The sequence below is a fragment of the Bosea sp. BIWAKO-01 genome, assembly GCF_001748145.1.
Classification (GTDB): domain Bacteria; phylum Pseudomonadota; class Alphaproteobacteria; order Rhizobiales; family Beijerinckiaceae; genus Allobosea.
Genome location: NZ_BCQA01000001.1, coordinates 3,399,558 through 3,456,314, shown reverse-complemented (window position 1 = coordinate 3,456,314; position 56,757 = coordinate 3,399,558). Strand labels below are relative to the sequence as shown.

Sequence of the window (56,757 nt, the reverse complement as noted above, 5' to 3'; positions counted from 1 at the left end):
GAGAAGCGGAGCACTCATGAGCGCACGTTGAAGCTGCGGCGCAGGCGGTCGCCGACAAGATTGAGCGACATGATGAGCAGCACCAGCGCGATACCGGGGAATACCGCAATCCAGTATTCGCCGGAGAGGAGGAATTCGAAGCCGTTGGCGATCAGGAGTCCGAGCGAAGGCTGCGTCACAGGCACGCCGACGCCGAGGAAGGACAGGGTCGCTTCCAGGGTGATCGCACTCGCGATGCTGATCGAGGCCACCACGAGCACCGAGCCGACCGAGTTCGGCAGGAGATGGGCCAGCATGATGTGTCGGGTTGGCAGGCCGAAATTCAGCGCCGCCTCGATGTACTCCTTGCGGCGCTCCACCAGGGCGGCGGCACGCATCAATCGTGCGTATTGCGCCCATTGCACCAGCACGATCGCGAAGATCACCTTGTCCACGCCACGGCCGATCGAGGCGAGCAGCACGAGCGCGATCAGGATCGAGGGAAAGCCGAGCATGAAGTCGACGACGCGCATGATCACGGCATCGACCGCGCCGCCGAACTGAGCTGCGAGCAGGCCGGCAGTAATGCCGATGACGAGCGCGCCCGCGGTCGCCGTGAGACCAACCATCAGGCTGGTCCGAAGCCCGTAGAGGATCGCGCTCAGCATGTCGCGACCCTGGGCATCGCTACCGAGCCAGTAGGTGATGCCGGTCATGCCGCTGTCTCCCGGAGCCAGCCGGTTGTCCATCACGCTCAGGGAGGCGAGGTCGTGCGGGTTTTGCGGCGCGATGACGGGAGCAAGTACGGCGAGCAGGACAAGGATACCGAGCAGGATCGCGGCGCCGCGCGTTGTCGGCCGGTTCCGGATCCGGCGCAGCACCTTCTCGCGCAGGGGCGTATCGGCATAGGCCGGCACGACTGGAGCTTTCGCCGGCGCGCTCATGCCATGTCTCCGGTCAGCTTCACGCGCGGATCGAGCGCGGCATAGAGAATATCGACGAGGAAGTTCACCGTGACGAAGAGCAGCGTCGCCAGCAGCACATAGGCGACGACCACCGGCCGATCGAGCTGATAGATCGAATCGATCAGGAGCTTGCCCATGCCAGGCCAGGCGAAGACCGTCTCGGTGATGGTGGAGAAGGCGACGAGGCTGCCGAACTCGATGCCGACGACCGTCACGACCGGGATCAGGATGTTTCGCAGCACGTGCCGACCGACGATGCGCTTGCGGCGCACGCCCTTGGCACGGGCATATTTCACATAGTCCTGCGTCATCGTTTCGGTCGTGCCGGCCGCGACGAGGCGGATCATCAGTGCAGTATTGGGAATGGCGAGGTTGAGGGCCGGCAGGATCAGATGCTGCAGCCCGTCAAGCGTGAGCAGGCTGGTCTGCAGCCCGAATACGGAGACGGTCTCGCCGCGCCCCGCCGTCGGCAGCCAGCCAAGCACGACGGCAAAGAGCAGGATCAGCATCATGCCCTTCCAGAAATTCGGAAGGGAGTAGCCGAGCACCGTGCTGGCCATGATGATCCGCGACGGACGGCTGTCAGGATCGAGGCCCGCCAGCAGCCCGAGCGGCACGCCGACCGTGACGGCCAGTGTCATCGCCAGCAGCACCAGTTCGAAGGTCGCGGGCAGACGGGCGAGGATCAGTTCGATCGCAGGGACGCCATGTACGAAGGAGCGCCCGAGATCGCCCTTCAGGGCATTGCCCATGAAGGTGAAATATTGCTGCCAGACCGGCAGGTCGAGGCCGAGCCGCTTGATCAGGGCCGCGCGCTCGGCGGCACTGACCTGTGGCGAGACCAGGAGCTCGATCGGGTCTCCGATGCCATAGACGGCGAAGAAAACCACGACCGAGACCGCGAGCAGAACGATGACGCTCTGGATCAGCCGCTGCAAAACATAGGCGGTCATTGCGTTTGATCGACTCTGCTACGCTTACTGAATGACTGGACTTACTTGGCGACCGGCTTCACCGACATCGCCAGCATGAACTGGTCGGCGCGGCCGGTGACATTCAGGTCGGACTTGAACGCCCAGATGCCGCTTTCGAAGTGCAACGGGATGAACGCACCGTCTGCGAGCACCAGCTTACCGGCCTCCTGCAGCAGTTCGGCCCGCTTGGCATCGTCGAGCGTCGTCACGGCAGTGCGGATCACCTTGTCGAACGCGTCGTTCTTGTAACCGCCATAGTTCGAGCCACCGAGGGTCTTCTCGTCGTTCGGGGTCGGCGGCCACTGACGCAGGAAGGACGCAGCCTCACCGGTGCCGGAACCCCAGCCACCGAGTGCAACGCTGAATTCCTTCTTGGCGCGGCGCGGGAAGTAGATCGCGCGCGTCATCGCATCGACCTCGGTCTTGATGCCGATCTGGGTCAGGTACTGTGCGACAGCCTGGGTGATCTGGCTGTCATTGATGTAGCGGTCGTTGGTCGAGGACAGGGTCAGCTGGAAGCCCTTGGCATAGCCCGCCTCGGCCATCAGCTTCTTGGCGGCAGCCGGGTCATAGGCCAGCTTCGGCGGGTTCGGCAGCGTGCCGAACATGCCGGTCGGCAGGAACTGGTAGGCCGGCTCAGCCGCACCGTCCATGATCCGCTTGACGATCGCATCGCGATCGATGGCGAGCGACATTGCCTTGCGGACGCGCGGATCCTTGAGCGGGTTCTTGCCGTCTTCGGACTTGACGAAGGGGCTCTGGTCGCGGGCCACGTCGAGCTGGAAATACATCACGCGGGTCGAGGGCGTGACGACATGGCCGAAGCGCTTGTCGCCCTTGATGCGGCCAAGGTCGCGCGCCGCAGGGTTCTCGATGACGTCGTAGTCACCGGCAAGCAGCCCGGCCAGGCGCGGACCGGCATTGGTCACCGGCAGAAGGCGCACGGTCGCCCAAGGCTCGGCCTTGCCCCAGTAGCTCGCGTTGCGCTCGAGCTCGATCGAAGAGCCGCGAACATAGGACTTCAGCTTGTAAGGGCCTGTGCCGATGGCGAGGCTGCCATCGTTGAAACCGCTCACGGCCGGCCAGGCGCCGGTCACGCCGCAGTTCTTGGGGACGTCGTAGCTGATGGGACCATGCTCGACGATCGAAGCCGAGAGGATGCTGAGGCTCGAAAGCAGGTTCGGCATCAGCGGTTCGGGATTGATCGTGTTGATGATCAGCGTGTGGGCGTCGGGCGCCTCGACCGAAGCGAAGTTCCCGGTGATATCGGCGAAGGAATCGGAGACCTTGGTCTCGTTCTTCAGCGTGCGGCAGAACGTGAAGACCACGTCCTCGGCGGTGAAGGGCTTGCCGTTCGAAAAGGTGACGCCCTGGCGCAGCTTGAAGGTCCAGCGGTTCTTCCCGTCATTCTCCCAGGAATTGGCGAGGCTGGGATGGAGCTTCTGCTTCTCGTCCTGACGCACGAGCGAGTCGAAGATGTGCTGGGCCAGCGCATTGTTCGGCGTGAGATCATGGTAATGCGGATCGACAGCTGTCGGCTCCGAAGCCAGCGCGATGCGCAGGGTCTGGGCCCAGGCCGGCGCGGCGGCAAGGCAGGTTCCGGCCAAAGCCGCAACCATTAAGGATTTACGCATGGTCATCTCCGCTCCCAATGTGAACCATTTTGACAGCTTCATTTTCGTTGGGTAGCAAACATGAAAATATTCGAACGTCAATCGGGTGGAGACGCATGTCCCAAGGCTTGAAGCCGACGACCGATCTCTCGAACCGGATCGCCCGGGTCTACCCGTCCTTGAGCAATGGGCATCGGCGCGCAGCCGATTTCGTGCTGCAGCAACCGCTCGACGTCGCCACCATGACGATCGAAGGACTGGCCGAAGGCAGCGGCACCTCCAACGCCACCGTCACGCGCTTCGTCCGCGCTCTTGGCTATGGAAACTATGGCGAATTCCGTGTGGCCCTCTCCTCGGCCCTGAAATTCGCGCTCGATCCGGTCGACAGTTTTGCCGGCGCACGCTCGGCCGCGGGCTCGACCTTCGCCACCTTTGTCGACGCTCTTTCCGACCAGTCGGCCAATCTGCAGGCCGCGCGGGACGCCCTCGACGAGGCGACCACGACACGGGCGATCGAGGCCCTGCTCAAGGCGCGCCGCGTCTTCATCGCCGCGTCGGGGGCGAGCCATCATGTCGCATCTTTCCTTGAGGACGGGCTCGCGCTCTATCTCGACGCCGACGTGACCTTCGCGTCCTCGCGCGCTGGCCCTGAACGAGCCATTCGCCACATGCTCTCGGCCAGGCCCGACGACCTCGTCGTCGCGATCTCGGTGCCGCGCTATTCGCGCACGACGCTCGACCTCGCCTCCTTCGCGAAGAAGCGGGGGTCGACCTTGCTTGCGCTGACGGACGGCCCCACCTCCCCACTCGCCAACATCGCCGACATCACGCTCTTCGCCCCAGCCCGGAATCGCCTCCTGCCGAACTCGCCGACTGCGATCTTCGCGCTGGCGGACGCCCTGATTACCGCAATTGCCCGCGAGCGACCTGACGCAGTCGAAGCACTGAAGGGTTTGAGCGAAAGCCTGCTCTGGACATTTCACCATTGAGGTGACCGCGCCACGGCTCCCGCCAGCAGACCGGGGCTAGGCGGTAAGCCCGCGTATCGGCAGCTTTAATGGCACTTCGCGGAACAGGGGAAGAGTCGTAAGACCAGTTCGACTGAAGCGAGAGCGCTTCAGGCTCTCGCACAGCAGCATGATGACAGTGCCTCCGCTCTATCGGGTTACGTCACGGTGTATCCGCCGATTTGTCGACAGGTCACCACGGCAAGAGTCGAGCCCGAAGAGGTCGTTCATGGCGCAGGATTTCTGCGCTATTTTGAAAAACTATCTGATCTAAGAATCTTAAAATTCACGAAGAATTCTCGTCTATCGTCAGAACATTGGTCTTGGCGCAAGAGTGAACAAATTGCTATTCTTCTAATCTGGAATACGCTGAAGACACGGCTTGGCCCCGAGACGATCTCGCACTGGATCGATGCCACGATGGATTGTGGATGAACGACCGGGTGAATGACAAGTACGCAGAAGGTTCCCAGACGCAGGGCGGTGGAACTGACACGACCGTTGGAGACGGAAAGAAGTGGCGCTGGCCCACCGCATTCCGCAACGCAATCCTGCAACGCTGGAACGCCCTGACCCTCGAACGCCAGTTCCTCCTCACCGCCGCCTTGGCCGTCGGCCTGTCCATGGCTGCCCTCGGCTATTGGGTCGAGAGCCGAATTCGCTCCGGCTGGATTCAAGGCATGGCGGAAACGGGAGCGCTCTATCTCGAAGGCTTCCTGGCACCCCATGTGCAGGGGTTGGATGCCTCGAACAGGTTACCGGAGGAAAGTCGGGAGAAGATCAGGGGGTTGCTGGTCGATACCAGCCTCGGCCGGCACGTCGCGATCATCAAGCTATGGGACCTCAACGGGAACCTGATTTTCAGCACAGGCAGGGCCGAATCACATGGCAAGATGTCGGAAGGTGACATCAAGCGGATCGTGGCGGGCAACGTTGTCGTAGACACGGACCTCGACGATGACCGCGACGAACTCAGGGCGATGAAGCTCAAGCCGAAGCTGATTGAAATCTATGCTCCAATCTACAGGGAGAAGACAAGGGACATCATCGCGATCGGAGAATTCTACGAGTTCAGCCACTTCATGAACCGAGAGATTTCGAGCGTCCGATACGCGACATGGTTCCTCATCGCGAATGTCGCCATCGTCATCGTTATCCTGCTGCATGTCATCGTCAAACGCGCGAGCCGTATCATCAGCAGCCAGCAGGCTCTTCTCGAACAGAACCTGGCGCGGGCTGAAGCCCTGGCGAAACGGAACAATGCGCTCAGGCGGGCGGCGGACCGGGCCAGGCTCAACGCCACCGTTCTCAACGAGACCTATCTTGCCAGCATCGGCGCCGACATCCACGACGGGCCCATCCAACTCCTCAGCCTGATGATGCTGAAACTGCCCTCTGCAGCGGATCGGGCGGGCGGGACCGTGGCGCCCGCAGCCCACGCTCACGGCGAACTCGAACCCCTGATTCAGCAGGTCCTCTCGGATCTTCGCAACCTGTCGTCAGGACTGGCGTTGCCTGAGGCGGAGAATCTCTCTCTCGCGGAGACCATCCATCTGGCCATTACCCGCCATGAGCAGCAGACGGGCACACATGTCGTCCGCAACATCGCCGAACTGCCCCCACAGGTTCCCGTCGCCATCCGCTTCTGTTCCTACCGGGTCGTGCAGGAGGCGTTGACCAACGCCTATAAACACGCCGGGGGGCGGGGGCAAAAGGTCGAAGCCCGCATTGGCGACGACATGCTCGAGATCTGCGTGTCGGACAGTGGCAGCACCTTGCCCATGCACCACCGTGATACGGCACTCGGTAGCGGCGGCCTCGGGGTGCGGGGCATGGACAGCCGCATCAAGGCATTGCGAGGCCAACTCACAGTGAGCCGGCTGCCTAGCGGTGGAACCGAAGTGCGCGCCACGCTGCCCATGCGATCCTGACGGCGCAATCCCCCTATCGAGGCCTCGCCGGATCACGCGCATCAGATGCCGGAGGAACGAGCCTTTGCGCCGCGATCACAACCTCCAGGCGATTCCTGGCATTCAGCTTGTGCATGAGATTGGTCATGTAGCCCTTGATCGTCTTCTCGCTCAGTGAGAGGGCCCGGGCGATCTCTCGATTCTGCTTCCCGCACAGAAGAAGCCTCACGATCTGGTCCTCCCGCACACTCAGCCTGGTGCTTTGCGCCGCCCTCTTCTCCAGCGCCTTGCTTTGCAGCGCACCGATCACCTTGGTGGCGAAAGCAGGTGTGATATAGATCTCGCCTCGCCGCGCCGCCTCAATCGCGTCGAAGAGATCATCGGCGGGACTGCCCTTGAGGACGTAACCGCTGGCGCCCGCGTCGAGCGCCTGAATGGCATGATCTGTACTGGTCGATGCGGTGAACACCACCATTTTCATGTGAGGCGCAGCCTTGGATGCGTCCGAAATCGCCTGGAAGGCATCGCCCGCCATGTTCAGATCGACAATCATCGCGTCAGGCTGGTGAGTTTCCGTGATCGCGGTGATGTGATCAGCCGCGGAACCGGTCGCAACGAGCGAGAATCCACCTTTGCGTTGCAGCAGAGCAACGATCCCTTCGGTCAGAAGCGGGTGGTCATCTACAACCGCAATCGATATGCCATCCATCGCTGGCCTCCCCCAATTCTATGCCGCGACGCTGAGAGCATGCTGGCTCATTTACAGCCTCCTGTAAATGACTTGGTGAACGAAGGGTTAACTTATGTTGTCTTCGCGCCAACCGCTCGCCCAGGAGCCGCCGTATGCCTAGACCTTGCACGAATACCTGGTGATTAATGTGACCCAGGTCACAGACCGTACCGGGATTGCGTTGATCGTTCAGTCAATTGGATCGACCCTGCGCCTCGGCATTCCCATTGGCTTGCCGCGATCGTCTCGTTTATCGTATGCAGACATTAGCATACAATGCATGGAATCCGGAGAGCCGGCATGGCGCGGAGCGACGAGACAATGCAGTGGATCCGCCAGCTCGATCCATCTGCAGGCCCGCGTTACCTCCAGGTCGTCGAACTGATTGCCGAGGCCGTCGCCAACGGCACCCTGCGCCCCGGCGACAGACTCCCACCACAGCGGCAACTCGCCAAACTTGTTGACGTCGATCTGACGACGGTCACTCGCGCCTATGCAGAGGCAAGACATCGCAATCTGCTCGACGCGGTAACCGGGCGCGGATCCTTCATCTCGACGCGGAAGGAACAATCGGGTCCGCTCATCGACCTGAGCATGAACATTCCCCCGCCCCCGAAGGGCATACGCCTTGCTGAATTGATGCAACGCGGTCTCGCAGAGGTCCTGTCGCGTTCCAGTGCCGACTTGCTGATGACCTATCATGTCGGCGCGGGTTCGCTGGCGGACCGGGCAGCCGGGTGTGCCTGGCTTGAGCCCGTTCTCGGACGGGTCGAACCCGCCAGACTGCTCGTCGCCCCCGGCGCGCAGCCGGCGCTCCTGGCAGTGGTCAGCCTGCTCGCCAAACCAGGCGAGGCCATCCTGGTCGAGGCCCTCGCCTATCCCGGCCTGCTTGCAGCGGTGAGGCTGGCGGGGCTGCGGCCTGTCCCCGTCGCAACCGACGAAGAGGGTCTTCTGCCGGGCGCCCTGGAGCGGGCCATTGATGAATCCGGCGCAAAACTGCTCTGCGTGACGCCGACGATCCAGAATCCGACCACAGCGACGATGCAGCCTGCGCGACGCGATGAGATCGTGCGGATCGCACGGGCAAAACACCTGAGGATCATCGAAGACGACCCTTACAGCCTGCTTGCCGGCGATGCTCCGCCGCCGCTGGTCGCCCTCGCTCCGGAACGGACCTATCATGTCGCAACCCTGTCGAAGGTCCTGACCCCAGGGCTGCGTACCGCCTTCGTCGTCCTGCCGCCGGACGAGAACCGCGACGCGCTCGTCGCGATCCTGCGGAGCATTGCACTCATGCCGCCCCCGCTGATGACGGCGCTTGCAACCCATTGGATCCGGATCGGCGCCGCTGGCGACCTGCTCGACGGGGTGCGCCGCGAGGCTGCGGCGCGCCAGGAGCTGGCCCGCTCCATCCTGCCGGCTTCGGCCCGGCATCATCCGAACGGCCTGCATATCTGGCAGCCGCTGCCAGCGCATTGGGATCGCTACCGCTTGGTCCAGGCAGTCCGTCAGGAAGGCCTCGGGGTCACGCCATCGGATGCATTCAGCGTCGAAGGCGAGGCCCCGGACGCCGTCAGGATCTCTCTGGGCGGCGTGCCGGAACGCGGCCGCCTCGCCCATGCCCTGAAGGCGCTGGCCGCGATCATGGGCAATGAGCGTTCACAGCATCAGGGGATCGTCTGACGAGACCGGGAGCGCGCAGGCACGGCCTGCTCAACGCGCTCCGTTCCTCCGGGTCAGGCCGGCGTCTTCTCACCCTTGGGGCGAGCCAGCCGACCTTCCTCAGCCTTGTGGAAGAACTGTGCTGCGACGAGCCAGCCCTTCAACGGCTGGAGCGGCGGGATGCAGGTTAGCAGGATCAACGGCAAGGTGGTGACGAGATGAACCCAGGCCGGCGGCTCATAGGCCATTTCGAGCCAGAGCGGGAACACCACGGCCGGAATGCAGACGAACATCATCACGAAGAAGGCCGGCCCATCGGCAGGGTCAGCAAAGGAATAGTCGAGACCGCAGACCTCGCATTTCGGTCGCAGCTTCAGAAAGCCCTCGAACAGGTGCCCCTGTCCGCAACGCGGACACCGTCCGCGCAGGCCAGTCTGGGCAGGCGAGAGGGGTGGCCATTCTTGGTCGGACACGGGAACAACTCCTTGAAGCCAGCTCTGAGCGGCCAACGTCGCGAACTAAATGGCGACAGAGGCGTACAATGTCAAGATTGTACGCATACGCAGATGGAAAGCGACGGGCCAATCCTCACGGCAGACACATCGCGCCGGCAACAGGCTTCTGCCGCGCGATCGAGCAAGTCTAGGGGCGTTGAAGTCGCGGGTACGGCGCGAGACCGGGTCTGACACCACAGCGTCCCTGGGCGACGAGACGGGTGAGAAGCGAGCGCCGAGCGGTCAGCTGCCCCGCGATGGCCCAGCCGGCCCGGCGGTCGACGCGGAAAGCAGGTTCACGGTTTCGGCTCCGGCACGTCGAGCTTCAGCTCGACATGAACCGTATCGCCATCGGCATGCGTAACGCGGAAGCCCAGATCGCTCGCCATGTGCAGCATCGGAACATTATGCGCCAGCACTTCGCCGAAGAGCCGCTGGTAGCCCTGCTCCCGCGCATGCGTGATGATTTCGGCCATGAGGCGATAGCCGAGGCCCCGCCCCTTCATGTCGGAGCGGACGAGGATCGCATATTCCGCCGTCTTGCGCTCAGGGTCGCCCGAGATCCTGACGACGCCGAAGATCGGCCCCACCCCATAGGGCGCACCAAGCTCCCCCGCGACCAGGGCCATTTCCCTGTCATAGTCGATCTGCGACAGCCGGGCGGCCGTTGCATGCGGAAAGATCTTTACCGGTCCCAGGAAGCGCATTCGCAGATCGTCCGGCGTACACAACGCGACCATCTCCGCGAGAGCGCTCTCGTCCTCGGGCCGGATCGGGCGCAGATGGAGCTGCGTGCCGTCGCCAAGCGCGATCTCGCGCTCGAGTTGGTGCGGATAGGGGCTGATTGCCAGTCCAAGACGGCGCCCTTTCTTGCCAGCGATGACGATCCGGGCATCGAGCGCAATGCAGCCTTCGTAGTTGGCGAGAAGCGGATTGATGTCGAGCTCGATGATCTCGGGCAGCTGCACGACCAGCTCCGACAGGCGAACGAGAATATCGACGACTGGTTCGAGCGGCACGGCGGGAACGTCGCGAAACCCCGCCAGTAACCGCGCAACCCGCGTGCGGGAGATCATGTCGCGCGCCAGGACCGAATTCAGCGGCGGCAACCCGATGGCGCGGTCCCCGATCACCTCCGTCGCGGTGCCGCCGCGTCCGAACAGGATCACGGGACCGAAGGTTTCATCCTGAGCAATGCCGAGGATCAGTTCGTGTGCCTTCGGTCGGGAGATCATGGGCTGGATCGCAAAGCCATCGATCCGCGCCGTGGGTCGAATCCGGCCCACGCGCTCCAGCATCTCGCGCGCCGCAGCCTCGACCTCCGCCCTGCTCTTCAGGCCCAGGACGACGCCGCCGACATCGGATTTGTGGATGATGTCATGCGAGAGAACCTTCAGCGCCACCGGCACTGCGATCACCTCGAAACATGCTCCGGCCTCCTCCGGGGTCGCCGCCAGTTTCGTCTCGACGGTGGGTATCCCGAACAGCCCAAGCAGTTGCTTGGATTCCGGTTCCGTCAGCGACGTGCGTTTCTCGCGCAAGGCTGCCCGGATGAGTTTGCGCGCCGCCTCGACCTGCCTGGGCGCAATCGCGACGCCGGCTGTCGGGGTTTCCAGCAGAAGCTCCTGGTTTCGCCGGAAGGCGGCGAGATGACTGAAGGCCCGGACCGCCTCTTCCGGCGTCGCAAAATTCGGAAGTCCGCCTTCGCGCAGATGCGCCCTGGCGGCCTGCGCGAGCGTGCCGCCGAGCCAGCTCGTCATGACGGGAACATGCTTCTGCCGCGCGACAACCCGGGAGACGGCACGTGCCGTCTCCGCGCCGTCGGCGACCGCGGAGGGACAGTTGATGACCAGGACGGCATCGCTCTCGCGCTCTTCCAGCAGCGCTTCCAGCGCAGCCGCGTAACGATCTCCCGTGGCGTCGCCCAGGACATCGACGGGGTTCCCGCGCGACCAACCTTCAGGCAGCACGCTGTCTAGCTTGGCGATCACCGCCGGGCTGAGGGTCGCGACGCGGTTTCCCCGCTCTCCGACGGCATCGACGGCGAGGATGCCGGCGCCGCCCCCATTGGTCAGAATGGTCAGCCGGTCGCCGGTGACGCGAACTCCCTTTGCCAGGATCTCGGCCGCGGCGAAGAGCTCATCGAGCTCGGCCACCCGCAACAGGCCGGCGCGCCGAAAGGCAGCGTCATAGACTGCGTCCGCGCCCGCAAGTGCGCCGGTATGCGACAGTGCCGCCCGCGCTCCGGCGGCACTGCGCCCGGCCTTTACCACGATGACGGGCTTCATGCGCGCCAGCGCCCGGGCTGCCGACATGAACTTGCGGGCATGGGAGATGTTCTCGACATAGAGCAGCACCGAGCGCGCCGTCGGATCCGTGCCGAGGTAATCGAGCATGTCGCCCGCGTCGACATCGCTGGTGTCGCCGAGCGCAATCGCGTGCGAAAGGCCGATACTGCGCCGGTCAGCCCAGTCGAGCAGCGCCGACATGATGCCGCCGGACTGGCTGACAATGGCGATATGGCCTGGCCGCGGCGTCAGATGCGCGAAGCTCGCATTGATCGCGCGGGGGGAGGAAATCAGGCCGAGGCAGTTCGGCCCGACGATGCGCATCAGATGAGCCTTGGCCGCATCGAGCATCCGTTGCCGCAGCCCATCCTTGGCCGCACTGTCGCCAAAGCCGTTGCTGATCACGATTGCGGCGCGGCAGCCGCGTTGTCCGAGCTCCGATATCAGCTCGGGAACCGCCGCTGCCGGCGTCGCCAGGACGGCAAGGTCGGGCGTGACAGGGAGTTCTGCTACGGAGCGATAGCTCAACGCCGCGCGGATAGCCGTTTCATGCGGATTGACCGCCATGATCGGCCCCTTGAACCCCGCGCCATAGAGATTGGCGGCAAGCGTCGCCCCGACCGAACCGGGCTGATTGCTCGCCCCGATCAGGGCGATCGCGCGGGGATTGAAGAGCGCGTCAAAATTCCGAATGCTCATGAGCGGAAACCGGGCTGAACGCGCCCGGTCTCAAGCCGGGAGTGGCTCAACCGCGCGTTTGCAGAGTTGAGCCATTTTCCCCGCAACGATCAATGGCACATGAAGAGCGGCACCTTGCTGTTCTTGAGCAGGGACTGCGTCACCCCGCCGAGCAGCCATTCGCGCAGGCGGGAATGGCGATAGCCACCCGACACGATGAAACCGGCACCGAACTCGGCCGCCTCGTCCTGGAGTGCGGTCGCGACATCGCGCCCCTTGCCGAGCGCCACCGTCTTGACCGTGACGTCGACGCCATGACGCGCAAGATGAGGTGCCAGCTCGACGCCGGGCACCGCGTTGGACAGGTCCTTCTCGCCGGTGACCGAGACGATCTCGACAGCCTTGGCGGCTCGCAGGAATGGCAAGGCATCGGCGACCGCACGCGCCGCGCTCGCCCCGCCGTCCCAGGCGATGACGATGGTCTCTCCGGAGAAGCCGGGATGGCCAGGCGGAACGACCAGGACCGGCCTGCCGCTCTCGAACAGAGCCGTCTCGATCAGGCCGCGATCGATGGCCAGCGTCGTCGGCTCCGCATCCAGGATTGAAAGGTCGTTGACGCGGGCATGGTCGAGAAAACGCTGCAGCAGGCTGCTGTAGATCAGTTGAGGGCTCTCGACCGTGCTGACCACGCCGGCAAGATTGGCCGCGAAGCGGGCGTCGGAGGCCAGCTTCTGCGCGAGGCCGGCGATGCGCCGATTCTCCGACGCGACGATCGCGCCGCTGAAATCATCGATCATCGAATAGGGCACGGAGAACCGGCTTGCCGCTGCCTGCACCGTCAGATGCGCATTCGTCTGCCGTGCCAACGAAAGCCCGTAGCCGACGGCAAGGTTCTCCTCGGTCTGCCCCTCCTCCGTCACCGCGACCAATATGCTCTTGATGCCTTCGATCATGTCGTCCTCCAGTATGCGAAAGAACCTCCACCGGCCCGGCAGGAACGTCCTTGCGCCAGATCAAACCGGACACGCCCGAAATATGCGCGATTGATCGTGGCACGGATATCCAAGCGGCAGAAAGGACGGACGACCATCATGCTTTATGTCATCACCCTTCATCTCGCCCGGACGAGCGGCTATCCCAATGGCAGCCCGCGACATGGCTACGAGATCACCGCACCGCTCGACCTTGGCGGACATATCGATGCGGCCGCCTGGCAGGACCAACGCGATCTCTGCCGCGACAGGCGCTTCTCGACGGAAGAGCCGGATCGTCACGGCTGGCTCCGGCGCCGGGCAGGAGGCGCCGGCGGCGCGACCTGGTTCATCGACTATGACGATGCCGGCAGCGATGACGACGAGGCCGGCTACCGGCTCGACCGGCACCGCTTCGTCGTCGACGACTATGTCTCCATCCGCGACGGTGAGGGCCACCTGCAGCCCTTCCAGATCATTGCCGTGAAACCGAGAGCCCCCGTCAAACCCGCGATCGCCTGAAGGCACCTACGGCATCTGCGCGGTACCGGCGTGCAAGGGGCCGCCTTGCTCCACATCAATGCGTCCCGGCACACTGGGCCAGATCATAGATGCCACGGATTTATAGAGATTTGGGGGACATGCGATGACAGCAACGGTGAAAGCGCAAGCGGGCTACGCCAGCATCATGGTGCCGCTGAACCTCGGCAGCGGTGCGGCCCATCGGGTCAAGCTGGCTGCCTCATTGGCCGATCGCTTCGGCAGCCGGCTGATCGGCATCGCCGCAGAAGACTTCGTGCTCCCCTATGTCGGAGACGGTCTGGCGAGCGTCGACGCGCTCCTGATCGAGGAGAGCAAGCGCGCAGTCTCAGCAGACCTTGCCCGCGCCGAAGCGATTTTCCGCAAGGCCGCCGGCGACATGACGCACCTCGTCTGGCGCAGCGCCATCGAAACATCGCGGAACTTCGTTCTCGATCAGGCCCGCGCAGCCGATCTCGTGGTGCTGGCGCGCCAAGCCCATCACGATCCCGTCCAGGGAGGGATGAGCCTTTCTCCGGGAGATCTGGTCATGTCGCTCGGCCGGCCGCTCCTCGTCGTCCCGCCCGACGTCAGCTATCTGTCCGGCAAGCATATCGTGGTCGCCTGGAAGGATACGCGCGAAGCGCGGCGTGCCGTGCGGGATGCCCTGCCGCTTCTGGTGCAGGCGGAATCCGTGACTGTCCTGTCGATCGGCCCGGATGCCGAAGATCAGGGCGCCGAAGACGTGCGCGACTACCTCACCCTGCACGGGGTGGCGGCAAAGACGGTGCTGCGAACCGACAGTGCCAAGCACGTGGTCAACGAATTGATCGACTTTGCGACCGAACACGGTGCCGATCTCATCGTTTCCGGCGCCTATGGTCACAACCGCATGCGGGAGTGGATGTTTGGCGGCATGACGCGCGATCTGCTGCAAGCCTCACCCGTCTGCTGCTTGATGTCGCATTGAGACCACGCAGGCTTGGCGAGCCCCCGTCACCCGCATGACATTGCGGAGGCGGGCCCGGCTCGCATCGGAGGTTCAGGTGCCCCAGTCCCGAGCGGAGGCCCTGGCGCAGCCCGGCCACGAAAGCTGGGCGGGACAGTTCTCCCGGCTCTGTCGCCAGCATCTCGACCTGTTTCTCGTCGGCGTTGCCCTGACCGGGCTCGTTGCCGGCGGCTGGCTCTGGTGGATCGGCCTGGCGTCTTCCGCCAGTCGCGCCTGGACTGTTGCGACCATCCCGGTGCTGCTGGCGCTCATCATCCAGATCGTCAGGTCGCTGCGCCGCGGCGATGTCGGCCTCGATATCGTCGCTGCCCTGTCGATGTCGGCGGCGTTTGCCTTCGGCGAAAGTCTGGCCGGCAATGTCGTGGCGTTGATGTATGCCGGCGGCCAACTCCTCGAGAACTTTGCCCACGGGCGAGCGCGTCGGGAAATGTCTGCCCTCCTGGGCCGGGTCGCCTTCAACGCCATGCGCTATCGCGGCGGGGCACTCGAGGAGGTTTCGATCGCAGCGATCCGCCAGGGAGATCGTCTTCTGATGCGCACCGGGGAGGTGCTGCCGGTCGACGGCCATGTCGCAAGCGGCACCGCCGTGCTCGACCTTTCGGCTTTGACCGGAGAATCCGTGCCGAAGAGCCTGATCCGGGGCGCCGAGGTGCTCAGCGGAGCGACGCTGCTCGGCGCGCCTTTCGATCTGATCGCAAGCCGGCCGGCGGCCGAGAGCACCTATGCCGGGATCGTCAAGCTGGTGGAACAGGCGCAGGCGAGCAAGGCACCTATGGCTCGTCTGGCAGACCGATACGCCATCGGTTTTCTCGTGCTGACGCTCGCAATCGCCGGAGCGGCCTGGCTGCTGAGCAGCGACCCGATCCGCGCCCTGGCGGTCCTCGTCGTGGCGACGCCCTGTCCCTTGATCCTCGCCGTGCCGGTCGCGATCATTTCAGGCATCTCGAAGACCGCGCGTGGCGGCGCACTAGTCAAGGACGGCAGCGTGCTCGAAGCCCTGGCGCGAGTGCAAACAGCCATTCTCGACAAGACCGGTACGCTCACCCAGGGCCGGCCGACGATTACCGAGATCCGCACCTGCAACGGCTTTGCTGCGACGGAGGTGCTGACCCTGGCTGCGAGCCTCGATCAGGCCTCCGCACATGTCGTGGCGGTTTCACTGATCCGAGCCGCTTCCGACGCCGGACTGACGCTTCTGCCCCCTTCGGATATCTCCGAAACACCGGGAAAGGGCATCGAGGGACTGGTCGGCACCAGACGCATCGCACTGGGCGGTGGTTCCTATGTGCGCAGCCGCAGCCGCGGCGGTGATCCGGACGCGCTGGTCGCGGACGCCCCGCCAAACGCTCTGACCGTGGCCGTGGCCGCGGACGGGCTGCTCGCCGGCGTCATTCTGCTTCGCGATCAACTGCGCGACGATGCGCACTCGACGCTTCAATCCCTCCGCGCCGCGGGAATCGAACGGATCGTGCTCGCCTCCGGAGATCTTGACCAGATTGCCCGGACAGTGGGCGCTGACCTTGGCGTCGATCAGGTTCTGGGAGACCTGACGCCGGAGGGCAAGGTCGCCGTCGTGCGCCACGAAGCGGAGAGCCGAGCGGTGATGATGGTGGGCGACGGCGTCAACGACGCGCCCGCACTTGCCGCCGCGGATGTTGGGGTCGCAATGGGCGCGCGCGGCGCGGCCGCGTCGTCGCAAGCAGCCGGCGTCGTATTGCTGGTCGACGAACTGCAGCCGCTGGCGAATGCACTCGTGGTTGCCCGGCGCACGCGCGGCATCGCGTTGCAAAGCGTCTTCGTCGGCCTTGGGCTGTCGCTCGTCGGAATGCTCGTTGCGGCCCTCGGTTACCTTCCCCCGGTTCAGGGGGCGCTGTTCCAGGAAGCAATCGACATCGTGGTCATCCTGAACGCACTCCGGGCCCTGCGCTGACGCGAACATCCGTTGAGCGGCTTCCTGGCAAATGAGGGCTTTGCGCCGCCTCCCTTCCAGCTTCGGCGCTGGCACTCGCGCGCCCCGCGCCAGCTGCGATCGGGTCCTGATGCTTGTGGCCAGATCCTTGGGCGCCGCCCCTGAGCATTCCAACAATCGAGCGCGACTTTCGGCTGCTTGTCAGTATCCTGCGACCCCCATGTCATGGCCGACCGGCCGCCGGTGCAGATCGAGAGTGGACGGAGGCCCATGAGCGCGCTTGATATATTCGCCTGGATTGTCCTGGTCGTGCTCGTGTGCAGCACGGTTTTCGTCATCGTCTTCATGGCCATGCTTCCGGGCATGATCGCCAAGCGACGCAATCATCCCTGGGCCCAGGCAGTGGCCGTCGGCGGCTGGGTGACGTTGTTCCTGGGTTTCGTTCTGTGGCCGGCCGTCCTGATCTGGGCCTATGTCGACGTGCCAGCCCGCATTGTCGACGCGCCTGCGCGCCCGCAGGAGTCCGCCCGATGATCGTCGTCTTGCTCAACGTCTATCTTGCCCTGCTGTTCGTGCTGGTGAAATTCCGGATCGTTCCGTTCAACCTGTTCTGGAAGGTCTCGCCGGTCCTGGTCCTGCTCCTCTTGCTGATCGGCCTGTTCATCCCGATGAACTGGGGCGCGCCGCAAGGCCCGGCGCTGGCCATCCGGCAATCCGTCGCCATCGTCCCTGATGTCGCCGGCGAGGTGATTGACGTCCCCGTCGAGCCGAACACGCCGTTGAAGGCGGGTGCCGTGCTGTTCAAGATCGACCCCGTGCCCTACGAGGCCCAGGTCAAGGCGCTGGAAGCGCAGTTCCAGTTGCAGCAGCAGCGCCTGGCGCAGATGACCCAGCTGCAGAGCACAGGGTCCGGCCGCAGCTTCGATGTCGAGCAACGCCAGGCCGAGGTCGACCAGCTCAAGGCGCAACTCGAGGGCGCCAGGTGGAACCTCGAGAAGACGGTGGTTCGTGCTCCGGCAGCCGGTTACGTCACCAATCTGGCGCTGCGCAAGGGCGCACGCGTCGCCAACCTGCCGCTTGCGCCGGTCATGGCCTTCGTGGACACCGCCGAGACGGTCATCGGCGTCGAGATCCAGCAGATCGATGCCCGTTACATTGCGGCTGGCCAGCCGGTCGAACTGACATTCAAGTACGCCCCCGGGCAGGTCTTCACCGGCAAGGTCGAGACTGTGCTGCAGGCGATCTCGACCGGTCAGGTGCAGATATCGGGGGCGGCGGTGACGCCGAAATCCATCCAGGCAGCCCCCTTTGCCGTGCGCGTGAAACTCGACGACCAGGCCATTGCCGACAAGCTCCCGGCGGGTGCTGCCGGCGATGCCGCCATCTTCACCGATCGCGTCACGGCCGCACATGTCATTCGCAAGGTGCTGCTGCGGCAGATCGCGATCACCAACTACATCAATCCCTTCTGATGCGAACGATCCGGCCGGTGGAGCTCGGCGCGCAACGGCCGCCAGCTCCACCCGCCGGAGCGTCTCGGGATCACGAACAACGAGTTGGTCCGATCCGATCGCCCGGCTCGGCTGATCGGTCGGGCGTTCGCCGTCCACATGATCTCGCGGCGGCGCGTTGACGCCGGCTGCTGCCGCCGGCTTTGATGCAGCGACACTATGCGACCGGCATCGTCCGCTCACGCGGCGGCGGGTTGTTCATCCACACGAAGGATTATCCAGATGCCTACCGGCGGCTTCATCACCACAATCAGCGCCGCGAGGCCCCCCCTTCGCCGGGCCTCCGCGGCCCTCATCCTGCTCGCCGCTCTCGCCGGCTGTACCCAGCGCGAGCCCGTCGCGGCGAACGAGGAGCCGGGCATCCCGATCCGTACGCCGCAGGAGCGCAGCTATCTCGATCCCGGCCCTGCACCGAGCGAAGGCGGCGGGCCCGCCTATGTGCGCGAGAACCGCCGCTCGCCCAATTTCGGCGATCGTTTCGGGGGCGATGTCCTGTCCCGCGCGCCGTACTGACCCCAAGCCATTGCTGAATGATGCGCAGAGCGGCCGTGATCGCTCTGCTGCCTGGCCCTGCGACCTGGATGGCTTTCCGCATGAGACGGCATGGGATGAGGTTCGCTGCGGGGGCACTCGCGTTGTTGCTCGCCGGCTGCGCCGGCGATGTGCAGGGGGTCCTGGCGCCGGTTGCGCATGGCGCTCCCGACGCCAGCAAGGTCACCATGCTTGTGGCGACGACGCGCTCGCCCGACCCGGATAGCGGCGTCCTGTTTTCCGGCGAGCGCGGCGCGAAGTCATCCTTCGCCGAGATCACCGTCTCGATACCGCCCGAGCGCGCCCGGAAGGTTGGTGAGGTCCAATGGCCGAGCCGCCTTCCCGGCGACCCGGAGCGCGAATTCGTGACGCTCAAGGTCGACCGTCTCGACCAGACGGCAGCCTTGGCGCGGTTGCATGCCACAGCGCTGAAGACGCCGAAGCGGCGCGTTCTCCTCTTCGTCCACGGCTTCAACAACCGGTTTGAGGATGCGGTCTATCGCTTCGCCCAGATCGTCCACGATTCCGATGCCAATGTCGTGCCGCTGCTCTTCACCTGGCCCTCGCGCGGCTCGCTCTTCGCTTATGGCTACGACCGCGAGAGCACGAATTATTCGCGCCATGCTCTGGAGGCCATTCTGCAGGCGCTGGCGCGCGATCCCGCGGTCGGCGAAGTCTCGATCCTGGCCCATTCCATGGGCAATTGGCTGGCTCTCGAGTCACTGCGCCAGATGGCGATCCGCAACGGCCAGATCGCGCCGAAGATCGCCAACATCATGCTTGCCTCGCCTGATGTCGATGTCGATGTCTTCCGGACCCAGATTGCCGAGATCGGCAAGAGCCGCTCGAAATTCACCCTCTTCGTCTCGCAGGACGACCGGGCGCTGGCGGTCTCCCGCCGGGTCTGGGGCAGCACGGCGCGGCTGGGCGCGATCAACCCGGAAGCGGAGCCCTATCGCGACGAGCTGGCAGCCGACGGAATTACCGTGCTCGACCTGACCAAGCTCAGATCGGACGACCGACTGAACCACGGAAAATTCGCCGAGAGCCCCGAGGTCGTGCGGCTGATCGGCACCCGCCTCGTCGCCGGCCAGTCCATCACCGATTCGCGCGTCGGCCTCGGCGACCGGCTGATGGCAGTCACCGCCGGTGCCGCTGCAACGGTTGGAACTGCGGCTGGACTTGCGATTGCAGCACCGATCGCCATTGTCGACCCGCATACTCGCCGCAATTTCAATGGTCGCATCGAGCAGCTGGGGGACTCGATCAGCGACACCGCCAGCACGACCGGCGATGCCCTGACCACACCGCTGTTGAACCCGGGGCACACACAGTAGCGGGATCGCTTAACCCGGATGTCCCAGCCGCCTGCAGGCGACGCAACGCTTCCAGATGTTGCCGCTCGGACGCCGAACACATCTGGTCGCGCCGGCGAGGCGCGACGGCGGATGCCGTGGAGCACATGTCACATCATACGCGGCATGATCGTCGGTTTCGGCAGGTTCACGGTCACCAGCAGACCGGCCGGCTGGGCCGAAGCGAGGGTGACGTCTCCGCCATGCGCGCGGATGACGTCCCGGGCAATCGTGAGCCCGAGGCCGGTGCCGCCGGTCGCGCGACTGCGCGAGCCATCGAGGCGTTGAAACGGAGCAAAGGCGCGTTCGATCTGATCCGGCGCGATCCCTGGCCCGACATCCCTGAGAACAATGACAAGCGCCTGAGCTTCGTCGCGCAGGGTAACGCTGACCCGCTCACCATAGCGCAGGCCATTGTCGATGAGATTTGACAGAGCCCGGCGCATCGCCACGGGCTGGCAGGACAACTGAGCATGATCGGGGCCGACATAGGTGACATGCCCCCCCATATCCGTGAAATTGTCGCAAAGGCTGATCAGGAGCGAGGCGATATCGACCACACTGTGTGGCTCGCGCCGCGCATCGTCGCTCCCGAAGACGAGCGACGACTGGATCATGGTCTCCATCTCGGAAATATTGGACAGGACCTCCTGGCGCTGATCCTTGTCGCGCACATACTCCGCCATGAGCCGCAGCCGCGTGAGCGGCGTGCGCAGGTCATGTGAGATCGCGGCGAGCATGGTGGTCCTCTCATCCACGAAATGCGTGAGGCGCGCTTGCATGTCGTTGAAGGCATGGGCGATCGCGGCATATTCCGGCAGGTCCATGTCACCGATCGGGGTCAGCGCCCGCTCTCGGCCGAGCCGTTCGGCCGCTCCGGCGAGCTGCGTCAGCGGCTTGACCAGACTGCGCGCCATCCAGATGGACAACATGCCGACAAACAACACCCCGCCAATCAGGTCAGCCGCGTTCCGCACGTAGCGCGCGCTGGCCAGCTCGCCGGCGCGCTGCGTCACGATCAGCCAGGACTGATGGGAGAGGCGGACGCCGATCTCGATCTCCGATGCCACGAGTGGGTAGTGCTCGACAGAATCCGCGGCGACGTTGGCCATCAGAGCCGGCAGGCCGGATAGAAGGACGACACCGGTCCTGACCTGACTGAGCAGGTTGCCATAGGGCGTGATATTGACGACGACAGCATCCGCATCGACACCCAATTTCTTGCTGATCTCGGCCTGGAGCGTCGCGCTCGATGCGGGCGAAGGGCCCCTCGGCGCCGCGGGTTGACGCTCACGGATGGCGAAATCGAGCCACTCCTTCGATTTCAGCGAAGACAGCGCCAAATCACGCTGGCTCGCATCAACCGCCGCTACGATCCGTTGAGCGTCGACTGTCGTATCGACAAGCCATTGCGTGTCGAACAACGCGAAATCCGAGGGTGGCACCAGCGCGCGGAGCGCCTCGCCGAGCAGTTGTGTCCCGATGAAGGTGAGGACCACAACAATGGCGATGCGGGGGGCAAACCCCGCCCGCGACCACAGCCTTGCCCTCATGGCGTTGCCTCGGGCGCATCGGCAACCACGTCCGCTGTCCTGACATATCCCTCGCTCCGCACGGTCTTGATGAGCAGTGGCTCCTGCGGATTGATCTCGATCTTGCGGCGCAGCCGGCTGATCTGGACGTCGATGCTGCGATCGAAGATCTGGCTTGCCCTGCCATGGGCCAGATCGAGCAACTGATCGCGGCTGAGAACGCGCTGCGGATGCTCCACGAAGGCCAGCAGCAGATCGAACTGGCCGCTCGTCAGGTCGGTCAGCACATTGTCAGGAGACAGGAAGACCCGGCGTTTCGCATCCAGCGTCCATCCCGCAAACCGAAAGCTCGACCGCACGTGATCGCGCGCAGCTGCGGGAGAGACGCCGGTCCGGCGCAGAACAGCCCGCACCCGCGCCAGAAGCTCACGTGGGTTGAAGGGCTTCGTGACATAATCGTCGGCACCGAGCTCGAGCCCGACGACCCGATCCGTGTCGGATGTCATCGCTGTCAGCAGGATGATCGGAATATTGCTCGTGGCACGGACACGCCGGCAAAGGCTGAGCCCATCCTCTCCCGGCATCATGATATCGAGGACGATGAGGTCGAAGCGCCCTGCTTCCAAGGCTTCGAGCATCTGCGCCCCGGCCTGCGCCTGCGTCACACGCACCCCATGCTCGCTCAGGAACCGCGCGAGGATTCTGAGTATCGTGGCGTCGTCATCGACGATGAGGAGATGAGGGCTGTTCGAGCGGGCCACGCGATGAAGCTCCGGCAGAGAAGTACCCTTGGCCTTCCACATGCCCTTAGGGCAAGCATCATTCTGTAACAGTCTGTTGCAAACCGAAATCCCGGAGACATCGCCCCGCGCCCCCACTGCCCTAGAGATGAGCGTCTCGCGAACGCGACCTGCGCCACTGGGGTTGATGAATGACGTCATTGGAGGCGCTTCGGCGCATTGTGTCGGGCCGTGTGGCCTTGGCCGCATCTGCGCTGGCGCTGATCTGCACGACAGCTCCTGGGAACGCCCATGCGCAGAGTCTTTTCGATCGCATGCCAACGATCCCCGGCGATTGGACCATCACCCTGGGTGCTCAGGGCAAGTTTCTCCCAGAATTCGAAGGTGCTAGCCGCTTCCGCTTCGAACCCTTGCCAATCGTCTCCATTCGCCGGGCCGGCAAGGCTGCGCGCTTTCGCTCCCCTCTGGACGGTGCCGGTCTTTCGTTGATCGACATCGGCGGCTTCCATGGCGGTCTCGTTGGCAAGTACAAGGGCGGGCGCGACGCAGGCGACGACCCCAGGCATTTGCGCGGGCTCGGCGATGTCGACGCCACGATCGAAGCTGGCCTCTTCGCCGAGTTCTGGCCCCGGGATTGGTTCCGGACGCGAATCGAAACGCGTCGTGGTTTCGGCGGTCACAGGGGCTTCGTCGCCGACCTTTCCGCCGATGTCGTCGTTCCCGTCGGGGAACGCTGGACCCTGTCCGGCGGGCCGCGCCTGTCGCCGGCCGACAACAAGGCGACCGCACCGTACTTTGGCGTCGACGCGGCCCAATCGCTGGCCTCCGGGCTTCCCCTCTTCAATGCCAAGGGCGGGCTGCATTCGATCGGCGCCGGCCTGCAGGCGCGGTATCAACTGACGCCGCAATGGGAGGTCCGTGGCTATGTCGAATACGCCCGCCTCAGGGATGATGCGGCATCCAGCCCGCTGGTGACCCGATATGGATCGCCGGACCAGACCACCATCGGCCTCGGCGCGAGCTACTCATTCGACATCAAACTCTGGTGAGGAGATGCTCCTTCGACAGGCTCCGGCGGGGCAACGGCGGACAGCGGCAGAAGGAAGCGCCGGCTTCGGCCGGCATGTGCGCATGCAACGGGCGCGGGAGCGCCGGCAATGACGATAGAACTGGCGAGCGCGCGAGTGTCGTGCAAATCTCCCGGACCTCGCGACCACGTTGCCCCCATTGCAGGCATCTCCCGTGTCGGTTCACGCTCCGAGGCCAGACAAACGTAGTTTTGCGAGTCGGCGCAGAGGCTTTCTGCGCATTCTATTGCTCGCCGTTGCGTCAGCAGCCATCGCAGGCTTGGCTCTGTCCTACAGCACCGTGCGTGATTATGGCTCATTTCAAGCGTCGATACTGACGGGTGCGCCAGGCGGCGCCTATCATTCGCTCGCTTCGAACCTGGCGCTGTTGGCCAGGCGCGACCGGGGGCATCTCGAGGTCATCCCGACAGCGGGTTCGATCGAGAACGCCAAACGCCTGATGACGGACCAGAAATCCTGCGCCGAGAAATTTGCCTTCGTTCAGGACGGCACGCCAGTGCCCGCCGAATCCGGACTCGAGCTATTGGGGCGCTTGCCCGAACCAGAATCGCTCCTGTTTCTGGCGCGGCGCGATCGCCCCTTCGGCAGTTTCTCTGATCTGCGGGGCGCCTCTATCGGAATAGGGCCCGAGAATTCGGGCACGGCGTATCTCGTACGCCAACTGCTCGGTGATCCCGACCTGAAGAAGCTCGACATGCGAACGTCCTATCGCGAGTTGGATGAGCAGGCTCAGCTTGTGGCGAGCGGCAATCTCGATATTGCCGCCTATGTCATGAGAAATGATGCCGAGTTCCTGCGCACGATCATCGGCCGCTATGATCTGGAAATCATCGAGCTCCGAGATTTGAGAGGTTTGACGGACCGCTATCCGTGGCTGACCCTTGGGCGGATTCCGGCCGGCCGATACGACCTGATGCGCCAGGCCCCTGCGACTGACAAATTGGTGCCGCAGGTCAATACGCTCGTCTTGGCCAACACATGCGCGAAGAGAGCCGACCGTATCGAATTGCTGGTGCTCCTGGCGGCTGCGCTCCCGACATTCGTGCGCAGCAACCCGCCGACCTCGACGAGTTCTGCGACCGCGGCTCCGCTAGCGTCCGAAGCGAGGCAGTTCATTCTGACTGGCGAGCCGGAATTCGTAGACCGCTATTTCCCGTGGCTCGTGAACCTCATGTCGCCGGCCTATTGGATCTATCTCGTCATGGCGGTGACGGCGCTTTTCAACCTGCTGAAGGGCATCAGCCGCTTTCGTCTGTGGCGCCTTGATTCCGCACGCGAAAAACTTGAGGCCGAAGCACGGCTCGTGGCGGGCGAGGCCGTCAGCCATGCTCCTGACCTGCATCACCCGACGAAACCCGCCTTGCCGGAGGCCGGTGAGCGCGACGCCATCGAGAACATTCTGGATCGCCTGGCCAGGCTGCGCGAACGGTGTCAGCGATACGCCAATTCGTTCGCGACGCCGATGGGCGAGGAAATGTTCTATCGCTACCAGCAATTCCTGATCGACCGCACGACAGTCGAACTGAAGGCGCGTCTTCGAACGGGCTCATAACCTGTCGCTGCGCGCATGACGTGAACAGCCACATCAAGGGAGGCTATTTGGGGTGATGATCAACGGCCGCCTTCGACCGAGGCCGTGTGGAAACGTCTTTCAGGGTCGTGCTCTGACGATGCGACAGGGTCTGAGGGTCAGGCTCTCATGGCCTTCATCAACGTCGCCGCGCCGAGGATGGCGATGGCCCGCTTGAGATTGTAGGCCAGCACATGGAGGCTCATCTCGGTTCCGACATTGGGGAGGTGGCGGGTCAGGAAGTGACTTCGGCCCATCCAGTCCTTGATCGTGCCGAAGACGTGCTCGACCGTGCGCCTTCGGATCCGCATGGCGTCGGGCATGCGATCGAGCCGGCGCTGCATGGCCTCGATCACCACCTCGTGCTCCCAGCGCTTGATGCGGCGCTGCTTGCCGGTGGTGCATTGGTCTTTGACCAGGCAGGCTCCGCAGCCGTCGGCCCAGTAGGTATGGAGTGTCAGATCCTTCTCGACCGATGAGAAGCGCCATGTGAGCGTCTCGCCGGCGGGACAGCGATAGGTGTCGCTCGGAGCATCGTAGGTGAAGTCCTGCTTGCCCCAGCGCCCGTCGGCTTTGGCCCCTGATGTCAGGGGCTTGGGGACGATGGCGGAGATGCCGATCTCGTCGCAGGCCAGGACCTCCTCGCCTGAGAAGTAGCCGCGATCGGCCAGCACAGTCAGCGCACCGGCTCCTGTCGCATCCTTTGCCTGACGCCCCATGCTGGCGAGCTGGCTGCGGTCGTGGCCGATGTTGGTGACCTCATGAGCCACGATCAGATGATGTTTGGCGTCGACCGCCGCCTGAACGTTGTAGCCGACGAGGCCAGTGCCCTTGCCGTTGGTGGCCATGGCGCGGGCGTCGGGATCGGTCAGCGAGACCTGACGGTCTGGCGCCACCGCGACGACGTGGTCCATCGCCTGGAGGTCACGCATCTGCTGACGCAGGCGATCAAGCCGGTCCTTGAGGCGGATGCTGCGCATCTGCGCGACGTCATCCTCCTGCCGGTCGGCCGTATCGAGCAGCGACAGATAGCGTGCGATGCTTGCCTCCACCTGCTCCATCCGGCGACGGATCGCGCCGGGCGTGAAGTTCTTGTCGCGCGTGTTGACGGCCTTGAACCGGCTGCCGTCCACGGCCACGGTGCCGCCTGCCAGAAGGCCGAGTTGGCGGCACAGCACGACGAACTGCGCGCAGGCAGCCCGGATCGCAGCCCCATTGTCACGGCGAAAGTCGGCGATGGTCTTGAAGTCGGGCGCAAGCTTGCCCGTCAGCCACATCACCTCGACGTTGCGGCCGGCCTCGCGCTCCAGCCGGCGGCTCGACTGAACCTGGTTGAGGTAGCCGTAGAGGTACAGCTTGAGAAGGGTAGCGGGGTGGTATCCAGGCCGCCCCGTCGAGGCCGGGCCGGCAAAGCCCATCGTTCCCAGATCGAGTTCGTCGATGAAGACATCCACCACCCGGACCGGATTATCTTCGCTGACGTAGTCCTCAAGACAGTCGGGCAGGAGCAGTCTCTGCAGCCGGGTCTCGCCTTCGATGTAGCGCGCCATGCAAGCCCTCGGATCGCTCCAGAAAGCCTACCAGATCAGCCCGTTTCCACACAGCCTCCACCCATGTAGGACATTCGTCGCACGGCCACATCTCGACCGTTAGACGCAGAGTGCAAAAGATCGCGCCGGGCTACAGCCGGGCTAGAGGAAGCCTTGGAAAACCGCTTAAAATCAAGATCTTAGATTGTTGGCTGGGGCGCCAGGATTCGAACCTGGGAATGGCGGTACCAAAAACCGCTGCCTTACCACTTGGCGACGCCCCAACGCGCTGCAGCGTTCTAGTGTGCGTCGCGGCTCTGTGCAACCGTCGACGCGCGCTTCTCACAGGAGGCTGCATCCGACGCGACAGGCCCTCAACGAAGCTCTGGAGAAATCCACATAAGAGGTGCTTAGCCCTGTTGCGCTGCGGCGCGACGCTGGCTATAAGCCGGCCACCAGTTGATCGGAGTGTAGCGCAGTCTGGTAGCGCACCACGTTCGGGACGTGGGGGTCGCAGGTTCAAATCCTGCCACTCCGACCAAAATTTCCCGAGATATTTCAGATAATTACAAATCAAGCCCTGCGGGGCTTTTTTGTTGCGCGGACAGATGCCCGGACAGTTTCGGCGCGATTTGGGCCGCGACCGGCCCGCTGGGGAGCGATTAACGCATCCACGACTTCTCCGGAGACGGCGATGGTGTCTCGCGAAGCGCTCCTGTAGTCTCGCCGCAGGACACTGGGGCTCACTCTATGACGCGTTTTTCCCGAATCATCGGAATCATGAGCCTCGCAGTGCTTCTCTCCGGCTGCGACAAATGCGGGGAGTTCATGAAGCTCGATATCTTCGGCCAACCCGTGAAGACCTGCTCCGGCAACAATCCGCAGGGCTGAGAACAGGCCCGACAGCCGCACGCGAATCGTTGGACCATCGGACCGGATCTCGTATCCGATCCGATGGTCTGACCTTTTGTGCTTGCATCAGCCCTCCCGAACACCGCGGTCCACGTTCCGGGACGATGCGTTGACGCCCAGCGCCAAAGAAAAAGCCGGGGCAAAGCCCCGGCTCGTTCGTCTCCGTCGCTGCAGCGTGCCTCAGCCACGGCGGCGCAGGAAGGACCAACTCGCCCCGACCAGGCTCGCAGCCAGCGCCATCTTGAGCGCATCGCCCAGCAGGAAGGGCTGCACGCCGAGGGCAAAGGCCTTGGCGAAGCCGACACCGGTGGCACCGCTCGCCATTTGCGCCCCAAGAGCAAGCCACAGGCCGCCGAGGCCAAGAATCAGTGCTTCCGCGACAATGAATCCCGCGATCAGGCGGAACACCGAAGCGCCGCGCTCGGCCGCCCAGCCAGCGACAGCCGCCGCCAGCACAAAGCCGACGAGGAAACCGCCGGTCGGACCGGCGAGATAGAGCAGCCCGGCTGCAACCGGCGGCGTGTTGGTGAAGACCGGCAGGCCGGCGAGACCGTAGGCAATATAGAGTGCGACAGTCGCGGCGCCGAGGCGCGAGCCATAGGCGGCGCCCAGGCCGAGCACCGCCAGCGTCTGCAGGGTCATCGGCACCGGCCAGAACGGTACCTTGATCTTGGCTGCGAGTACGAGCAGCAGGCTGCCGGCCACGGCAAGTGCGACATTGCGCGCCAGCGCGGCGCGACGTCCGGAGACCTGGGGAAGGATCGCGTTGACCAGGGTCGGAGCGGAAAGGGGAAGCAGATCGGCCATGCGCTCTCATCCATTTTTCGAGGGCCGCGCTGCGCAGCCGGTTTTCCGTCTATAGAAAATGCTGCAATGCCCTACAAGGCGCGCGGCGGTGCGCGAAACGGCAAGGCCGGGGCGCAACCTGCCCCCGTGAAGCGAATGGACCAGGCGACGGGACCCGCATGAGCGAAGACATCGAATTCGATCGGAGCGCCACCGCTCCCTCCGGCGAGGTGGTCGAACTGTCGCCACTCGTTCGGCGCGTCATCGCCGGGAATAGCGGGCCGATGACCTTCACCGGCACCTGCACCTATATCATCGGCCGGGGCACCGTTGCGGTGCTCGATCCTGGCCCCGACGATCCGGCTCATATCGCCCGCGTCCTTGCCGCACTCGCTGGCGAGAGCGTCAGCCATATCCTTGTCACCCACACCCATCGCGATCATTCGCCTGCCGTGCCGGCACTGAAGGCGGCAACAGGCGCCATCGTTGCCGGCTGCCTGCCGCATCGCGCGGCGCGCGAACTGGCGCTGGGCGAGATCAATCCGCTCGATGCCGCGGCCGATCGCGACTATGCCCCCGGCCTGCCGATGCATGACGGCGACACGGTCACGGGCCCCGGCTGGACGCTCTCGGCCGTCGAAACGCCCGGCCACACCGCCAATCATCTCGCCTTCGCGCTCGCGGAAGAGACAAGCCTGTTTTCAGGCGATCATGTCATGGCGTGGTCGACGAGCATCGTTGCTCCGCCCGACGGCTCGATGGCGTCCTACATGGCGTCGATCGAAAAACTGCGCGCGATGGAGCACGCCATCTACTGGCCTGGCCATGGCGGGCCAGTGAACGAACCCCAACGCTTCCTGCGCGGGCTCGTGCAGCACCGCCGGCTCCGCGAAGCCGCGATCCTCAACCGGCTCCGAGCTGGCGACGAGCGCATCGCGGAGATGGTGCCGCCCATCTACCAGGGCTTGCCGGTCGCATTGCATGGCGCGGCCGCGCTCTCGATCCTCGCCCAACTCGAGGATCTGGTCCTGAACGGCACCGTCCTCTGCGACGAGGCGCTGCCGATGTTGGCGAGCCGATACAAGCTGGCACGGGGTTGAGGCAGCGGCGTCGATCCGTTCTTCGGATCGCATCACGCCGTCGCGTATGGCCTAGCGTGCCTCGACCAGCAGCTCGACCTCTGCGGCAAAGGCGGCGATGCGGGCAGCATTTGCGCCGAGATCGTGGCTCCCGATCCGCGAAGCCGAGCGGATATCGATGCGACTGCCATCGGCGCGCGGACGCACGCGGATCGTGATGTCATCGGCAAGGCGCAGGATTCGGGTGTGCGCCACAGCCTCGATCCGCCCTGCCCCGCTGCGTCCGCCGGGGCGCGACGCTTCGAGAACCTGCCAACCCAGTGCAGTGGCGGCCCGGCGCGCGATGGTGAACGCCGTTTCGGCCGGGACCTCCAGCACGATCGGCAACGTTTTCGGATAGGCCTGGCGCTGGATGCGTCGCGCCGCAGCAGGGACGTCGGGCGGCACCAGTCCGTGGCGTGCGGTCAAGGCGGCCTGCGAGCGGCTGAAGCTCGGGGGATCATCGATATCGGTCGAGATATCGCTCAATCGCGGCAGCGTCAGCCATTTGAAGCCGCCATAGAGCGCTGGGGCAAGCATGAGGAGCGCAAGCACGAAGGCCTGCGCCGCCATGCCGACCCCGCGATGTCCCACCTGCCAGATCCGCATAAAGGCGAGCACCGCCAGCAGCAGCGCCAGCAGAACGAAACCGTAGGCGCCGGCGATCGGCGCGAGCCCCTGCACGGAAGGCTCGCCGAGCCGGGCGACGAGAATGGCCAGCAGCAGCACCGCGACGGAAAACCAGGCCAGCCGCCGGCTCCAGCGTGCGGCGCGCGAGACAGGTTCCTCGAAGACGATGCGACGATGCATGATGATTACGTGGCGGGGTCTGGCACCGAAGGCAAGCCTCGCGGCTCAGCCTGTCGGCAGGCGATAGTCCTTGAACTGCTCGCGCAGCGCGGTCTTCTGGATCTTGCCCGTCGCAGTATGCGGGATCGCCTCGACCAGGACGACGTCGTCCGGCAGCCACCATTTTGCGATCTTGCCGGTCATATAGGCCAGCATCTCGTCGCGGCTCGGTGAACGACCGGGTTTTGGGACGATGACCAGCAGCGGCCGCTCGTCCCATTTGGCATGGGCGACGCCGATCACCGCCGCCTCCGCCACATCGGGATGGCCGACCGCGAGATTTTCGAGATCGATGGACGATATCCACTCACCGCCCGACTTGATCACGTCCTTGGAGCGGTCGGTGATCTGGAGATATCCCGCGGCATCCAGCGTGCCGACATCGCCCGTATCGAAGAATCCGTGCTCGTCGAGGATCGCTTCATCCTCACGCCTGAAATAGGCGCCAGCGACGGACGGTCCGCGCACCTTCAGGCGCCCGAACGTCTTGCCGTCCCAGGGCAGGTCCTGGCCGGCATCATCGGTGATGCGGAACTCGACAGTAAAGGGCGGATGCCCCTGCTTGACCTTGAGATCGTAGAGCGCATCGCCCTGCAGATGCCCATAGACCGGCTTGATCGAGCAAAACGAACCGATCGGGCTCATTTCGGTCATGCCCCAGGCATGTGCGACGGTGACGCCATACTTGCGTTCGAATGCCTCCGTCATCGCCCGCGGACAGGCCGAGCCACCGATCACCACGCGTTTCAGCGTCGAGAGTCGGGCGTTGGTCGCCTCCAGATGCTGCAGCAGGCCAAGCCAGACCGTCGGCACCGCCGCGGTGCAGGTCACGCCCTCGCCTTCCAGCAATTCGAGCAGCGATGCACCGTCGAGCTTCGCCCCCGGCATGACCAGCTTGGCCCCGGTCATCGGCGCGGAATAGGCCAGCGACCAGCTATTGGCATGGAAGAGCGGCACGACCGGCAGCACGCTGTCGCGCGAGGACAACCCGATATAGTCCGGCGCCGAGCAGGCCATGGCATGCAGCACGTTCGAGCGATGCGAATAGAGCACCCCCTTCGGACCGCCGGTGGTGCCGGAGGTGTAGCAGAGCCCGGCGGCGGTATTTTCGTCGAACTGCTTCCAGGCGAAATCGTCATCGGCTTCAGTGAGCCACTCCTCGAAGGCGGCCGCTGCCTTCAGGCCGGTTTGCGGCATATGCGCCGCATCAGTCAGCACGATGTAGCGCTCGATGCTCGGCAGCCTGTCCTGGATCTGCTCGATCAACGGCACGAAGGTCAGGTCGAGGAACAGCATCCTGTCCTCGGCATGGTTGATGATCCAGGCGATCTGCTCCGGGAACAGACGCGGATTGACCGTATGCGTAATCGCGCCGATCCCGCTGATCCCGTACCAGAGTTCGAGATGCCGGTCCGTATTCCAGGCCAGCGTCGCGACCCGGTCGCCGAGCCGCATTCCTTCCCGCTCGAGGCGCCTGGCCACCCGCAGGGCGCGGCGGCGGATATCGGCATAGGTCGTGCGCCGCAGCGAGCCGTCCTCCACCGCGCGGCTCACGACCTCGCGAGTGCCGTGCTGGACGGCGGCATGGTCGATGATCCGGTGCAGCAGCAGGGGCCAGTCCTGCATCAGGCCAAGCATGGCATCTCTCCCCACGATCATTCTTGCTGTTGTTGGGAGCAGCATAGACAGGCAGCTCCCCGGCAGGGAAGCAGGAGTTGAGCCGGACCGGGAATCAAGGGCTCGCCTGGAGCCACGCGATAGTTTAGGGCAGAACTGACAGATCCTGAGAGTTGGAACCGTGTCAGCGCCCGACGCCCTACGCACCGATCCAGACCGCGTCTGGTTCCGCTTCATGCGGCTGCACCAGCGCATGCTCGGCCAGATGACGGCACGCATCCGTACGCTGGGGCTCTCGATCCCGCAATTCGATCTGCTCTCCACGCTGACCGAGCGCGAAGGCATCAGCCAAAGCGAGCTGGCCGAGCGGCTTTATGTCACCAAGGGCAACGTCTCCGGGCTCGTCGATCGACTGGTGCAGGCCGGCCTTGTCGAGCGCCGCGCCATCGCGGGCGACCGGCGTTCCTATGCGATGCATCTGACGCCCGAGGGGCGCAGGCTGGCGGAAGCCGGCATCGCGGCGCAGCGCAGCTATGTCGCGACAACCCTCGGCAAGCTGCCCGCCGGCGATCTCGCCGATCTCGACCGACTCGTCCTGGCCTGGCGCGACCTCGCTCGCGCCGCGGACGCCGAATAGCGCCTTCATGTTCGCTGGGCTCGCCTTCGCCGGCGGCGGCAATCGCTGCTACTGGCAGGGCGGTTTCTATGAAACCGTGGCGCCACGCCTCGCATTGTCGCCGCGCCGGGTCGTCGGTGTCAGCGCCGGCGCCTTCGCGATGCTCTATACGGCACTCGGTCTCGGCCCGACCGTACGCGAGCAGGTCAGGCAAGCCTGTTTCGATCGAACATCCGAAATGGATTGGGCGGCCTTCCGCCGGGGTGGGCGGCTCTTCCCGGTCGGCGAGCTCTATCAGAGCCTCCTCACTCAACTCTTCACGCCCGAGGCCCTCTCAACCTTGCGGCTGATGAGCGATTTCCGCATCGCGATCTCGCGCCCACCACGCTTCTGGCCCCTGCCGATCGCCGCGATGCTGGGGATCGGCGCCTATCAGCTGGAAAAGCGCCTTCGCCGACCGGTCCATCCCACCGCCGGGCGCCGCCTCGGTTTCGTTCCCGATCTTGTCCGGCTCGCCGATTGCGCAACGGCAGAACAACTGGTCGCGGCCCTGATGGCGAGCGCTGCAGTGCCTCCCTTCATGCCGGCCGGGCTCGTCGGGCAGCGCGCTGCGCTCGACGGCGGGCTGGTCGACAGTGCCCCCGCCTGGGCGCTCGCCGATCTGGAACAGGCCGGCGACCGGACGCTGGTTCTGCTGACGCGCCCCTTCTCCGCGGTGCCGCAGGTGCCGGGCCGGACCTATGCGCGCCCGTCCCGGACCATTCCGGTCTCGCAATTCACGATCCGCGACTGGGAGGGAATCCGCTTCGCCTACGAACTCGGCATCAGTGACGGCGAGAGCTTCCTTCGGCGGATGGAAGTCGAAGCGCGAACCGGCTAGGCATGAGGCTGGTTCTTCCCCACCGACCGGACGTGCCGATGCCTGCGATCGATCTGACCGCCTCCGCGACCGACCTCCGCGAAGCCCTGCTTGCGCGCCGCTTCAGCGCAAGCGACCTGCTCGAGGCCAGCTTCGCCCGCATCGACACGCTGAACCCATTGCTCAACGCCATCATTGCCCAGGACCGCGAGGCCGCGCGCGCCATGGCGGCAGAATCGGACAGGCGCCTCGCCGATGGCACCGCCCGCCCGCTTGAAGGGCTGCCGATCACGATCAAGGACGCGTTCGACGTGGCCGGCCTGCCCTCCTCCGGTGGGCTGCCCGCCTACAAGGACCGCATTCCTGCGGATGATGCCGCCGCGGTCGCTCGCCTGCGCGCTGCCGGCGCCGTCATTCTGGGCAAGAGCAACGTCCCGGTCTTCTCAGGCGATTTCCAGAGCTACAACCCCGTTCACGGCGTCACCAACAACCCCTGGAATGCGGCCTTCTCGCCCGGCGGCTCGTCCGGCGGGGCCGCAACCGCGGTCGCGACCGGCATGTCGGCCTTCGAACTCGGCTCTGATCTCGGCGGCTCTGCGCGCTGGCCGGCCCATGCCTGCGGTGTCTACGGCCTGAAGACGAGCTGGGGGTTGATCTCGACCTGGGGCCACCTGCCGCCGCCGCCCGAGCGCCGCACACCGCGCAATGCCGACCTCTTGGTCGCCGGACCGATCACGCGCGCGCCGGAGGATCTTGCGCTCATCCTTCCGGTGCTGGCCTGCCCGCGCGATTCCCGGGTCGCAGGTGCGGCCCTCACCGCTCCAAGGCTGGAGGAGCCCCGCGGCCTGCGTGTCGCACTCTGGGCCGACGATGCTTTCGCCCCGACCGACCGCGAGGTCGGCGCTGCCGTGCGCCGGGCCGCGGATCTGCTCGCAGCGCAAGGCGCAATCATCGACGAGACCGCGCGCCCGGCGATCCGCTTCTCCGAAGCCTTCGAGGTCTATGCGCTGCTCAACCATGCCGTCGTCGCCTATGGTCTGCCGCCCAAGGTCAGGGCGCGTATCCAGGCCATGGCATCGCGCTTCAGCACCAACGATCTCTCGCATCAATCGCTGCAGGCGCGCGGCGCGCGCATGACGCCGGGACTCTATCAGCAGATCTCGCAGCGGCGCATGGCTCTGAAACGACAATGGGCCCGCTTCTTCCAGTCCTATGACGTCGTACTCTGCCCACCCGCCCCCGTCGCCGCGATCCCGCATGACCACACGCCGGATATTCACGCGAGGCGCCTTGCCGTGAACGGCGAGCCTCGCCCCTATCTCGATTTCCTGCTCTGGGCCTCGCTCGCGACCGGGGCCGACCTGCCTGCGCTGGTTGCGCCGATCTCGCAGTCGGACGGTGGACTGCCGCTCGGCGTGCAGATCATTGCGGCGGCCGGCGAAGACCTTACGGCAGTTGCAGTCGGCGGCATGCTGGCAAGGGCGGGCGCAGGATATCGCGTTCCCCCCGGCTCGACCGGACAATCCTGAGCCGGCGCAACCCGATACGCGCCAGAGTCTGCGTCGATCTGCGTGAAAATCGCTCAGCGCTTGCGCTGATCCCGGTCTATGCTCGCATAAAGGCCGCATAAAAACCTGGAGCTTGCGCCATGCTATCCAACCTCGCCGTCCGCGACATCGAGACCCTGGTCCACCCATACACGAACCTGGCAACGCATCGCGAGACCGGCCCGCTGGTGCTGGAAAGCGGCAAGGGCGTCTTCGTCTATGACAGCGCCGGCAAGGAGTACATCGAGGGTATGGCGGGGCTCTGGTGCACCGCGCTCGGTTACTCCAATCAGGAGCTGATCGACACGGCGACGGAGCAGATGAAGAAGCTGCCCTTCACGCATATCTTCGGCGGGCGCAGCCATGATCCGGCGATCGAGCTGGCGGAGAAGTTGAAGGAGATCGCCCCGGTTCCGATCTCGAAGGTGTTCTACGGCGCATCCGGCTCCGACGCCAACGACACCCAGGTGAAAATCGTCTGGTACATGAACAATGCCCTTGGCCGGCCGCAGAAGAAGAAGATCATCTCGCGGCTGAAGGGCTATCACGGCGTCACCGTGGCCTCGGCCTCGCTCACCGGCCTGCCCAACAATCACATTGATTTCGACCTGCCGCTGCCGGGCATCCTGCATACCTCCTGCCCGCATCACTATCGCTTCGCCGAGCCTGGCGAGAGCGAGCAGGATTACTCCTCGCGCCTCGCCGCCGAACTGGAGGAGATGATCCTGCGCGAAGGGCCGGACACGGTGGCCGCCTTCATCGCCGAGCCGGTGATGGGCGCCGGCGGAGCGATCACCCCGCCGGAGGGCTATTTCGAGAAGATCAACGCGGTTCTCGCCAAATACGACATCCTGTTCATCTCGGATGAGGTCATCACCGGCTTTGGCCGCACCGGCAACATGTTCGGCACCACGACCTATGGCATGAATGTCGACACGATCTCGCTCGCCAAGCAGATCACCTCGGCCTATTTCCCGCTCAGCGCCGTGATGATGAACGACAAGGTCTACGAGGTGCTCGTCGACCAGAGCCGCAAGATCGGCACCTTCGGCCACGGCAACACCTATGCCGGCCATCCCGTCGGTTGCGCGATCGCGGTCAAGACGCTGGAGATCTACCAGCGCGACAAGATTGTCGAGCACACTCGCAAGGTTTCCCCGACCTTCCTGAGGCGGCTTGAGAAGCTTGCCGAGCATCCGCTGGTCGGCGAAGCGCGCGGCGTCGGCCTGATCGGTGGCGTCGAGATCGTCAAGGACAAGGTGACCAAGGCCCCGTTCGAGACCAAGAAGGGCGTCGGCCCGAAATCGGTTTTCTTCGCGCAGGAAGAGGGCCTGATCACCCGCGCCATGGGCGACCGTGTCGCCTTCTGCCCGCCGCTCGTGATCACCGAGGCCGAGATCGAGGAGATGTTCGACCGCTACGAGCGGGCCCTGAACAAGACGCTGGCCTGGGTCAAGGCCGAAGGCTTGCTCGCGGCCTGAGCCGGCATGCTTAAGGGGAGATTAACCGAAGCGGCGACATGATTGCGATCGAGGCCGAAAAGCCACGAAGAAATCACGATCACGCCGCTTCGTCGTCCCGATCGGACGTCACCTTCCCTGTGTCGACGGCCAGGAACCGTCGGCACCGTGCAACAGGTAAAGTCAGGACCGATGCCTTCCGCCAACAAGCGTCAGACGACGCAACGCAGCGCGAGCTTCCATGATGCCTCGGCCAGAGAGGCTTACGCATCGCACTTCCGCCCGATCGCAATTCCCGCGGTCGCTGCGGGAACAAGACGCTCCTCGCCTGCGTCGGACAGGACGGCGGAGAGAAAACCGGCTCATCCTGTGCCGGCCGTTCTCCGCAATGGTTTTGACGATTGACTTGACGACTGCCAGACTGACTTTCGAGACCCTCCATGATTGACCGGCGCAGAGCTCTCCAAACTCTCGCCGGTCTTTTTTTGGCCGGCTTCGGCACCGGCGGCTACGCCTATGCGTGGGAACCAACCCATCCGCGGGTGACGCGCTACCGCTTCACCCCGAATGCCTGGCCCCAGTCCGGCCGCCTGAAGCTCGCAATCATCTCGGATCTGCACATTGGCGGGCCGCATATGCCGGTCTCGCGTGTGCGCGATATCGTCGCGATGACCAACGAGCTGAAACCCGATTTCGTCCTGCTGCTCGGGGATTTCGTTGCCAGCCGGACACGCCGCGCCTCCGATCCTCCCTATGCCGAATGGGCCACGGAACTCGCCGCGCTCAAGGCGCCAAGCGGGGTCTACGCCGTGCTCGGCAATCATGACTGGTGGCAGGACGAACCCACACAAAGGAACCGCAGCGGGCCGACGCAATCGGGCCTTGCGCTCGAAGCGGCCGGGATCACGGTTCTCGAAAATCGGGCGCTACGCCTGGAGACCGCTGCAGGTCCGCTCTGGCTTGCCGGCCTCGGCGACCAGATCGCCTTCGTCAAACGGTTGCGCGGACAGAAGAATGGCGTCGACGACCTGCCCGGCACCCTCGCCCAGATCGCTGATGACGGTGCGCCCGTCATCATGCTGGCGCATGAGCCGGATGTCTTCGCCCGGATGCCGGCGCGGGTTGCGCTGACCTTGTCGGGCCATACCCATGGCGGACAGGTAAGGCTGTTCGGCTGGTCGCCGATCGTGCCATCACGCTATGGCAATCGCTACGCCTATGGCCATGTCCGCGAGAGTGGGCGCGATCTGGTGGTTTCTGCCGGCCTCGGCACCAGCAAGTTGCCGCTTAGGTTCGGAATTCCGCCGGAGGTCGTGCTGGTGGAGTTGGGCTAGCCTGTCGCCGCTACCCCAAACATCTTGCTCCACTCGATCCGGAACGCTTGTCAGACGCTGGCCGGGCGAGGCCCGACCAGATCCGGCAGCGGCCGTCAGACCACCACCACCTTGGTGCCGACCGTGACCCGATTATAGAGGTCGATCACGTCGATATTGCGCATCCGGATGCAGCCTGACGACGCCGAACGGCCGATGGTCTCGGGCTCGTTCGTGCCATGGATGCGGTAGAGCGTGTCCTTGCCGTTCTGGTAGAGATACAGAGCGCGCGCGCCGAGCGGGTTGTCCGGGCCGCCCTCCATGCCACCAGCGCGGGGCGCCAGATGCGGCCAGCGCTTGATCATCTCGGCCGGCGGGGTCCAGCGCGGCCACTCGGCCTTGCGCTGCATCGTGGCTTCACCCGTCCAGCCAAAGGCCTCGTCGCCGGTCGCGACGGCGTAGCGAATCGCCTTCTTGTTCGGCAGCACGAAGTAGAGATACTTCTCCACCGTATCGACCTTGATGCTGCCGGGCGGCAGCCCGGTCGGGTCCGTGATCTCGTAGGGCAATTGCGTGATATGGTGCTCGAACTTCGGCACCAGCGCGATGTATTCCGCATCGCGCTCCGACAGTGCGGGAGCGTTCACGCTCTTGTATTGGCACGCCCCGAGAAGAGTCGACAGCGCCAGGGCAACGATTACGGTCTGTTTCATGCCTACCACCAGCGACGTCACGAACGCGCCATTTATGATGAATGAAAAGTTAATATTCTATTCCCGCCCCGGGGGTTGGGGCGACGTCGAGCCGCGCCGCTGCTCTATGCGTCAAACTGACATGGCGCAATGAAGTTCCAGCCGTGATGCGCGATTCGTCGACTTCGGCCGCGACCGTGGTAATCGAGCAACGGCAGTGCAACATGACGCGCGGCGGCAGGTCCCGTGATGAGGGTGAGAACCAGTGACGACGCTTCTGATTACGCACCCGGCGAGCCTGCAGCACCTCACTCCGCCCGGCCATCCCGAGCGCCCGGACCGCATCCGCGTCGTCGAGCAAACCCTCGAAGATGAACGATTCGCGCACCTCGCCCGGGTCGAGGCGCCGCGTGCCGGTCTCGACCTCGTCACGCTCTGCCACCCGCGCCATTTCGTAGAGGCATTGATCGCCGCCTCGCCGGTCACGGGACTCGTTGAGATCGAAGCCGACACCACGATGTCGCCCGGCTCGTTGGAGGCCGCGCTGCGCGGCGTCGGCGCTGCCGCCCACGCCGTGGACGAGGTGATGCAGGGCAAGGCGAGGAATGCCTTCTGCGCCACGCGCCCGCCCGGTCACCACGCCGAAAGCGTCAAGGCGATGGGTTTCTGCTTCTTCAACCAGGCTGCGATCGCCGCCCGCCACGCCCAGAAGGCGTATGGCGCCGAGCGCGTCGCGATCATCGACTGGGACGTGCATCACGGCAATGGCACGCAGGAAATCTTCTGGAACGACCCGAGCGTGCTTTACGCCTCAACCCATGAGATGCCGCTCTATCCTGGCACCGGCGCCGCCTCGGAACGTGGCGAGCACGGCACGATCGTCAATGCCCCCCTGCGCGCGGGTGATGGTTCCGACACCTTCCGGGATGCGTTCGAGACCGCGGTATTGCCGCGCGTCGACGCCTTCCAGCCCGACCTCGTGATTATCTCGGCCGGCTTCGATGCGCATTGGCGCGACCCGCTCGCCAATATCAATCTGGTCGAAAGCGACTTCGCCTGGGCGACCCAGAAGCTGATGGCGATCGCGGACCGTCGCGCCGAGGGCCGCCTCGTCTCGATCCTCGAAGGCGGCTACGATCTCGAAGCCCTGTCGAAAGCGACCGCAAGCCATGTCCTGGCACTGATGCGAGGCTAGCCGCTCTTCGAGGCGCACAGCGGCGCCCCAGTCCAGACAGCAAGGCAGGCATCCGTGGATGGCTGAGTTCCGTCGCGCTAATGGCGGAGCCACTCACTCCAGCGGCTGCGTCTCCGCGATCTCGATGCCAAAGCCGCTCAGGCCACGAAGGAGCGCGGCGAGGACGCGAGGTTGACGATCGAGGCGACCCCGAGATCGCGCAGAATCTGGGCGCCGAGGCCGACCTCGCGCCATTGCTGCGAGCGCTGGGCGTCGGAGCCCTCCTCGACGCTCTTGATCGGCACGCCGGCGGAGCCGTCGCGCAGATAGATCAGCACGCCGCGACCATCCTGCTGGAAGCGCCGGAGTGCGCACTGGATCGACTTCGCGCCGCCGAGCACATCCGCCACGACGTTCGCCCGATGCAGCCGCGCCGGGACCTTCTCGCCGTCACCGACCTTGCCCATGACGAAGGCAAAATGCTGGGTGTCTTCGAAGGGCGTGACATAGACGTGGCCGGTCATCTCGCCGAACTCGGTCTTGACCGGGAAGGAATGCACGCGCTCGACGAGCTTCTCGCGCGCCTGGCGATAAGCGATCAGCTCGGCGACCGTGATCTGCTGCAGCCCGTGCGTCTTGGCGAAGGCGGTGATCTGCGCGCCCTTCATCACGGTGCCATCATCATTGGCGAGCTCGCAGATCACGCCGACCGGCGGCAGATTGGCGAGCTTGCAGAGATCCACCGCCGCTTCGGTATGGCCGGAGCGCATCAGAACGCCGCCATCCTTGGCGATCAACGGAAACACGTGGCCGGGCCGCACGAAATCCGTGGCGCCCATATTGCCATTGGCCAGCGCGCGCACGGTATTGTTGCGCTGCTCGGCCGAAATACCGGTGGTCAGCCCGTGCTTGACGTCGACCGTCACTGTGAAGGCCGTGCCGAGCGGTGCGTCGTTTGACGAGACCATCGGGTCGAGCCGGAGCCGCCGCGCCTCGTCTGCCGTCAGCGGCGCGCAGACGATGCCGCAGGTATTGCGGATAATGAAGGCCATCTTCTCCGGCGTGCAGAGCGAGGCCGCGATGATCAGATCGCCCTCGTTCTCGCGGTCATCGTCATCGGTGACGATGACGATCTCGCCACGGGCGAAGGCTTCGATGGCCTGAGTGACGTTCTGCTGCATGACAGCCTCCCGCGGCCCTTGCAGGCCCAGAAAATCATTGGGGGTGACGGCACCGTTCGTGGCGGCGGCGATGCGCTCGGCACTTTCGCGCGAGATCCAGGCACTCTGATCGTTGCAGAGCGCCGTCACGCTGGCCGGCGACAGGCCGACCAGCCGCGCGAAGGCGCTGCGAGCCATGCCATTTTGCCGGAGCCAAGTTTCGAGCTTCATGGCAGCAAGTTAATACGCCCCCGCTTCACTTGCAATGAAGCAGGGAATTTATTTCAGTAATACTGAAAATCACCGAGCAAACGGCCAACGCGGCTCGACCACGCCAACCTGGGCGCGATGGCGCAGGAACTGGTCGGCCAGCACGCAGGCGACCATTGCCTCCCCGACGGGAACGGCTCGGATGCCGACACAGGGATCGTGGCGCCCCTTGGTGAACATATCCGCTTCCCCGCCGGTCCGCGTCACGGTCGCGCGCGTGGCGAGGATCGAGGAGGTCGGCTTCACCGCGAAGCGGGCGACGATCGGCTGCCCGGTCGAGATGCCACCCAGGATGCCGCCGGCATGGTTGGAAAGAAAGAGCGGCTTGCCGTCATTGCCCGCCCGCATCTCGTCGGCATTCTCTTCGCCCGAGAGTTCGGCAGCAGCAAACCCTTCACCGATCTCGACGCCCTTCACGGCATTGATGCTCATCAGCGCCGAGGCCAGCTCGGCATCGAGCTTGCCGTAGATCGGCGCGCCCAGGCCGGCAGGAACGCCCTCGGCGACAATCTCCAGCACCGCGCCGATCGAGGATCCGGACTTGCGGATACCATCGAGATATTCGGCGAAGAAGGCCGCCGCCTTGGCATCCGGGCAGAAGAACGGATTATTGCCGACCTCGTTCCAGTCCCAGTTGTTCCGGTCGATCTTGTGCGGCCCCATCTGGACCAGGGCCCCGCGCACGATCATGCCTGGCACGACCTTGCGCGCAATCGCGCCGGCGGCGACCCGCATGGCCGTCTCGCGCGCCGAGGAACGTCCGCCACCGCGATAGTCGCGAATGCCGTATTTCACATCATAGGTGAAGTCGGCATGGCCGGGCCGGTACTTGTCCTTGATGTCCGAGTAGTCCTTGGAGCGCTGGTCGACATTGTCGATCATCAGCCCGATCGAGGTTCCCGTCGTCACTTGCTGGCCGCTCGCCTCATCGGGAAAGACGCCGGAGACGATGCGGACCTGATCAGGCTCCTGGCGCTGCGTGGTGAAGCGCGACTGACCGGGCCGGCGGCGATCGAGCTCAAGCTGGATTTCGGCTTCGCTCAGCGGGATCAGAGGCGGGCAGCCATCGACGACGCAGCCGATCGCCGGCCCGTGGCTTTCCCCAAAGGTGGTGACGCGGAAGAGATGGCCGAAGGTGTTATGGGACATGGCAGCCTGACGGGTTTCGCTCCGGGCTCATAAGCCGGATCGCGCCCGCGCGAAACCCCGCTGCGCGCAAACCATGCCCCAATGCCCGCCGCGTCTCGCCCCGCGCTCCGCATCTCCGGCAATGCTGCACGGCAGCGCAAGTCTTGACAGCCGCCCGATCCGGCGGCTTCTGGGCCCGATGAGACACAGGCCTGTCACCCAGCCGCGCTCCTGGCGCCCCGGGAGTGTCATTATCGCGGGCGCCTAGCCCCGAGCCTTCCGAAGAGGAGCGGGTTCGGGGAGAGTGGCATCAGGTCGGCCACGACGCCTGCCACGGCGTGCCGTCTCGGACCTGGCACAGCAACCTATCCCGGACGGGGCTCGCGCAGACGGTTTCGCACTGTAAGGCGGCTTGTCCACGGTAGCCCGCGCCCCGCGCCTCGACATGATGGCCAGGAGCCGGCGACCGGTCATTCGCATTCGGAATGCCCAGACCATGTCGAGACAATCCGGCCCCGCCACGCCGGGGTCCGTCAGCCTCGCGCGCGCCCTTTCCAAGCTCGGCTATTGCTCACGCACCCAGGCCGAAGGCCTGATTCTCGACAGGCGCGTCCGGGTCGATGGGCGTCTTGCCCTGAACCCGAGCCTGCGCCTGGATCTCGCGCGTGCCCGCATCATCGTCGATGGCGAAACGGTCTCGGCCGAACGCCGTGTCTATCTGATGGTCAACAAGCCCCGCGGCGCGCTCACGACCCGGACCGACCCCGAGGGCCGCACCACGGTCTATTCCTGCCTGGACGGACTGGAGCTACCGTTCGTCGCCCCGGTCGGGCGGCTCGACAAGGCGAGTGAAGGGTTGCTGCTCATGAGCAACGACACGCGCTGGGCGCAGCGCATCCTGGATCCAGCCTCCGGCGTGGAGAAAACCTACCATGTCCAGATCGACACGGTGCCCGACACCGCCTTGATGGCGCGGCTGCGCGCCGGCGCCGTCGACGGCGACGAGGCGCTCTCGACCAAGGCGGCGACGCTCCTGCGCCATGGTCAAAGGAACGCCTGGATCGAAATGGTGATCGACGAGGGCCGCAACCGACAGATCCGGCGAATCGTCGAAGCGGCCGGCGCGCGGGTGCTGCGCCTGGTCCGTGTCGGCATCGGGGCCTTGCCACTGGGCGACCTACCGAAAGGCGCGGTCCGCGCATTGCAGCCCGACGAAACCGCGCTGCCGCTCGATAATGGCTGCGTCGGCGCTCCGCGACCGACGGCCGCCTCGACGGATAGAACGGCCGGTCAGCCTTAGCTCTAGTGCGCCGCCGCTTTGGCCGGCACCGCCGGCGCACCCTCCCAGCGCGTATTCGCCGGCAGGTTCTCACCCTTCATGATCACGGTCAGCAGGCCGATCTGCGCGTAGTCGCCGACATGGGTGTCGTAGAGCACCGTCGCCGCCGCGCCCACACAGACGCCCTTGCCGAGATGCACGCGACCGACCTTCATGACCCTGTCCTCATAGAGGTGGGTCTGCAGGGCCGAATGCGCGTTGACCGTGCAGTAGTCGCCGACCCTGATGCAGTCGAACTCGGTAATATCGGTCGAGTCGAGCCAGACGCCCTTGCCGTATTTCGCGCCGAACAGCATCAGGAACCATGGCAGGAAAGGCGTTCCGCGCAGGTAGTCGAACAGCACCTTGCCGCCCAATCCCCAATAAAGCACGGCGACCGCCTCGGTGCGCATCGCCCAGAACGACCACATCGGCTTCATCACCGGCTTGTAGACGCCCATCAGCAGCCATTTCATCGCGGCGCAGATCAGCGCCTGCGTGACAGCGATCAGGATGGACACGCCCATGAAGCTGAGCACGAGCCCGCCCCAGTCGCGATCGAAGATCTTCTGCTGCAGCACGAGGTCGACCGCGATGGTGCCGAAAGTGATGAACAGCATCGCCGGGAAGGAGGTGTGCAGCGCCTCGAAGCCGGCCCGGGCCAACTTTTTCCCAAGCGACGGCTTATAGGTCCAGTCCGCACCGAGATCGACCTTCTGGCGCGTCGGCAAGCGGATCGGCGGCGAGCCGAACCAGGTATCGCCCGGCTGCATTTTCGCATTGGCAGGCGGCTTCGACTTGATACCGATCAACACCCGGTCCGGGACCACGGCGCCCGGCGGCACGACCGCATCATTGCCGATGAAGACCTGGTCGCCGGTCTTGGTCATGTCGAGACGCATATAGCCCCGACGCATGTCCTCGTCGCCGAAGACGACCTCGTCGGCGATGAAGTTGCCGGCCCCGATCGCCGTCAGGTCGTAGCGACCCGACAGATTGGTCGAGATCTCCGCCCCCTTGCCGATGCTGGCGCCCATCAACCGATACCAGAAGCGCATATAGATCGTCGCGAACAGCGAGGAGAGCGTCTCCAGCGTCACCTCTGTCGCCAGCGCCACCGTCCATTTGCGGGCATAGAAGCCGGAATGGATCGACCACGAGCCCGTGGTCACGCGCGGCAGGATCACCCAGCGCAGCCCGGCCATCAGCAGCACGGTGAAGGCGATGAGGCCCATCGCCGTCGGCCAGGTCAGGATCGGCAGATACCAGAGATAGCTGATATCGGACCATGTCGCGATCTGGTCGTCGATCCTGTCGAAGAGCCAGAAGGCCGGGAAGATCGGCAGCAGGCTGATCGGCGGCAACACGATCAGCATGAACACGTAGAAAACCGTCATCGCGAAGCGACGGCGCATGCTCGCCTCGGCCTGCGGCGGCAACGCCTCGAGATCGACCATGCCGATCTTCCGACCAGGCGTGCCGTCCCAGATTTCGGCCGTGCCGACCGTCGTGCCGGACGGTATCGCCGTCAGATCGCCAATCTCGACATGGTCGCCGGTGGTGCTGCCATGACCGAAGACCACGGAGGCGCCGGCGTTCACGTCCCGACCGATCTTGATCCGGCCCAGGATCAGCTTGTCGCCGATGGCTTCGCCATTGGCGAAGGTGGTCTTCGAGCCGAAGGTCGTGTAGTCGCCGATCTCGATGAGATCGAGCGCACCGGCCTCGTAATCCGAGATGATGACGTCGCGGCCGACCTTGGCACCGAGCAGGCGCCAGTAGAAGCGCATCACGGGCGTACCCTGCAGCCATTTGATATGGACAAGGCCTGCAACGCGCGCGGCGAACCACCAGCGGAAATAATAAACGCCCCAGAGCGGATAGACGCCGGGCTTGGTCCGGCCGAGCACGATCCATTTCAAGGCGATCGAGATCAGGCCTGTGACGATGGTGATCGCGACATAGACGCCGAGCAGGGTGAAGACCTGCGCCGGCAGCGACAGGTCCTCACCGGAAATCAGCAGATAGGTGACGAAAATCCCGAGCCATTGTGCCGTCGCCAGGCTGATGATGATCGGCAGCGCGGCGGCCTGCGCCAGCCCGCACAGGAAGCGGCGCAGGAAGGAGGGCGGAGTGAAGGAGAGATCCTCCGCCTCCGCAATCCCGCGCCCATCGAGCACCGCCGCCATGCCACGCAACGTACGGGCACCATAGACGTCCTGCAGCGTGATGCCGGCATAGGCAGGGGTTTCGCGCACGATCGAGATGAAGCGCGCGGCCAGCAGCGAATGACCACCGAGATCGACGAAGAAATCGGCCTCGAGCGGCAGGCTCGAGGCACCCAGCACGCGCTTGGCCGCCTCGAGGAGGGCGGCTTCCGTCTCGTTGCGCGGCGGTTCCTGCTCGCCGGCTGCGGCCGGCGCCGTCAGCGGCGCGGCCCTCAGCATCTTGCGGTCGACCTTGCCCGAGACCATGCGTGGCAGCGAGCCGACGGCCTCGAAATGGGCGGGGACCATGTAGGGAGGAAGTTGTTCTCTCAGCGCAGCGCGCAGCACGCCCGCATCGACCGCGACGCCGGGCTCGCTGACCACAAAGGCGACGAGCCGTTCGATGCCGTCATCCTCGCGCAGCACGACCGCCGCCTGGTTCACCCCCGGCTCGTCTGCGAGCTTCGACTCGATCTCGCCGAGCTCGACCCGGAAGCCGCGGATCTTGATCTGGTCGTCGATACGGCCATGGAAGACGATGTTGCCGGCCGCATCGAGACTGACCGCATCGCCGGATCGGTAAAGAATGGGGTCGTCGATCCCGCCAAACGGATTGGCGATGAATTTCTCCGCCGTCAGTTCGGGGCGGCCGTGATAGCCCCGGGCGACGCCCGGACCGCCGATCAGGAGCTCGCCCTGCTGGCCCGGCGGCAGCAATTGCAGCTCTTCGCTGACGACATAGGCGGTGTAGTTGGGAATCGGCCGGCCGATGGTCACCACCTCGCCCGGCTTCACCTCGGTCGCGGTCGCCACCACGGTCGCCTCGGTCGGCCCGTAGGTGTTGAGGATGCGCCTTTCCGGCTTCGCCCATTTCTGCACGATTGAGGGCGGCAGCGCCTCGCCGCCGAGCAGGATGAGCCGCAGCGAGGGCACATCGGACGGCAGGATGCCAAGCAGCGTTGGCACGGTGTCGATCACGGTGACGCCGGCGCCGTTCAGGATTGCCGGCAGCTTCTCGGCATCGCCCATCATCTCGGGCGAAGCGACGAACAGCGTCGCGCCGACGAGATAGGGCGTCCAGATTTCCTCCATCGACAGGTCGAAGGCGACCGATGCGCCCTGGAAGACGATGTCGTCGGGCCCCATCCCGTAGAAGGCGTTTCCGGAGCGCAGGAAATGGCAGATGTTGTGATGGCTGATGACGATCGCCTTCGGCGTGCCCGTCGAGCCCGAGGTATAGATCAGATAGGCAGGATGATCCTTGCTCAGCCCGGCCGCGCGCGCTGGCAGGAGAGCACCATCGTCGCGCGCCACGAGATCGGCAGGCGACCAGACCGGACGCCCGACCGCGGCCGCCTTGCCCTGCCAGGCAGCGCAGGTCACGAGCCCCTTGGCCTCGGCATCGTTCAGGCAAGTCGCGATGCGATCGACAGGCGCCTCGGCATCGAACGGCACCCAGGCCGCGCCGCTGAGCGTGATCGCGATCTGCGCGACGAGCAGGTCGATGCCGCGCGGCATCCACAAACCGACCATGCTGCCGGGGCCGACGCCTGACAGGACAAGGCCGCGCGCCTGACTGCGCGCTGCCGCCCAGACCTCGTCATAGCTCAGCCGGCGCTCGCCATCCGTCAGCGCCGGGTGCGCGCCGCGCGCGGCCACCGTCGCGGCAAAAATCTCGCCCAGAACCTCATCGCGAATCAGGTCGGGCCGCTTCTCGCCCGCGATCACAGCGAGTGGGGTAGCGCTCCGGGCGGTCTCATCCGCCGACAGGATGCTGATGTCGTTCATAGTGCCCCGCTGCGGATCGACCAGAGCAGCCCTGGCGGCACTCACCCCAAGGCGACCCTGCGGCGAACCGCACCTCTAAAACTGCCCCGGAAACCGCATCATTCGATCCGATTTCCGACGACCTCCCCCCGGCCGAGCATGTCGCTGTTGCGCGCATCCCTGCTAGCACAACACTCCTTAAAGAGCACCCCTGAACCCACGATGAATGTCTGCGACCGAACCTCGCGCTAGACCCAGGAGACGCGCCCGTCCGAGACCATCAGGATCTTGCCCTGCCAGATATCGACCATGGCGGCTTCCCCCGGCGCGACCGCGCCGACAAGCGCGAGCACGGCGCGCGCAACACCGCCATGGCTCACCATCACCGTCTCGCCCGTCAGCCCCTCCAGCACCGGCCTGATCCGTTCGGCCAGCATCCGGTAACTCTCGCCTTCGGGGGGGACGAAGCCCCATTTGTCGCGCTCGCGTGCCAGCGCCAGCTCGCGCTCTGATTTGCGGACCTCGCGCCAGGTGAATCCTTCCCAGGCGCCGAAGGTCAGCTCGCGCAGGCGCTCATCGATACGGTAGCCCTTGGGCGGCAGTCCCAGCCGATAGCGCAGGATTTCCATGGTCTCGCGCGCCCGCTCCATAGGAGACGCCACGAAATCGAGCCCTTCATAGCCCTGCACCAGATGGCGCAGACGGCCGGCGGCTTCAGCCGCCTGCTCGCGGCCGAGTTCATTCAGCGGGATGTCCTTCGAACCCTGGAGGCGGCCCTCCCGGTTCCAGTCGGTTTCGCCGTGACGGACGAGGAAGAGGCGATGAGAGATCGTGAGCGGCAACATTCTCCGGCTCATGCACGCTCGGCGCCCGCAGGTCAAAGCGTCAGACGGGCACAGGGGCATGCGTATTGGCCATGGCAACCCGTCATCGCTTTCTGATGGCAGAGCGCGAGTGCGCTGTGTATAGGCGGCTCTCCGCTTCGGATGGATCCATGTCCCCGGCTCTCACTTTGCCAGACGGTCGCAGGCTTGCCCTCGGCACGACGCCTCTGCTCATGGGCGTCGTCAATGTCACTCCCGATTCCTTCTCCGATGGCGGCATGCTGAAGAGCGCCGACGAGGCGATCGCTCATGCCGAAACACTGATCGCGGAGGGCGCCGATATCGTCGATATCGGCGGCGAGTCGACCCGGCCAGGCCACGCCGAAGTCGATGCGGAGACCGAGCGTGCCCGGGTCATCCCGGTGATTTCGCGGCTCGCGACCCGAACACGCATCCCGATCTCGATCGACAGCTACAAGGCCGAGGTCGCCGAAGCCGCGCTCGGCGCCGGCGCAGCGATCGTCAATGACGTCTGGGGCTGCCAGCGCGAACCGGCCATCGCCGATGTCGCTGCCCGCTTCGGCGCCCCGATGATCCTGATGCACAACCGTGACAGCATCGATCCCGCGCGGGACATTCTCGACGACGTTCTGCGCTTCCTCGAACGCTCCATCGCCATCGCCATTGCAGCAGGCGTGCCACGCGAGCAGATCGTGGTCGACCCCGGAATCGGCTTCGGCAAGACGCCGGCGCAGAACCTCGCAATGATCCGCGATCTCCGCCAGCTCGAACAGCTTGGCTGCGCCATCCTGCTCGGCGCCTCACGCAAGTCGACCATCGGCCAGATCACCGGCCAGAAGGTCCCGGCCGAGCGACTGGCCGGCACGCTTGCAGCCCATCTCTACGGCGTCTCGCAGGGCGCCTCGATCATCCGCGCGCATGACATTCGTCCACATGCCGACGCCTTCAAGGTCTGGACCGCCATCGGAGACGCGCCATGAGCGAGACAGGCAGCATCCTGATCGAGAAGCTCGACATCTATGCCTACCACGGCTGCTTCTCCGAGGAGGAACGGCTCGGCCAGCGCTTCACGCTCGATATTGCGCTGGCGACCAATATCCACGCCTCGGCCATCAGCGACGACCTCGCGGATACGGTCGATTACGGCAAGGTCGTCGCCGTGGTGAAACAGACCTTCACCACCCGCCGCTACAATCTGCTGGAAGCGGCAGCGCGCGCCGTGGCCCAGGCCATCCTGGCCGAGTTCCCGCCGGTGAGCCGTGTCTGGATCACCCTGCGCAAGCCCGCGCCGCCGATTCCGGCAACGCTGGCAGCTGTCGGCATCCGCCTGGACTTCCGGCGTGAAGACTGAGGCCGCTCTCTGCTTCGGCGGCAATCTCGGCGATCCGGTCATTGCCTTCGCCGCAGCGATCGAAGCCCTGGCGCGCCATCCCGCCGTGACCGTGCTGCGGATTTCGTCGGTCTATCGCACCGCGCCCTGGGGCAAGCTCGACCAGCCGGAATTCAAGAACATGGCCGTGATGATCGCAACCGATCTCGCGGCAGCCGACCTGCTCGCCTTCTGTCTGAGGATAGAGCGCGAGCAAGGCCGCGAGCGCAAGGAGCGCTGGGGGCCGCGCACGCTCGATATCGATCTTCTGACTTATGGCGAAGCCATCATCGACGAGCCAGGTCTTCAGGTTCCGCACCCGCGCATCGCCGAGCGCGCCTTCGTCCTGGCGCCGCTCGCGGAAATCGCGCCGGCGCTCGTCATCGGCGGCAGGAATGCGTCCGAGCTGCGCGACGCTCTCGCGAGCGAGGAGGTCAGGCGCGACGATACGGAAACGGCGCGCCTGCGGGACGCCAGCGCCGGCTGAAGCCGGCGCTCCGGATCACTCGCCCTTGTCGAGCGTGATATCGGGCGCAGACGGCACCTTCATGCCGACCACGTGGTAACCGGCATCGACATGCATGATCTCGCCGGTGATGCCGCGCGACATGTCGGAGACCAGGAAGACGGCGGTCTCGCCGACTTCCTCGATGGTTACGGTGCGACGGAGCGGTGAATTGTACTCGTTCCAGCGCAGGATATAGCGGAAATCGCCGATGCCCGAGGCGGCAAGCGTCTTGATCGGCCCGGCCGAGATCGCGTTGACGCGGATCTTCGAGGGACCGAGATCGGCGGCGAGATACTGCACGCTCGATTCCAGCGCCGCCTTCGCCACGCCCATGACGTTGTAATGCGGCATCCATTTCTCGGCGCCGTAATAGGTCAGCGTCAGCATCGAGCCGCCATCGGTCATCAGCTTCTCGGCGCGCTGCGTGACGGCAGTGAAGGAATAGCAGGAGATCAGGAGCGACTTGGTGAAATTCGCTTCTGTCGTCTCGACATAGCGGCCGGTCAGCTCGTCCTTGTCGGAGAAGGCGATGCAGTGAACAACGAAATCGAGCTTGCCCCAGAGCTTCTCGACCTCGGCGAAGACGGCATCGATCGTCGCCGAGTCGGTGACGTCGCAATGGCCGACAACGTGCCCGCCAAGTTCCTTCGCCAGGGGTTCGACGCGCTTCTTCAGCGCATCACCCTGATAGGTGAAAGCCAGCTCCGCACCAGCATCGGCCGCAGCCTTGGCAATGCCCCAGGCAATCGAGCGATTGTTCGCGACGCCCATGATGAGGCCCCGCTTGCCCTTCAGGACATTGGCGGTGGAGGAGGCAGCGCTGGATTCGGGCATCGGGGACCTGCGAACTGGACGAAGCGGAAGGTCTCTTAGCCGAGCCAGCGCCTCAACGAAAGGCTCAGTTGCTCGCTTACTCGCTGCGCGCCTTCATCAGTGCCGTCAATTCCGGATCCTTCTCCGGCATCTCGATGTCGATTGCGACGAAGAGATCGCCGTGATGACCCTTCTCGCCCTTCAGCCCTTTGCCACGCAGGCGAAACTGCTTCGTCGTACCGGTCAGCGGCGGAATCTTCATCTCCACGGCTCCGGTGAGGGTCGGCACATGCAGTGGCCCGCCAAGCACGGCCGTCGCCAGCGGAACCGCCACGCGGGTCCGCAGATCATGGCCCTCGATCGTGAAGCGCGGATCGGGCTTGACCTTGATCGTCATCAGCAGGTCGCCCGCCTCGCCCGAGAAGGGATCGGTCTGGCCGAGACCGCGCAGCCGCATGACCTTGCCGTCCGCAACACCTTCGGGAATCGTGACCTCGACCTCGCGCCCATGCGGCAGCTTCACGCGGCGGGTAGCGCCGGTGGCGGCCTCGGCAAGCGAGACGCTCAACGAAAAGCTCTGCTCCGGCGGTTTCTGGGGCTCATGCCGAGCCCGGCCGCCGCCGCGACGGGCCGCATCACCGAAAAGCGAACCGAAAATATCGGCCGGATCGAAGCCCTGATCCGCCCCGCCACGCCCGGACGCTGCGCCGCCGCCGTGGCCGAAATTGAACTCGAACCCGCCGGCTCGCCCGCCGCGACCGGCCCCCATGCCCTCGAAGCCCTGGAATTTCGGCTTGCCGTCAGCGTCGATCTCGCCGCGGTCGAACTGCTTGCGCTTGGTTTCGTCGCCCACGATCTCATAGGCGCTGTTGAGCTCCGAGAAGCGGTCCTGCGCCTTGGGATCATCCTGATTGCGGTCGGGATGCAGGTCCTTGGCGCGACGGCGATAGGCTTTCTTGATTTCAGCTTCGCTGGCGCCACGGGCGACGCCCAGGACCTGATACGGATCGCGCATGCATGAACCCCACTCTTCGACGAGACGCTGTTTCCCGCGCCCGAGACGGCACGCCGGAACAGCTCCGCCCGCTATGTGGGGAGACTGTGGCGGGAATGCAACGTTTTCCTTCCCGACGCGGCCGCAGGCCGGATCCGGCAGCCTATGCTAGCTCAACCCTTTCCAGGGTTGCGTTTCCTTGACTGCCCATTCTCCACCGGACGGCCGGCAAGCCGTGCCCTGAAGCCGGACCGGGCTGGTCTGCGTCTGGACATTGGCGATGAAGGCACGGCAGATCTCGTCCGAGCGCAGGAATGGCCCGCCAACCGGCGTGAACGATCCCTTCATGCCGCTCTGCGGATTATCCCAGTTCACCGCTGCGCCATTGCCCTGCGGGTCGAGGGCCAGCGCCATCGCCCCGTCGGCACGGCGCAGATCCTCGGGGCCGAGTTCGGTGGAGAACGCGCCAAGCACGCTCGGCTTCGTCGTGCCGCGCGCCGGCAGGGTCGAAGTGGTCGTCATAGCCACCTCGTCTTCGGACTTGCTGGAGAGGCCGAGGATCGGAAAGGAGACCGAGCAGCCGGCGCTGGCAACGGCGAGCAGCAGCACGGTAGCGACCGCAGCCGGACGCATGGGCGCAGCGCGCCGATCGAGGCTTTGGTTCGCCGCCCGGGCTGGCCTATATAAACTCGCAGTCCAACACCAAATCACAGATTGCGCTCGCCCGACGCTTAACCAGAACTTGCCGAGGATTAGACACGTGGAACGGTTAACGCCGGGTGACTTCACCGAAGTCGATGAACCCTTCGCCCTGTTCGCGAGCTGGCTGGAAGAGGCCGCGCGCTCCGAGCCGAACGACCCGAACGGCATGGCGCTCTCGACGGTCGATGCCGAGGGCCTGCCCAATGTCCGCATGGTCCTGCTGAAGGGGCACGACCGCGACGGCTTCGTCTTCTACACCAACACCGAGAGCCAGAAGGGCGAGGAGCTGCTCGGCCAGGGCAAGGCGGCTGCATTGTTCCACTGGAAGAGCCTGCGCCGGCAGGTCCGTATTCGCGGTCCCGTCTCGATCGTCAGCGACGCCGAGGCCGATGCGTATTTCCAGTCTCGCCCGCGCGACAGCCGCATCGGAGCCTGGGCCTCGCAGCAGTCGCGCCCGCTCGAGAGCCGCTTCGCGCTGGAGAAGGCCGTGGCGAGCTATGCCGCGAAATTCGGTCTCGGCACGATCCCGCGCCCGCCGCACTGGACTGGATTCCGCATCGACCCGGTCTATATCGAGTTCTGGCGCGATGGCGCCTTCCGCCTACACGACCGTGTGGTCTTCCGCCGTGCCTCGGCCGCCGAGCCGTGGACGCGAACCCGCCTTTACCCCTGAGGATCTGACCGCATGGCCATGCCGAAATTCGACTTCCCCAAGACCGAGGCAGGCAAGCGCCCGGTCATGCTCCTGACCGGAGCGAGCCGCGGGATCGGCCACGCCACGGTGATGCAGTTCGCCATGGCAGGCTGGCGCATCCTGTCCTGCTCGCGCCAGGCCTTCTCGGATAAATGCCCCTGGCCCTCAGGCGCCGACGATCATGTCCAGATCGATCTCGGCGACCCCGAGGACACGATGCGCGGCATCGCCGAGATCAAGAAGCGGCTGGCGGCCGAGGGCGGCAAGCTCAATGCGCTGGTCAACAATGCCGGCATTTCGCCGAAGGGGCCGAAGGGCATGCGGCTGGGCGCCGCCACGACCTCCTTCAACGACTGGCACCAGGTCTTCCAGGTGAACTTCTTCGCGCCGATCATGCTGGCGCGCGGCCTGTTGGACGAGCTGACCGCCGCCAGGGGCACGATCGTCAACGTCACCTCGATCGCCGGCTCCCGCGTCCACCCCTTCGCCGGTGCCGCCTATGCCACTTCGAAGGCTGCGCTTGCCAGCCTGACGCGCGAGATGGCCGCCGATTTCGGCCCGCTCGGCATCCGGGTGAACTCGATTTCGCCCGGCGAGATCGACACTGCCATCCTCTCGCCCGGTACCGAGAAGATCGTCGCGACGCTGCCGCTCGGCCGGCTCGGCAAGACGGAGGAAGTCGCGAAGGCGATCCATTTCCTCTGCACCGACGCTTCGTCCTATGTCACGGGCGCCGAATTGCACATCAATGGCGGGCAGCACGTGTGAAGAGCCAAGGCGGCCAGGTCATCCGTTTTCCAACCCAGGCCAAGGCGGCGCGCCCGACGCTTGCCGCGTCCGTCGCAGTCTTCCGCGACGGCAAGGTGCTGCTCGCAACCCGCACCAAGCCGCCAGCCGACCAGCTCTGGTCACTCCCCGGCGGCAAGGTCGAAGCAGGCGAGACGCTTGAAGCGGCCGCACTGCGCGAACTCGAGGAGGAGGTCGGGGTCAAGGCCGCCATTCTCGGCTTCAACCGGCATGTCGAGATTTTCGGGCGTGATGCAGCAGGCTCGGTGACGCATCATTTCGTCGTCGCTTCATTCGTTGGCGAATGGATTTCCGGCGAGCCCCAGCCCGGCCCCGAGGCAGGCGCCGTGATGTGGGCCGATCCGCTGAGGCTTGGCGGCCTGGCGACGACGCGCGAACTCGGTGACGTGCTACGGAACGCCCATGCCATCCTGCAGAACGGCGGGCATCGGCCGTGACCTGTGCGCGCCTCGCGGTCGTTCTCGCTTGGACATTGGCAGTTGCACCGCTCGGTCACGCCGCTGCCCAGGGGCAACGCCAGCAACCAGCGCCGCAGCCGCCCGCCCAGGCTACTCCGGCACCGGAGGCGCCACCCCCGCCCTACGAGCCGCAACTGCTCGAGCTGGCCGAGATCATGGGCTCGCTCGGCTATTTGCGAACCTTGTGCGGCGGCAAGGAAGCCGATGTCTGGCGCGAGCGCATGACCGCGCTGATCGAGGCCGAAGGCCGCACGCCGCAGCGGCGGGAACGGCTGATGAGTGCCTATAACGCTGGTTTCCGGGCCTATTCGGCGACACACCGGAGCTGTTCCGCCGGCAGCCAGGAGGCCGCACGGCGCCTCGCCGCCGAGGGCGACCGCCTGTCGCGAGCACTCGCCGGCCGCTATGGCGGATAGGTCACATCGGGACGAAACTGTGTCTTTCTCAAAACTCGCGCGGTCAAATTAACCTTTCTTAAACACCGCGGTAGCGCCCGCCTCCCGTGATGCGTATGAATCTGAAGCAGTCGATCGCCCCGGCGCAGGCCTGATTCTCGGGTACGCGCCGGTCCTTTGTGACCAGCCGCAGAGTCCGTGCCTTCATGTCCATCCGTCCTGACGATCTGCAGCTCGATCCCATGCTCACCGACGAGCCGGGAGATGCACGCCGCGTCGCCTATGGCTATGTCGAGGACGCCTTCAATGAGGCGCAGCAGGACGGACTCGACAGCGATGCACTGGCTCACGCAGCCCTCTTCGCGGCCTTTCGCACGCTGGTCGAGACCTATGGCGAAGAAGCCACAGCTGTTTTCGCCGACACCCTGGCGGAGAAGGTGCGTTGCGGCGCCTTTACCATGTGCACCCGGCACTAGATCGCCATGCGTCCGACCGGACGTACTGCGGCGGTCCAACTCTTTGCCCAGCATCGGATTCCTCCGAAAAGTAGATCCCACTGTCCGGTCCAATGCTTAGCCTTGCCTAGGCACCGCTAGCAGCCCGGCGGGCATTCTCCGCGCGAGCGAGTAACAATGTTCGCTCCTGCACATTCCTGGTCATCGCTGCCGCGCGCTCGAACTCGACCTGCGCCTCGCCATGCCGATCGAGCTTGCCCAGCAGATCGGCGCGTACGCTCGGCAGCAGATGGTAGTTCTTCAGCGAAGGCTCCGAGACCAGTCGTTCGACCGCGGCAAGCCCGGCTGCCGGCCCCTCGGCCATTCCGATCGCCACCGCCCGGTTGAGTTCGACGATCGGCGACGGGTTGATCGCGGCCAGCGCACCATAAAGTACGGCGATGCGGGCCCAATCCGTCTCTTCCGCGGTGCGCGCCCGCGCATGGCAGGCGGCTAGCTCGGCCTGAAGCAGATAGGGACCGATCACGCCGCCCGTCGCTCGCGCCCGCTTGATCGCCGCAAGCCCCCGGCCGATCAGAAGTTGGTCCCAACGTGCGCGGTTCTGGTCGAGCAGCAGGATCGGCTCGCCGCTCGGGCCGACCCTGGCCCTGAGGCGCGACGCCTGGATCTCCATCAGCGCCACGAGTCCATGGACCTCGGGCTCCAGCGGTGCGAGCTCGGCCAGGATGCGCCCCAGCCTGAGTGCTTCCTCGCACAGGGCCGGCCGGATCCAGTCCTCACCGGCTGTGGCCGCATAGCCCTCGTTGAAGATCAGGTAGACGACCTCGAGCACCGATTCGAGCCTCTCGGCCAATTCCACGCCATGCGGAACCTCGAAGGGCACTTTGGCGTCGGCAAGCATCTTTTTCGCCCGCACGATCCGCTGCGCCATGGTTGGCTCAGGCACCAGGAAGGCCCGCGCGATCTCCTCCGTGGTGAGTCCACCGAGCAGCCGAAGCGTCAGTGCAAGCCGCGCATCCGTCGAGAGAACCGGATGGCAGGCCGTGAAGACGAGCCGCAGCAGATCGTCGCCGACATCGTCATCGAGCGCGGCGTCGAGATCGGGCGTCGTCTCGGTTTCGAGTTGGTGGCCAAGCTCCTGATGCTTGCGGGCGAGAAGCTTGTCGCGGCGAAGGCCGTCGAGGGCGCGGTGCTTGCCCGCCTGCATCAGCCAGGCGCCCGGATTGCGCGGTACGCCCTCTTGCGGCCACTGCTTCAGAGCCGCGACCAGCGCATCCTGCGCCAGTTCCTCGGCGCGCCCGACATCCCGCGTGATGCGCGTCAGCCCGGCGATCAGCTTGGGAGCCTCGATTCGCCAGAC

The 56,757-nt window shown here is 65.1% G+C and carries 50 protein-coding genes, 2 tRNA genes and 1 pseudogene (2 of these 53 running past the window's edge); 29 read left to right on the top strand and 24 right to left on the bottom strand.

Features of this window, described 5'->3' with window-relative positions; translation table 11 throughout:
- The 4 genes in view from BIWAKO_RS15990 to BIWAKO_RS15975 are tightly spaced (at most 41 nt apart) and all read right to left on the bottom strand, a layout consistent with a single transcriptional unit that may run on beyond the window.
- Window positions 1-18, bottom strand: partial view of an ABC transporter ATP-binding protein gene (locus BIWAKO_RS15990; protein ID WP_069879500.1) — the 5' portion only. It extends 963 nt beyond the left edge of the window; 18 of the gene's 981 nt are visible here — the first part of the coding sequence; it begins with the start codon at window positions 16-18; the stop codon falls past the left edge of the window.
- A complete protein-coding gene (locus BIWAKO_RS15985) occupies window positions 15-923 on the bottom strand; it encodes an ABC transporter permease (protein WP_069879499.1) in 909 nt (302 codons plus the stop codon). Before BIWAKO_RS15985 ends, BIWAKO_RS15990 begins: the two co-directional genes overlap by 4 nt.
- The gene (locus BIWAKO_RS15980; RefSeq protein ID WP_069879498.1) at window positions 920-1,897 is read right to left on the bottom strand and encodes an ABC transporter permease; all 978 of its coding nucleotides are present in this window, start codon (window positions 1,895-1,897) and stop codon (window positions 920-922) included. Before BIWAKO_RS15980 ends, BIWAKO_RS15985 begins: the two co-directional genes overlap by 4 nt.
- Before the next feature lie 41 nt (window positions 1,898-1,938).
- Window positions 1,939-3,552, bottom strand: coding sequence for an ABC transporter substrate-binding protein (locus BIWAKO_RS15975; RefSeq protein WP_084652253.1), 1,614 nt, complete (start codon window positions 3,550-3,552; stop codon window positions 1,939-1,941).
- A 95-nt stretch (window positions 3,553-3,647) separates the two neighbouring features.
- Here BIWAKO_RS15975 and BIWAKO_RS15970 point away from each other — a divergent pair, with 95 nt between their 5' ends.
- Window positions 3,648-4,520, top strand: coding sequence for a MurR/RpiR family transcriptional regulator (locus BIWAKO_RS15970; RefSeq protein WP_069879497.1), 873 nt, complete (start codon window positions 3,648-3,650; stop codon window positions 4,518-4,520).
- Window positions 4,521-4,969: 449 nt separating this feature from the next.
- Complete coding sequence (locus tag BIWAKO_RS15965) at window positions 4,970-6,469, top strand: sensor histidine kinase (protein ID WP_084651453.1); 1,500 nt, start codon at window positions 4,970-4,972, stop codon at window positions 6,467-6,469.
- A gap of 13 nt (window positions 6,470-6,482) precedes the next feature.
- Here BIWAKO_RS15965 and BIWAKO_RS15960 read toward each other — a convergent pair whose 3' ends face one another.
- Window positions 6,483-7,157 carry a response regulator gene (locus tag BIWAKO_RS15960; protein WP_069879496.1) on the bottom strand — a complete coding sequence of 225 codons (675 nt, stop codon included), beginning with the start codon at window positions 7,155-7,157 and terminating at the stop codon, window positions 6,483-6,485.
- A 321-nt stretch (window positions 7,158-7,478) separates the two neighbouring features.
- Here BIWAKO_RS15960 and BIWAKO_RS15955 point away from each other — a divergent pair, with 321 nt between their 5' ends.
- The gene (locus BIWAKO_RS15955; protein ID WP_069879495.1) at window positions 7,479-8,861 is read left to right on the top strand and encodes an aminotransferase-like domain-containing protein; all 1,383 of its coding nucleotides are present in this window, start codon (window positions 7,479-7,481) and stop codon (window positions 8,859-8,861) included.
- Window positions 8,862-8,914: 53 nt separating this feature from the next.
- Here the strand turns inward: BIWAKO_RS15955 and BIWAKO_RS15950 are convergent, their stop codons facing one another.
- From BIWAKO_RS15950 to BIWAKO_RS15940, 3 genes are all read right to left on the bottom strand, one after another.
- Window positions 8,915-9,313 carry a DUF983 domain-containing protein gene (locus tag BIWAKO_RS15950; RefSeq protein WP_043238048.1) on the bottom strand — a complete coding sequence of 133 codons (399 nt, stop codon included), beginning with the start codon at window positions 9,311-9,313 and terminating at the stop codon, window positions 8,915-8,917.
- A gap of 317 nt (window positions 9,314-9,630) precedes the next feature.
- Entirely contained in the window at window positions 9,631-12,321 is a 2,691-nt protein-coding gene (locus BIWAKO_RS15945) for a bifunctional acetate--CoA ligase family protein/GNAT family N-acetyltransferase (protein ID WP_069879494.1), read from the bottom strand.
- A gap of 89 nt (window positions 12,322-12,410) precedes the next feature.
- A complete protein-coding gene (locus tag BIWAKO_RS15940; protein ID WP_069879493.1) occupies window positions 12,411-13,253 on the bottom strand; it encodes a universal stress protein in 843 nt (280 codons plus the stop codon).
- Between the two features lie 138 nt (window positions 13,254-13,391).
- On the opposite strand from BIWAKO_RS15940, the gene BIWAKO_RS15935 reads away from it, so the two are divergent.
- From BIWAKO_RS15935 to BIWAKO_RS15905, 7 genes are all read left to right on the top strand, one after another.
- On the top strand, window positions 13,392-13,793 hold the full coding sequence (locus BIWAKO_RS15935) for a hypothetical protein (protein WP_069882537.1): 402 nt from the start codon (window positions 13,392-13,394) through the stop codon (window positions 13,791-13,793).
- Between the two features lie 124 nt (window positions 13,794-13,917).
- A complete protein-coding gene (locus BIWAKO_RS15930) occupies window positions 13,918-14,760 on the top strand; it encodes a universal stress protein (RefSeq protein WP_069879492.1) in 843 nt (280 codons plus the stop codon).
- 76 nt (window positions 14,761-14,836) lie between these two features.
- Window positions 14,837-16,729: a heavy metal translocating P-type ATPase gene (locus tag BIWAKO_RS15925; protein ID WP_244523458.1), complete on the top strand. Its 1,893-nt coding sequence runs from the start codon at window positions 14,837-14,839 to the stop codon at window positions 16,727-16,729.
- Window positions 16,730-16,978: 249 nt separating this feature from the next.
- The gene (locus BIWAKO_RS15920) at window positions 16,979-17,242 is read left to right on the top strand and encodes a DUF3302 domain-containing protein (protein WP_069882535.1); all 264 of its coding nucleotides are present in this window, start codon (window positions 16,979-16,981) and stop codon (window positions 17,240-17,242) included.
- On the top strand, window positions 17,239-18,180 hold the full coding sequence (locus BIWAKO_RS15915) for an HlyD family secretion protein (protein WP_069879491.1): 942 nt from the start codon (window positions 17,239-17,241) through the stop codon (window positions 18,178-18,180). The genes BIWAKO_RS15920 and BIWAKO_RS15915 overlap by 4 nt, the downstream gene beginning before the upstream one ends.
- Window positions 18,181-18,441: 261 nt before the next feature.
- Window positions 18,442-18,732, top strand: coding sequence for a hypothetical protein (locus tag BIWAKO_RS15910; protein WP_069879490.1), 291 nt, complete (start codon window positions 18,442-18,444; stop codon window positions 18,730-18,732).
- A gap of 95 nt (window positions 18,733-18,827) precedes the next feature.
- Window positions 18,828-20,087 (top strand): alpha/beta hydrolase, encoded by a 1,260-nt coding sequence (locus BIWAKO_RS15905; RefSeq protein WP_069882534.1) that lies wholly within the window; start codon window positions 18,828-18,830, stop codon window positions 20,085-20,087.
- 128 nt (window positions 20,088-20,215) lie between these two features.
- Here the strand turns inward: BIWAKO_RS15905 and BIWAKO_RS34815 are convergent, their stop codons facing one another.
- Both BIWAKO_RS34815 and BIWAKO_RS15895 read right to left on the bottom strand, forming a co-directional pair.
- Complete coding sequence (locus BIWAKO_RS34815; RefSeq protein WP_084651449.1) at window positions 20,216-21,658, bottom strand: ATP-binding protein; 1,443 nt, start codon at window positions 21,656-21,658, stop codon at window positions 20,216-20,218.
- Entirely contained in the window at window positions 21,655-22,578 is a 924-nt protein-coding gene (locus tag BIWAKO_RS15895) for a response regulator (protein ID WP_371331984.1), read from the bottom strand. Before BIWAKO_RS15895 ends, BIWAKO_RS34815 begins: the two co-directional genes overlap by 4 nt.
- 113 nt (window positions 22,579-22,691) lie before the next feature.
- On the opposite strand from BIWAKO_RS15895, the gene BIWAKO_RS15890 reads away from it, so the two are divergent.
- Both BIWAKO_RS15890 and BIWAKO_RS15885 read left to right on the top strand, forming a co-directional pair.
- A complete protein-coding gene (locus BIWAKO_RS15890; RefSeq protein WP_244523457.1) occupies window positions 22,692-23,426 on the top strand; it encodes a MipA/OmpV family protein in 735 nt (244 codons plus the stop codon).
- Window positions 23,427-23,724: 298 nt separating this feature from the next.
- Window positions 23,725-25,017, top strand: coding sequence for a TAXI family TRAP transporter solute-binding subunit (locus BIWAKO_RS15885; protein WP_176733332.1), 1,293 nt, complete (start codon window positions 23,725-23,727; stop codon window positions 25,015-25,017).
- 137 nt (window positions 25,018-25,154) lie between these two features.
- Here BIWAKO_RS15885 and BIWAKO_RS15880 read toward each other — a convergent pair whose 3' ends face one another.
- Both BIWAKO_RS15880 and BIWAKO_RS15875 read right to left on the bottom strand, forming a co-directional pair.
- Window positions 25,155-26,585 carry an IS1182 family transposase gene (locus BIWAKO_RS15880; RefSeq protein ID WP_069879486.1) on the bottom strand — a complete coding sequence of 477 codons (1,431 nt, stop codon included), beginning with the start codon at window positions 26,583-26,585 and terminating at the stop codon, window positions 25,155-25,157.
- Window positions 26,586-26,773: 188 nt separating this feature from the next.
- Window positions 26,774-26,848 (bottom strand) — tRNA-Gln (locus BIWAKO_RS15875).
- A gap of 180 nt (window positions 26,849-27,028) precedes the next feature.
- Between BIWAKO_RS15875 and BIWAKO_RS15870 the strand changes: the two genes are divergently transcribed.
- Window positions 27,029-27,105 (top strand) — tRNA-Pro (locus BIWAKO_RS15870).
- 551 nt (window positions 27,106-27,656) lie between these two features.
- Here BIWAKO_RS15870 and BIWAKO_RS15865 read toward each other — a convergent pair.
- Complete coding sequence (locus BIWAKO_RS15865; protein ID WP_069879485.1) at window positions 27,657-28,283, bottom strand: biotin transporter BioY; 627 nt, start codon at window positions 28,281-28,283, stop codon at window positions 27,657-27,659.
- Between the two features lie 158 nt (window positions 28,284-28,441).
- Here BIWAKO_RS15865 and BIWAKO_RS15860 point away from each other — a divergent pair, with 158 nt between their 5' ends.
- A complete protein-coding gene (locus tag BIWAKO_RS15860) occupies window positions 28,442-29,362 on the top strand; it encodes an MBL fold metallo-hydrolase (RefSeq protein WP_069879484.1) in 921 nt (306 codons plus the stop codon).
- Window positions 29,363-29,413: 51 nt separating this feature from the next.
- Here BIWAKO_RS15860 and BIWAKO_RS15855 read toward each other — a convergent pair whose 3' ends face one another.
- A complete protein-coding gene (locus BIWAKO_RS15855) occupies window positions 29,414-30,190 on the bottom strand; it encodes a DUF1499 domain-containing protein (RefSeq protein WP_069879483.1) in 777 nt (258 codons plus the stop codon).
- 45 nt (window positions 30,191-30,235) lie between these two features.
- Window positions 30,236-31,867, bottom strand: a complete 1,632-nt coding sequence (locus BIWAKO_RS15850; RefSeq protein ID WP_069879482.1) for a long-chain-fatty-acid--CoA ligase — start codon at window positions 31,865-31,867, stop codon at window positions 30,236-30,238.
- Between the two features lie 214 nt (window positions 31,868-32,081).
- Between BIWAKO_RS15850 and BIWAKO_RS15845 the strand changes: the two genes are divergently transcribed.
- The 5 genes from BIWAKO_RS15845 (at window position 32,082) to BIWAKO_RS15825 (ending at window position 37,662) form a co-directional block, all read left to right on the top strand.
- Window positions 32,082-32,483, top strand: coding sequence for a MarR family winged helix-turn-helix transcriptional regulator (locus BIWAKO_RS15845; protein WP_084652251.1), 402 nt, complete (start codon window positions 32,082-32,084; stop codon window positions 32,481-32,483).
- Window positions 32,484-32,490: 7 nt separating this feature from the next.
- Entirely contained in the window at window positions 32,491-33,342 is an 852-nt protein-coding gene (locus BIWAKO_RS15840) for a patatin-like phospholipase family protein (RefSeq protein WP_069879480.1), read from the top strand.
- 38 nt (window positions 33,343-33,380) lie between these two features.
- Window positions 33,381-34,850 carry an amidase family protein gene (locus BIWAKO_RS15835; protein WP_069879479.1) on the top strand — a complete coding sequence of 490 codons (1,470 nt, stop codon included), beginning with the start codon at window positions 33,381-33,383 and terminating at the stop codon, window positions 34,848-34,850.
- 119 nt (window positions 34,851-34,969) lie between these two features.
- Window positions 34,970-36,349: an aspartate aminotransferase family protein gene (locus tag BIWAKO_RS15830; RefSeq protein ID WP_069879478.1), complete on the top strand. Its 1,380-nt coding sequence runs from the start codon at window positions 34,970-34,972 to the stop codon at window positions 36,347-36,349.
- A gap of 419 nt (window positions 36,350-36,768) precedes the next feature.
- On the top strand, window positions 36,769-37,662 hold the full coding sequence (locus BIWAKO_RS15825; RefSeq protein WP_069879477.1) for a metallophosphoesterase: 894 nt from the start codon (window positions 36,769-36,771) through the stop codon (window positions 37,660-37,662).
- 95 nt (window positions 37,663-37,757) lie between these two features.
- Here the strand turns inward: BIWAKO_RS15825 and BIWAKO_RS15820 are convergent, their stop codons facing one another.
- Window positions 37,758-38,354, bottom strand: coding sequence for a L,D-transpeptidase (locus BIWAKO_RS15820; protein WP_069879476.1), 597 nt, complete (start codon window positions 38,352-38,354; stop codon window positions 37,758-37,760).
- Between the two features lie 244 nt (window positions 38,355-38,598).
- On the opposite strand from BIWAKO_RS15820, the gene BIWAKO_RS15815 reads away from it, so the two are divergent.
- The gene (locus tag BIWAKO_RS15815) at window positions 38,599-39,528 is read left to right on the top strand and encodes a histone deacetylase family protein (RefSeq protein ID WP_069879475.1); all 930 of its coding nucleotides are present in this window, start codon (window positions 38,599-38,601) and stop codon (window positions 39,526-39,528) included.
- Window positions 39,529-39,621: 93 nt separating this feature from the next.
- Here BIWAKO_RS15815 and ribB read toward each other — a convergent pair.
- Together ribB and aroC are read right to left on the bottom strand one after the other, a co-directional pair.
- Window positions 39,622-40,898, bottom strand: a pseudogene (gene ribB, locus BIWAKO_RS15810) (3,4-dihydroxy-2-butanone-4-phosphate synthase).
- A gap of 69 nt (window positions 40,899-40,967) precedes the next feature.
- On the bottom strand, window positions 40,968-42,086 hold the full coding sequence (gene aroC, locus BIWAKO_RS15805) for a chorismate synthase (protein ID WP_069879474.1): 1,119 nt from the start codon (window positions 42,084-42,086) through the stop codon (window positions 40,968-40,970).
- Window positions 42,087-42,561: 475 nt separating this feature from the next.
- Between aroC and BIWAKO_RS15800 the strand changes: the two genes are divergently transcribed.
- A complete protein-coding gene (locus tag BIWAKO_RS15800; protein WP_069879473.1) occupies window positions 42,562-43,365 on the top strand; it encodes a pseudouridine synthase in 804 nt (267 codons plus the stop codon).
- 2 nt (window positions 43,366-43,367) lie between these two features.
- Here BIWAKO_RS15800 and BIWAKO_RS15795 read toward each other — a convergent pair whose 3' ends face one another.
- Both BIWAKO_RS15795 and BIWAKO_RS15790 read right to left on the bottom strand, forming a co-directional pair.
- Complete coding sequence (locus BIWAKO_RS15795) at window positions 43,368-47,378, bottom strand: Pls/PosA family non-ribosomal peptide synthetase (protein ID WP_069879472.1); 4,011 nt, start codon at window positions 47,376-47,378, stop codon at window positions 43,368-43,370.
- Between the two features lie 227 nt (window positions 47,379-47,605).
- The gene (locus BIWAKO_RS15790) at window positions 47,606-48,202 is read right to left on the bottom strand and encodes a histidine phosphatase family protein (RefSeq protein ID WP_069879471.1); all 597 of its coding nucleotides are present in this window, start codon (window positions 48,200-48,202) and stop codon (window positions 47,606-47,608) included.
- Between the two features lie 149 nt (window positions 48,203-48,351).
- Between BIWAKO_RS15790 and folP the strand changes: the two genes are divergently transcribed.
- From folP to folK, 3 genes are read left to right on the top strand one after another with little or no spacing between them, the layout of a single operon-like run.
- Window positions 48,352-49,182, top strand: a complete 831-nt coding sequence (gene folP / locus BIWAKO_RS15785; protein WP_069879470.1) for a dihydropteroate synthase — start codon at window positions 48,352-48,354, stop codon at window positions 49,180-49,182.
- Complete coding sequence (folB, locus tag BIWAKO_RS15780) at window positions 49,179-49,553, top strand: dihydroneopterin aldolase (RefSeq protein ID WP_069879469.1); 375 nt, start codon at window positions 49,179-49,181, stop codon at window positions 49,551-49,553. Before folP ends, folB begins: the two co-directional genes overlap by 4 nt.
- A complete protein-coding gene (folK, locus tag BIWAKO_RS15775; protein ID WP_069879468.1) occupies window positions 49,543-50,058 on the top strand; it encodes a 2-amino-4-hydroxy-6-hydroxymethyldihydropteridine diphosphokinase in 516 nt (171 codons plus the stop codon). The genes folB and folK overlap by 11 nt, the downstream gene beginning before the upstream one ends.
- A gap of 15 nt (window positions 50,059-50,073) precedes the next feature.
- On the opposite strand, the gene fabI is transcribed toward folK, so the two are convergent.
- From fabI to BIWAKO_RS15760, 3 genes are all read right to left on the bottom strand, one after another.
- Window positions 50,074-50,913, bottom strand: a complete 840-nt coding sequence (gene fabI / locus BIWAKO_RS15770; RefSeq protein WP_069879467.1) for an enoyl-ACP reductase FabI — start codon at window positions 50,911-50,913, stop codon at window positions 50,074-50,076.
- Window positions 50,914-50,989: 76 nt separating this feature from the next.
- Entirely contained in the window at window positions 50,990-51,907 is a 918-nt protein-coding gene (locus BIWAKO_RS15765; RefSeq protein WP_069879466.1) for a DnaJ C-terminal domain-containing protein, read from the bottom strand.
- A 147-nt stretch (window positions 51,908-52,054) separates the two neighbouring features.
- Window positions 52,055-52,519, bottom strand: a complete 465-nt coding sequence (locus BIWAKO_RS15760; protein WP_069879465.1) for an RT0821/Lpp0805 family surface protein — start codon at window positions 52,517-52,519, stop codon at window positions 52,055-52,057.
- A gap of 127 nt (window positions 52,520-52,646) precedes the next feature.
- Between BIWAKO_RS15760 and pdxH the strand changes: the two genes are divergently transcribed.
- From pdxH to BIWAKO_RS15735, 5 genes are all read left to right on the top strand, one after another.
- Window positions 52,647-53,261 (top strand): pyridoxamine 5'-phosphate oxidase, encoded by a 615-nt coding sequence (gene pdxH, locus BIWAKO_RS15755; RefSeq protein WP_069879464.1) that lies wholly within the window; start codon window positions 52,647-52,649, stop codon window positions 53,259-53,261.
- A gap of 12 nt (window positions 53,262-53,273) precedes the next feature.
- The gene (locus BIWAKO_RS15750; RefSeq protein WP_052514014.1) at window positions 53,274-54,050 is read left to right on the top strand and encodes an SDR family NAD(P)-dependent oxidoreductase; all 777 of its coding nucleotides are present in this window, start codon (window positions 53,274-53,276) and stop codon (window positions 54,048-54,050) included.
- Entirely contained in the window at window positions 54,047-54,526 is a 480-nt protein-coding gene (locus BIWAKO_RS15745) for an NUDIX hydrolase (protein ID WP_244523456.1), read from the top strand. The genes BIWAKO_RS15750 and BIWAKO_RS15745 overlap by 4 nt, the downstream gene beginning before the upstream one ends.
- Entirely contained in the window at window positions 54,523-54,963 is a 441-nt protein-coding gene (locus BIWAKO_RS15740; protein ID WP_069879463.1) for a TIGR02301 family protein, read from the top strand. The genes BIWAKO_RS15745 and BIWAKO_RS15740 overlap by 4 nt, the downstream gene beginning before the upstream one ends.
- Before the next feature lie 185 nt (window positions 54,964-55,148).
- Window positions 55,149-55,418, top strand: coding sequence for a hypothetical protein (locus tag BIWAKO_RS15735; protein ID WP_069879462.1), 270 nt, complete (start codon window positions 55,149-55,151; stop codon window positions 55,416-55,418).
- A gap of 106 nt (window positions 55,419-55,524) precedes the next feature.
- Here the strand turns inward: BIWAKO_RS15735 and BIWAKO_RS15730 are convergent, their stop codons facing one another.
- On the bottom strand, window positions 55,525-56,757 hold the 3' portion of the coding sequence (locus tag BIWAKO_RS15730) for an RNA polymerase sigma factor (RefSeq protein WP_069879461.1). 36 nt of this gene lie beyond the right edge of the window; 1,233 of the gene's 1,269 nt are visible here — the last part of the coding sequence; its start codon lies beyond the right edge, outside the window; it ends in the stop codon at window positions 55,525-55,527.

Coding starts and splice junctions, on each gene's coding strand:
- BIWAKO_RS15830 (WP_069879478.1), top strand. CDS start 34,970: ATGCTATCCAACCTCGCCGTCCGCGACATCGAGACCCTGGTCCACCCA.
- BIWAKO_RS15980 (WP_069879498.1), bottom strand. CDS start 1,897: ATGACCGCCTATGTTTTGCAGCGGCTGATCCAGAGCGTCATCGTTCTG.
- fabI (WP_069879467.1), bottom strand. CDS start 50,913: ATGCCCGAATCCAGCGCTGCCTCCTCCACCGCCAATGTCCTGAAGGGC.
- BIWAKO_RS15895 (WP_371331984.1), bottom strand. CDS start 22,578: ATGACGTCATTCATCAACCCCAGTGGCGCAGGTCGCGTTCGCGAGACG.
- BIWAKO_RS15960 (WP_069879496.1), bottom strand. CDS start 7,157: ATGGATGGCATATCGATTGCGGTTGTAGATGACCACCCGCTTCTGACC.
- BIWAKO_RS15795 (WP_069879472.1), bottom strand. CDS start 47,378: ATGAACGACATCAGCATCCTGTCGGCGGATGAGACCGCCCGGAGCGCT.
- folP (WP_069879470.1), top strand. CDS start 48,352: ATGTCCCCGGCTCTCACTTTGCCAGACGGTCGCAGGCTTGCCCTCGGC.
- BIWAKO_RS15935 (WP_069882537.1), top strand. CDS start 13,392: ATGCTTTATGTCATCACCCTTCATCTCGCCCGGACGAGCGGCTATCCC.
- BIWAKO_RS15835 (WP_069879479.1), top strand. CDS start 33,381: ATGCCTGCGATCGATCTGACCGCCTCCGCGACCGACCTCCGCGAAGCC.
- BIWAKO_RS15880 (WP_069879486.1), bottom strand. CDS start 26,585: ATGGCGCGCTACATCGAAGGCGAGACCCGGCTGCAGAGACTGCTCCTG.
- BIWAKO_RS15760 (WP_069879465.1), bottom strand. CDS start 52,519: ATGCGTCCGGCTGCGGTCGCTACCGTGCTGCTGCTCGCCGTTGCCAGC.
- BIWAKO_RS15825 (WP_069879477.1), top strand. CDS start 36,769: ATGATTGACCGGCGCAGAGCTCTCCAAACTCTCGCCGGTCTTTTTTTG.
- BIWAKO_RS15910 (WP_069879490.1), top strand. CDS start 18,442: ATGCCTACCGGCGGCTTCATCACCACAATCAGCGCCGCGAGGCCCCCC.
- BIWAKO_RS15765 (WP_069879466.1), bottom strand. CDS start 51,907: ATGCGCGATCCGTATCAGGTCCTGGGCGTCGCCCGTGGCGCCAGCGAA.
- BIWAKO_RS15860 (WP_069879484.1), top strand. CDS start 28,442: ATGAGCGAAGACATCGAATTCGATCGGAGCGCCACCGCTCCCTCCGGC.
- BIWAKO_RS15940 (WP_069879493.1), bottom strand. CDS start 13,253: ATGATCGAAGGCATCAAGAGCATATTGGTCGCGGTGACGGAGGAGGGG.
- BIWAKO_RS34815 (WP_084651449.1), bottom strand. CDS start 21,658: ATGAGGGCAAGGCTGTGGTCGCGGGCGGGGTTTGCCCCCCGCATCGCC.
- BIWAKO_RS15955 (WP_069879495.1), top strand. CDS start 7,479: ATGGCGCGGAGCGACGAGACAATGCAGTGGATCCGCCAGCTCGATCCA.
- BIWAKO_RS15985 (WP_069879499.1), bottom strand. CDS start 923: ATGAGCGCGCCGGCGAAAGCTCCAGTCGTGCCGGCCTATGCCGATACG.
- BIWAKO_RS15840 (WP_069879480.1), top strand. CDS start 32,491: ATGTTCGCTGGGCTCGCCTTCGCCGGCGGCGGCAATCGCTGCTACTGG.
- BIWAKO_RS15735 (WP_069879462.1), top strand. CDS start 55,149: ATGTCCATCCGTCCTGACGATCTGCAGCTCGATCCCATGCTCACCGAC.
- folB (WP_069879469.1), top strand. CDS start 49,179: ATGAGCGAGACAGGCAGCATCCTGATCGAGAAGCTCGACATCTATGCC.
- BIWAKO_RS15865 (WP_069879485.1), bottom strand. CDS start 28,283: ATGGCCGATCTGCTTCCCCTTTCCGCTCCGACCCTGGTCAACGCGATC.
- BIWAKO_RS15850 (WP_069879482.1), bottom strand. CDS start 31,867: ATGCTTGGCCTGATGCAGGACTGGCCCCTGCTGCTGCACCGGATCATC.
- BIWAKO_RS15920 (WP_069882535.1), top strand. CDS start 16,979: ATGAGCGCGCTTGATATATTCGCCTGGATTGTCCTGGTCGTGCTCGTG.
- BIWAKO_RS15905 (WP_069882534.1), top strand. CDS start 18,828: ATGAGGTTCGCTGCGGGGGCACTCGCGTTGTTGCTCGCCGGCTGCGCC.
- BIWAKO_RS15970 (WP_069879497.1), top strand. CDS start 3,648: ATGTCCCAAGGCTTGAAGCCGACGACCGATCTCTCGAACCGGATCGCC.
- BIWAKO_RS15975 (WP_084652253.1), bottom strand. CDS start 3,552: ATGCGTAAATCCTTAATGGTTGCGGCTTTGGCCGGAACCTGCCTTGCC.
- aroC (WP_069879474.1), bottom strand. CDS start 42,086: ATGTCCCATAACACCTTCGGCCATCTCTTCCGCGTCACCACCTTTGGG.
- BIWAKO_RS15945 (WP_069879494.1), bottom strand. CDS start 12,321: ATGAGCATTCGGAATTTTGACGCGCTCTTCAATCCCCGCGCGATCGCC.
- BIWAKO_RS15820 (WP_069879476.1), bottom strand. CDS start 38,354: ATGAAACAGACCGTAATCGTTGCCCTGGCGCTGTCGACTCTTCTCGGG.
- BIWAKO_RS15750 (WP_052514014.1), top strand. CDS start 53,274: ATGGCCATGCCGAAATTCGACTTCCCCAAGACCGAGGCAGGCAAGCGC.
- BIWAKO_RS15965 (WP_084651453.1), top strand. CDS start 4,970: ATGAACGACCGGGTGAATGACAAGTACGCAGAAGGTTCCCAGACGCAG.
- BIWAKO_RS15930 (WP_069879492.1), top strand. CDS start 13,918: ATGACAGCAACGGTGAAAGCGCAAGCGGGCTACGCCAGCATCATGGTG.
- BIWAKO_RS15855 (WP_069879483.1), bottom strand. CDS start 30,190: ATGCATCGTCGCATCGTCTTCGAGGAACCTGTCTCGCGCGCCGCACGC.
- BIWAKO_RS15790 (WP_069879471.1), bottom strand. CDS start 48,202: ATGTTGCCGCTCACGATCTCTCATCGCCTCTTCCTCGTCCGTCACGGC.
- BIWAKO_RS15800 (WP_069879473.1), top strand. CDS start 42,562: ATGTCGAGACAATCCGGCCCCGCCACGCCGGGGTCCGTCAGCCTCGCG.
- BIWAKO_RS15915 (WP_069879491.1), top strand. CDS start 17,239: ATGATCGTCGTCTTGCTCAACGTCTATCTTGCCCTGCTGTTCGTGCTG.
- BIWAKO_RS15845 (WP_084652251.1), top strand. CDS start 32,082: ATGCGGCTGCACCAGCGCATGCTCGGCCAGATGACGGCACGCATCCGT.
- BIWAKO_RS15890 (WP_244523457.1), top strand. CDS start 22,692: ATGCCAACGATCCCCGGCGATTGGACCATCACCCTGGGTGCTCAGGGC.